The sequence below is a fragment of the Streptomyces sp. NPDC042102 genome (genome assembly GCF_055582305.1).
In genome coordinates, this window is record NZ_JBVJDL010000013.1 from 55,368 (window position 1) to 110,870 (window position 55,503).

General features: G+C 72.6%; 57 protein-coding genes (1 of these 57 cut by a window edge). 22 read left to right on the forward strand and 35 right to left on the reverse strand.

Annotated features, from left to right (window positions below; genetic code table 11):
- The first annotated feature begins 144 nt into the window (after positions 1-144).
- Complete coding sequence (locus ACZ6KO_RS31185) at positions 145-558, forward strand: hypothetical protein (RefSeq protein WP_469307337.1); 414 nt, start codon at positions 145-147, stop codon at positions 556-558.
- A 63-nt stretch (positions 559-621) separates the two neighbouring features.
- On the forward strand, positions 622-1,410 hold the full coding sequence (locus ACZ6KO_RS31190) for a nucleotidyltransferase family protein (protein ID WP_469307338.1): 789 nt from the start codon (positions 622-624) through the stop codon (positions 1,408-1,410).
- Between the two features lie 101 nt (positions 1,411-1,511).
- Here ACZ6KO_RS31190 and ACZ6KO_RS31195 read toward each other — a convergent pair whose 3' ends face one another.
- From ACZ6KO_RS31195 to ACZ6KO_RS31220, 6 genes are all read right to left on the reverse strand, one after another.
- The gene (locus tag ACZ6KO_RS31195; RefSeq protein ID WP_469307339.1) at positions 1,512-3,101 is read right to left on the reverse strand and encodes a DoxX family protein; all 1,590 of its coding nucleotides are present in this window, start codon (positions 3,099-3,101) and stop codon (positions 1,512-1,514) included.
- Positions 3,102-3,363: 262 nt separating this feature from the next.
- Positions 3,364-4,320 carry a 23S rRNA (guanosine(2251)-2'-O)-methyltransferase RlmB gene (rlmB, locus tag ACZ6KO_RS31200; RefSeq protein ID WP_469307340.1) on the reverse strand — a complete coding sequence of 319 codons (957 nt, stop codon included), beginning with the start codon at positions 4,318-4,320 and terminating at the stop codon, positions 3,364-3,366.
- 102 nt (positions 4,321-4,422) lie between these two features.
- A complete protein-coding gene (gene cysS, locus ACZ6KO_RS31205) occupies positions 4,423-5,826 on the reverse strand; it encodes a cysteine--tRNA ligase (RefSeq protein ID WP_469307341.1) in 1,404 nt (467 codons plus the stop codon).
- 107 nt (positions 5,827-5,933) lie between these two features.
- A complete protein-coding gene (ispF, locus tag ACZ6KO_RS31210) occupies positions 5,934-6,500 on the reverse strand; it encodes a 2-C-methyl-D-erythritol 2,4-cyclodiphosphate synthase (protein WP_469307342.1) in 567 nt (188 codons plus the stop codon).
- A complete protein-coding gene (ispD, locus tag ACZ6KO_RS31215; protein WP_469307343.1) occupies positions 6,490-7,266 on the reverse strand; it encodes a 2-C-methyl-D-erythritol 4-phosphate cytidylyltransferase in 777 nt (258 codons plus the stop codon). The genes ispF and ispD overlap by 11 nt, the downstream gene beginning before the upstream one ends.
- Positions 7,267-7,587: 321 nt before the next feature.
- Positions 7,588-8,070, reverse strand: a complete 483-nt coding sequence (locus ACZ6KO_RS31220) for a CarD family transcriptional regulator (RefSeq protein ID WP_003953493.1) — start codon at positions 8,068-8,070, stop codon at positions 7,588-7,590.
- Between the two features lie 604 nt (positions 8,071-8,674).
- Between ACZ6KO_RS31220 and ACZ6KO_RS31225 the strand changes: the two genes are divergently transcribed.
- Positions 8,675-9,373 (forward strand): copper chaperone PCu(A)C domain-containing protein, encoded by a 699-nt coding sequence (locus tag ACZ6KO_RS31225; RefSeq protein WP_469307344.1) that lies wholly within the window; start codon positions 8,675-8,677, stop codon positions 9,371-9,373.
- Between the two features lie 108 nt (positions 9,374-9,481).
- On the opposite strand, the gene phoP is transcribed toward ACZ6KO_RS31225, so the two are convergent.
- Complete coding sequence (gene phoP / locus ACZ6KO_RS31230) at positions 9,482-10,153, reverse strand: two-component system response regulator PhoP (protein WP_466527820.1); 672 nt, start codon at positions 10,151-10,153, stop codon at positions 9,482-9,484.
- A gap of 5 nt (positions 10,154-10,158) precedes the next feature.
- A complete protein-coding gene (gene phoR / locus ACZ6KO_RS31235; protein WP_469307345.1) occupies positions 10,159-11,382 on the reverse strand; it encodes a two-component system sensor histidine kinase PhoR in 1,224 nt (407 codons plus the stop codon).
- Positions 11,383-11,581: 199 nt separating this feature from the next.
- On the opposite strand from phoR, the gene phoU reads away from it, so the two are divergent.
- Positions 11,582-12,259 (forward strand): phosphate signaling complex protein PhoU, encoded by a 678-nt coding sequence (gene phoU / locus ACZ6KO_RS31240; protein WP_401453803.1) that lies wholly within the window; start codon positions 11,582-11,584, stop codon positions 12,257-12,259.
- 101 nt (positions 12,260-12,360) lie between these two features.
- Complete coding sequence (locus tag ACZ6KO_RS31245; RefSeq protein WP_469307346.1) at positions 12,361-12,507, forward strand: hypothetical protein; 147 nt, start codon at positions 12,361-12,363, stop codon at positions 12,505-12,507.
- 360 nt (positions 12,508-12,867) lie between these two features.
- Here ACZ6KO_RS31245 and ACZ6KO_RS31250 read toward each other — a convergent pair whose 3' ends face one another.
- Positions 12,868-13,629 carry a phosphoglyceromutase gene (locus tag ACZ6KO_RS31250; protein WP_401453805.1) on the reverse strand — a complete coding sequence of 254 codons (762 nt, stop codon included), beginning with the start codon at positions 13,627-13,629 and terminating at the stop codon, positions 12,868-12,870.
- 175 nt (positions 13,630-13,804) lie between these two features.
- Here ACZ6KO_RS31250 and ACZ6KO_RS31255 point away from each other — a divergent pair, with 175 nt between their 5' ends.
- Positions 13,805-15,142, forward strand: a complete 1,338-nt coding sequence (locus tag ACZ6KO_RS31255; protein WP_469307347.1) for an MDR family MFS transporter — start codon at positions 13,805-13,807, stop codon at positions 15,140-15,142.
- Positions 15,143-15,218: 76 nt separating this feature from the next.
- Here ACZ6KO_RS31255 and ACZ6KO_RS31260 read toward each other — a convergent pair whose 3' ends face one another.
- The gene (locus ACZ6KO_RS31260; RefSeq protein ID WP_469307348.1) at positions 15,219-15,725 is read right to left on the reverse strand and encodes a type III secretion system chaperone family protein; all 507 of its coding nucleotides are present in this window, start codon (positions 15,723-15,725) and stop codon (positions 15,219-15,221) included.
- On the reverse strand, positions 15,718-17,091 hold the full coding sequence (mshA, locus tag ACZ6KO_RS31265; protein WP_469307349.1) for a D-inositol-3-phosphate glycosyltransferase: 1,374 nt from the start codon (positions 17,089-17,091) through the stop codon (positions 15,718-15,720). The genes ACZ6KO_RS31260 and mshA overlap by 8 nt, the downstream gene beginning before the upstream one ends.
- A 247-nt stretch (positions 17,092-17,338) precedes the next feature.
- On the opposite strand from mshA, the gene ACZ6KO_RS31270 reads away from it, so the two are divergent.
- From ACZ6KO_RS31270 to ACZ6KO_RS31280, 3 genes are all read left to right on the forward strand, one after another.
- Complete coding sequence (locus ACZ6KO_RS31270) at positions 17,339-18,145, forward strand: class I SAM-dependent methyltransferase (RefSeq protein WP_469307350.1); 807 nt, start codon at positions 17,339-17,341, stop codon at positions 18,143-18,145.
- Between the two features lie 172 nt (positions 18,146-18,317).
- A complete protein-coding gene (locus ACZ6KO_RS31275) occupies positions 18,318-19,460 on the forward strand; it encodes a C40 family peptidase (RefSeq protein ID WP_469307351.1) in 1,143 nt (380 codons plus the stop codon).
- A 295-nt stretch (positions 19,461-19,755) separates the two neighbouring features.
- Positions 19,756-21,093: a PP2C family protein-serine/threonine phosphatase gene (locus ACZ6KO_RS31280; protein ID WP_469307352.1), complete on the forward strand. Its 1,338-nt coding sequence runs from the start codon at positions 19,756-19,758 to the stop codon at positions 21,091-21,093.
- A gap of 27 nt (positions 21,094-21,120) precedes the next feature.
- Here the strand turns inward: ACZ6KO_RS31280 and ACZ6KO_RS31285 are convergent, their stop codons facing one another.
- From ACZ6KO_RS31285 to ACZ6KO_RS31325, 9 genes are all read right to left on the reverse strand, one after another.
- Positions 21,121-21,474 (reverse strand): DUF2516 family protein, encoded by a 354-nt coding sequence (locus ACZ6KO_RS31285; RefSeq protein WP_401453812.1) that lies wholly within the window; start codon positions 21,472-21,474, stop codon positions 21,121-21,123.
- Positions 21,475-21,663: 189 nt separating this feature from the next.
- A complete protein-coding gene (locus ACZ6KO_RS31290) occupies positions 21,664-22,260 on the reverse strand; it encodes a hypothetical protein (protein ID WP_469307353.1) in 597 nt (198 codons plus the stop codon).
- Positions 22,261-22,285: 25 nt separating this feature from the next.
- Entirely contained in the window at positions 22,286-22,681 is a 396-nt protein-coding gene (locus ACZ6KO_RS31295; RefSeq protein WP_469307354.1) for a helix-turn-helix domain-containing protein, read from the reverse strand.
- Between the two features lie 88 nt (positions 22,682-22,769).
- Entirely contained in the window at positions 22,770-23,186 is a 417-nt protein-coding gene (locus ACZ6KO_RS31300; RefSeq protein ID WP_469307355.1) for a VOC family protein, read from the reverse strand.
- Between the two features lie 10 nt (positions 23,187-23,196).
- Positions 23,197-23,667, reverse strand: coding sequence for a helix-turn-helix domain-containing protein (locus ACZ6KO_RS31305; protein ID WP_469307356.1), 471 nt, complete (start codon positions 23,665-23,667; stop codon positions 23,197-23,199).
- A gap of 34 nt (positions 23,668-23,701) precedes the next feature.
- Positions 23,702-24,325: an RraA family protein gene (locus ACZ6KO_RS31310; RefSeq protein WP_469307357.1), complete on the reverse strand. Its 624-nt coding sequence runs from the start codon at positions 24,323-24,325 to the stop codon at positions 23,702-23,704.
- A gap of 75 nt (positions 24,326-24,400) precedes the next feature.
- Positions 24,401-25,189, reverse strand: coding sequence for a putative protein N(5)-glutamine methyltransferase (locus ACZ6KO_RS31315; protein WP_469307358.1), 789 nt, complete (start codon positions 25,187-25,189; stop codon positions 24,401-24,403).
- 27 nt (positions 25,190-25,216) lie between these two features.
- Complete coding sequence (locus ACZ6KO_RS31320) at positions 25,217-26,470, reverse strand: GNAT family N-acetyltransferase (protein ID WP_469307359.1); 1,254 nt, start codon at positions 26,468-26,470, stop codon at positions 25,217-25,219.
- Positions 26,471-26,578: 108 nt separating this feature from the next.
- Positions 26,579-27,223: an RsiG family protein gene (locus ACZ6KO_RS31325; RefSeq protein WP_469307360.1), complete on the reverse strand. Its 645-nt coding sequence runs from the start codon at positions 27,221-27,223 to the stop codon at positions 26,579-26,581.
- Positions 27,224-27,384: 161 nt separating this feature from the next.
- On the opposite strand from ACZ6KO_RS31325, the gene dtd reads away from it, so the two are divergent.
- Entirely contained in the window at positions 27,385-27,810 is a 426-nt protein-coding gene (gene dtd, locus ACZ6KO_RS31330) for a D-aminoacyl-tRNA deacylase (RefSeq protein WP_401453827.1), read from the forward strand.
- Between the two features lie 43 nt (positions 27,811-27,853).
- On the opposite strand, the gene ygfZ is transcribed toward dtd, so the two are convergent.
- The 13 genes from ygfZ to ACZ6KO_RS31395 all read right to left on the reverse strand — a co-directional run bounded on the left by ygfZ (position 27,854) and on the right by ACZ6KO_RS31395 (position 37,740).
- Entirely contained in the window at positions 27,854-28,819 is a 966-nt protein-coding gene (gene ygfZ, locus ACZ6KO_RS31335; protein ID WP_469307361.1) for a CAF17-like 4Fe-4S cluster assembly/insertion protein YgfZ, read from the reverse strand.
- Between the two features lie 10 nt (positions 28,820-28,829).
- Positions 28,830-29,267: a Fur family transcriptional regulator gene (locus ACZ6KO_RS31340; RefSeq protein WP_469307362.1), complete on the reverse strand. Its 438-nt coding sequence runs from the start codon at positions 29,265-29,267 to the stop codon at positions 28,830-28,832.
- Between the two features lie 81 nt (positions 29,268-29,348).
- Positions 29,349-29,921, reverse strand: a complete 573-nt coding sequence (locus ACZ6KO_RS31345) for a heme-binding beta-barrel domain-containing protein (RefSeq protein ID WP_401453830.1) — start codon at positions 29,919-29,921, stop codon at positions 29,349-29,351.
- A gap of 304 nt (positions 29,922-30,225) precedes the next feature.
- Entirely contained in the window at positions 30,226-31,074 is an 849-nt protein-coding gene (locus ACZ6KO_RS31350; RefSeq protein ID WP_469307406.1) for a hypothetical protein, read from the reverse strand.
- A 5-nt stretch (positions 31,075-31,079) separates the two neighbouring features.
- The gene (locus tag ACZ6KO_RS31355; RefSeq protein WP_469307363.1) at positions 31,080-31,910 is read right to left on the reverse strand and encodes a hypothetical protein; all 831 of its coding nucleotides are present in this window, start codon (positions 31,908-31,910) and stop codon (positions 31,080-31,082) included.
- Positions 31,907-32,674, reverse strand: a complete 768-nt coding sequence (locus tag ACZ6KO_RS31360; RefSeq protein ID WP_469307364.1) for a hypothetical protein — start codon at positions 32,672-32,674, stop codon at positions 31,907-31,909. Before ACZ6KO_RS31360 ends, ACZ6KO_RS31355 begins: the two co-directional genes overlap by 4 nt.
- Positions 32,675-32,803: 129 nt before the next feature.
- On the reverse strand, positions 32,804-33,052 hold the full coding sequence (locus ACZ6KO_RS31365) for a DUF3099 domain-containing protein (RefSeq protein ID WP_469307365.1): 249 nt from the start codon (positions 33,050-33,052) through the stop codon (positions 32,804-32,806).
- A gap of 124 nt (positions 33,053-33,176) precedes the next feature.
- Positions 33,177-33,467 carry a DUF1416 domain-containing protein gene (locus tag ACZ6KO_RS31370; RefSeq protein ID WP_401453832.1) on the reverse strand — a complete coding sequence of 97 codons (291 nt, stop codon included), beginning with the start codon at positions 33,465-33,467 and terminating at the stop codon, positions 33,177-33,179.
- Positions 33,468-33,532: 65 nt separating this feature from the next.
- Positions 33,533-34,372, reverse strand: coding sequence for a sulfurtransferase (locus ACZ6KO_RS31375; RefSeq protein ID WP_469307366.1), 840 nt, complete (start codon positions 34,370-34,372; stop codon positions 33,533-33,535).
- A gap of 189 nt (positions 34,373-34,561) precedes the next feature.
- On the reverse strand, positions 34,562-34,657 hold the full coding sequence (locus tag ACZ6KO_RS31380) for a putative leader peptide (RefSeq protein WP_401453834.1): 96 nt from the start codon (positions 34,655-34,657) through the stop codon (positions 34,562-34,564).
- Between the two features lie 159 nt (positions 34,658-34,816).
- Positions 34,817-35,515: an LmeA family phospholipid-binding protein gene (locus ACZ6KO_RS31385; protein ID WP_469307367.1), complete on the reverse strand. Its 699-nt coding sequence runs from the start codon at positions 35,513-35,515 to the stop codon at positions 34,817-34,819.
- Between the two features lie 113 nt (positions 35,516-35,628).
- Positions 35,629-36,846: a hypothetical protein gene (locus ACZ6KO_RS31390; RefSeq protein WP_469307407.1), complete on the reverse strand. Its 1,218-nt coding sequence runs from the start codon at positions 36,844-36,846 to the stop codon at positions 35,629-35,631.
- Positions 36,847-37,485: 639 nt separating this feature from the next.
- On the reverse strand, positions 37,486-37,740 hold the full coding sequence (locus tag ACZ6KO_RS31395; RefSeq protein WP_401453836.1) for a MoaD/ThiS family protein: 255 nt from the start codon (positions 37,738-37,740) through the stop codon (positions 37,486-37,488).
- A 481-nt stretch (positions 37,741-38,221) separates the two neighbouring features.
- Between ACZ6KO_RS31395 and ACZ6KO_RS31400 the strand changes: the two genes are divergently transcribed.
- The 5 genes from ACZ6KO_RS31400 (at position 38,222) to ACZ6KO_RS31420 (ending at position 43,895) form a co-directional block, all read left to right on the forward strand.
- Positions 38,222-39,013, forward strand: coding sequence for a response regulator transcription factor (locus ACZ6KO_RS31400; protein ID WP_469307368.1), 792 nt, complete (start codon positions 38,222-38,224; stop codon positions 39,011-39,013).
- Between the two features lie 24 nt (positions 39,014-39,037).
- Entirely contained in the window at positions 39,038-40,069 is a 1,032-nt protein-coding gene (locus tag ACZ6KO_RS31405; RefSeq protein ID WP_469307369.1) for a LacI family DNA-binding transcriptional regulator, read from the forward strand.
- Positions 40,070-40,392: 323 nt separating this feature from the next.
- Entirely contained in the window at positions 40,393-41,616 is a 1,224-nt protein-coding gene (locus ACZ6KO_RS31410; RefSeq protein WP_469307370.1) for a S1C family serine protease, read from the forward strand.
- A 96-nt stretch (positions 41,617-41,712) separates the two neighbouring features.
- A complete protein-coding gene (locus tag ACZ6KO_RS31415) occupies positions 41,713-42,453 on the forward strand; it encodes a response regulator transcription factor (RefSeq protein WP_469307371.1) in 741 nt (246 codons plus the stop codon).
- On the forward strand, positions 42,450-43,895 hold the full coding sequence (locus tag ACZ6KO_RS31420) for a sensor histidine kinase (RefSeq protein ID WP_469307372.1): 1,446 nt from the start codon (positions 42,450-42,452) through the stop codon (positions 43,893-43,895). The genes ACZ6KO_RS31415 and ACZ6KO_RS31420 overlap by 4 nt, the downstream gene beginning before the upstream one ends.
- On the opposite strand, the gene ACZ6KO_RS31425 is transcribed toward ACZ6KO_RS31420, so the two are convergent.
- The gene (locus ACZ6KO_RS31425) at positions 43,869-44,744 is read right to left on the reverse strand and encodes a phosphatidylinositol-specific phospholipase C (RefSeq protein ID WP_469307373.1); all 876 of its coding nucleotides are present in this window, start codon (positions 44,742-44,744) and stop codon (positions 43,869-43,871) included. The two genes, ACZ6KO_RS31420 and ACZ6KO_RS31425, sit on opposite strands and share 27 nt — an antisense overlap.
- Positions 44,745-44,928: 184 nt before the next feature.
- Positions 44,929-46,749: a bifunctional metallophosphatase/5'-nucleotidase gene (locus ACZ6KO_RS31430; RefSeq protein WP_469307374.1), complete on the reverse strand. Its 1,821-nt coding sequence runs from the start codon at positions 46,747-46,749 to the stop codon at positions 44,929-44,931.
- Positions 46,750-46,865: 116 nt separating this feature from the next.
- Here ACZ6KO_RS31430 and mshD point away from each other — a divergent pair, with 116 nt between their 5' ends.
- From mshD to pstB, 7 genes are all read left to right on the forward strand, one after another.
- Positions 46,866-47,789 (forward strand): mycothiol synthase, encoded by a 924-nt coding sequence (mshD, locus tag ACZ6KO_RS31435; protein ID WP_469307375.1) that lies wholly within the window; start codon positions 46,866-46,868, stop codon positions 47,787-47,789.
- A gap of 447 nt (positions 47,790-48,236) precedes the next feature.
- Positions 48,237-50,513, forward strand: a complete 2,277-nt coding sequence (locus ACZ6KO_RS31440) for an RNA degradosome polyphosphate kinase (protein WP_469307376.1) — start codon at positions 48,237-48,239, stop codon at positions 50,511-50,513.
- A complete protein-coding gene (locus ACZ6KO_RS31445; RefSeq protein ID WP_469307377.1) occupies positions 50,494-51,465 on the forward strand; it encodes a CHAD domain-containing protein in 972 nt (323 codons plus the stop codon). Before ACZ6KO_RS31440 ends, ACZ6KO_RS31445 begins: the two co-directional genes overlap by 20 nt.
- A 425-nt stretch (positions 51,466-51,890) precedes the next feature.
- Positions 51,891-53,027, forward strand: a complete 1,137-nt coding sequence (gene pstS / locus ACZ6KO_RS31450) for a phosphate ABC transporter substrate-binding protein PstS (RefSeq protein ID WP_469307378.1) — start codon at positions 51,891-51,893, stop codon at positions 53,025-53,027.
- Positions 53,028-53,163: 136 nt separating this feature from the next.
- The gene (gene pstC, locus ACZ6KO_RS31455; RefSeq protein ID WP_469307379.1) at positions 53,164-54,153 is read left to right on the forward strand and encodes a phosphate ABC transporter permease subunit PstC; all 990 of its coding nucleotides are present in this window, start codon (positions 53,164-53,166) and stop codon (positions 54,151-54,153) included.
- Positions 54,153-55,235: a phosphate ABC transporter permease PstA gene (pstA, locus tag ACZ6KO_RS31460; RefSeq protein ID WP_469307380.1), complete on the forward strand. Its 1,083-nt coding sequence runs from the start codon at positions 54,153-54,155 to the stop codon at positions 55,233-55,235. Before pstC ends, pstA begins: the two co-directional genes overlap by 1 nt.
- Before the next feature lie 29 nt (positions 55,236-55,264).
- On the forward strand, positions 55,265-55,503 hold the 5' end (the start) of the coding sequence (gene pstB / locus ACZ6KO_RS31465; protein WP_401453850.1) for a phosphate ABC transporter ATP-binding protein PstB. Its footprint extends 538 nt past the window's final position; only the first 239 of its 777 coding nucleotides appear in the window; it begins with the start codon at positions 55,265-55,267; its stop codon lies off the right edge, out of view.

Consider the following 55,503-nt stretch of genomic DNA (forward strand, 5'->3'; position numbering starts at 1 on the left):
CGGACAGGTCGGCAAACTCCCCGGCAGACCGGCGCATTTCGAGTCCCCGTACGTCAACGCCCCATTCGAAAAGCCACGTCGAACCATCCCCCGACAGGGTGACTAAATGTCGCCAAATCTTCACCGAGCGCTACTCTCGCCCTCGTGACCCACACTGCTCGCCGTATCGGCCGTTCCCTCGCCCTGGTCCTGCCCGTCGTCCTGGTCCTGTCCGGGACCCTCGCGGTCACCATGGTCCCCTGGGCCGACAACACCCCGTCCCAGATCCTGACCGCCTCCGCCGAGGACGTCTCCGTGCCCGCCAAGCCGCGCACCGCGCAGGACGTCCTGCGCGAGAAGCTGCTCAGCGAGCTCCAGCAGGGCAAGGAGCCGGGGGTGGTCCTCACCCACCTCCAGCAGGAGGTGGACAAGCGGCCGTCGCTGGCCGAGCACTGCGCCGGCATCGCCCGCGCGCTCGGCCGGGCCGCGGTGGAGGCGTACGGGCCGACGAGGGCCCAGTCCCACGCCCGGCCGGTGTGCGACACCTCCTACGCCTCCGGGGTCGCCTCCATCAGCTGACGGGACACCCCGAAGGCCCCGTCACCCGGCCCGGCCGCCCACGCGGCTGCCTAGGCTGCTGCCATGACGGAACCCTCCGCGTCCCTTCCCGCGACGCCCCGCCCCACCACCGAGTCCGTTCCCGCGGCCGCGTACCGGGCCACCCCCACCCAGGCCGTCGTCCTGGCGGGTGGCCAGGGTTCGCGGCTGCGGCCGTATACGGACGACCGGCCCAAGCCGATGGTGGAGATCCCGGGCACCGGCACGCCGATCATCGGACACCAGCTGGCCTGGCTGGCCTCCGAAGGGGTCACGGACGCCGTGGTCTCCTGCGGGCACCTGGCCGGCGTCCTGCAGGACTGGCTGGAGTCGGCCGAACTCCCGCTGCGCGTCACGACGGTGGTGGAGAAGGAGCCGCTGGGCCGCGGCGGCGGGCTGAAGTTCGCGGCGGCCCGGCTGCCGCACCCGGACCGGCCCTGGTACGCGACGAACGGCGACATCTGGACCCGGTTCTCGCTGCGCGAGATGGCCATGTTCCACGTGGAACGTGACGCCCTGGCCACGCTGGCGCTGGCCCGGCCCCGGCTGCCGTGGGGCGTGGTGGAGGCCAACGAGTTCGGACAGGTGCTGGACTTCATCGAGGCCCCGCCGTCGCCGTATCCGGTCAACGCCGGCGTGTACGTCTTCGCCGCCGAATTCACCGCGCTGCTGCCCGACTTCGGCGACCACGAGCGGACCACCTTCCCGCGGCTGGCCCGCGAGCGGCGGCTGGCGGGCTTCCCGCTGCCCCAGGGCGCCTACTGGCGGGCGATCGACACGGCGAAGGACCTGACCGAGGCCGCACGGGAGTTGGCGGCCCAGACGGGCCCCTGAGGGCCTCCGCGGGCGTTGTCCGTACGTACGTCAGGGCCCGGTGCGCCGCTCGCGCACCGGGCCCTGACGTACGTACGGTCCGGACGAGGACCGGGGGAGGGTCAGCCGCCCAGGAGGCCGCCCACCAGACCCGGCTGCTTCGACGGCGACTCCCCGCCGCTACCGCTACCGCTGCGGGTGCCGCTGCCGCTGCCCGCCGACGAGGACGGCGCCCGCTGCTGCGGGGTCGACTGGCGGGGCGAGGTCCGCGGGGTCTGCTGGCCGGAGGTGCTGCCGCGGGTCGCGGTCGGGGACTCGGCGCCGGCGCTCTCGCGGCCGGTCACCGCACCCGGGGTGCTCCGGCCGGCCTTGGCCGGCTCCGAGGGCTTCACGGAGGGCTGGGCCGGGGCGACGGGCTGCTGCTGGGCCGGCCTGCGGGACGTCGAGGGCTCCTGCGGAAGGGGCTGGCCCGGCAGGTAGTTGGACGGGTCCTGGCCGGGGCCGGGGACGGTGACCACGGTGGTGGAGCGGACCGCGCCGCCGAGCAGCGAGCCGACGAGCAGCGTGAGACCGCAGACGACGGCGGCCATCACGGCACCGCGCCGCAGCACGCGCCGGCGCAGGCGCCAGACCTCCGACCGCGGGCCGAGGGTGCGCCAGGCCTCGCCGGCGAGCCGCCCGTCGAGGGAGTAGACGGGAGCGCCCGCGATGATCAGCGGGCTCCAGGCGGCCAGGTAGATGATGTCGGGCGCGTCGTAGGCGGGGACGGTCTTCCAGCTCACCGTCATCAGCAGCGCGGCCGAGAGCAGGGCCCCGAAGCAGGCGGCGAACCGCTGCCAGAGCCCGAGCACCGTCAGGACGCCCACGATGACCTGGAGGAAGGCCACCGTGAGCCCGGCGCCGACCGGGTGCGCGAGGGCGAAGTCGCGCAGCGGCTCGGCCAGGGCCCACGGGTGCAGGGTGCGCAGCCAGGTGACCATGGAGCCGCGCTCGCCGCCGTCGAAGTAGACGGGGTCGCACAGCTTGCCCATGCCCGCGTAGATGGAGATGAAGCCGAGGAAGACGCGCAGCGGGAGCAGCACGACGCCGAGGTTCATCCGGCGGCCCGGGTAGTACGAGGCCTGCCCGCGCGCGTCGGAGCCGGCCCGGCCGGCCCGTTCGGCACCGGCCGCCGCGGGCCCGTCGCCCGGACCGCCACCGCCGCCGTAGGGGGGCTGGTGCGCGTACGGCAGATCGCGCACGGGGGCCATCGCGCGCGTCTCGTCGGGGTCGCCGTAGCTGCGCTGGCCGATGACGGTCGGGGTGGGGAGGGTGTCCTCGGCGAGGTCGTGGTCCAGGTCGATCCGCGGGATGACCTGGGTGGCGCCGCCGTCGAACCCGTCGCCGAAGCCGTCGTGGCCGCGGCCGGCCTCTCGGACGGCCTGGAGCAGTCCGCCGGTGGCGGCCGCGGCGTCGCCGCCGGGGCCCGACCTGCCGCTCCACACCACCGGCGCGCGGCGGCGGGTGGCGCCGGCGGCGGCGACCACCGCGCCGCTGAGGGCCGGGATACGGCCTGAAGTGTCCGGGATCCTGGGACGCGCGCTCGGGCTCGGTGCGAGCCGGACGCGGAAGCTGGCGTGGTTGACGATGACCTGTGCGGGGTCGCACGGCACCTTGACCATGCTCAGCGCAGGCTGGTCGTCGAACCGGGGCGTTCTGGTGTCCACACTCATCTAACCGAGTGATCAGTGTTTAGGACACTGCCTTGACTTCGGGGATCTGTCCGAGGCCCGTCAAACGATCTTTTCCGGCCATTCGGAGGTGCCCCCGGCCCCGTCCGGCGTACCCGTGTCACCCTGCGCGGGCGACACGGGCACGGGAAGGTTTGGCGCGCGGGGCCCGACCCGAACGGCCGGAACCCGACCGGACGGCGGCGGACCGTACGGGTCACGCGCCGGACGGATCACGCGCCGGACGGATCAAGCGCCGTACGCGTTACGCGCGGCGGCGGGCGGCCTCGTACAGGACCACACCGGCGGCCACACCGGCGTTGAGGGACTCGGCGCCGCCCGGCATCGGGATCCGGACCAGGTAGTCGCAGGTCTCGCCGACGAGCCGGCCCAGGCCCTTGCCCTCGGAACCGACGACGATGACGACGGGACCGCCCAGGGCCTCCAGGTCGCCGAGCTCGTGCTCGCCCTCGGCGGCCAGACCGACGACGGTGATGCCGGCCTTCTTGTAGTCCTGCAGGGCGCGGGTCAGGTTGGTGACCCGCGCGACCGGCGTACGGGCGGCGGTGCCGGCCGAGGTCTTCCAGGCACCGGCGGTCATGCCGGCGGCGCGGCGCTCGGGGATCACGACGCCGTGGCCGCCGAAGGCGGAGACGGAGCGGACGATCGCGCCGAGGTTGCGCGGGTCGGTGACGCCGTCGAGGGCGACGATCAGCGGGTCCTGGCCCTCGTCGTACGCCTCGGCGGTGAGGTCCTCGGGGTGCGCGTACTCGTACGGCGGGACCTGGAGGACCAGGCCCTGGTGGTTGAGCCCGTTGGTCATGCGGTCGAGCTCGGGACGCGGGGCCTCCATCAGGTGGATGTTGCCGCGCTCGGAGGCGAGCTGGATCGCGTCGCGGACCCGCTCGTCGTTGTCGATGAACTGCTGCACGTACAGCGTGGTGGCCGGAACGCCGTCGCGCAGCGCCTCGAAGACCGGGTTGCGGCCGACGACCATCTCGCTGGTGCCCTTGGGGCCGCCGCGGCGCGGGGCGGGGCGGCGCTTGGCGGCCTGGCGCGCCATCGCGTTGGAGACGCGGAACGCCTTGTGGCCCTTGCGGTCCTCGGCCTTGGGCGTGGGGCCCTTGCCCTCGAGGCCCTTGCGACGCTGGCCACCGCTGCCGACCGTCGCGCCCTTCTTGTTGGACGTGCGACGGTTCCTGCGCTGGCTGTTCCCGGCCATGACTACCTGTCTCTGTAAAGAAAAGTGCGTATGTATGCCCAGTGTGCCGCCCGCACCGGGCGGGCGGCACCTTCAGCTGGGCTCAGCGGGTCCCCGAGGTGCTCAGCCGCGCGGGCCGAGCGTCCAGCGGGGTCCCGTCGGGCTGTCCTCGATGACCAGGCCCGACTGCTGGAGCTGGTCGCGGATGGCGTCGGCGGCGGGCCAGTCCTTGCGGGCGCGAGCGGACTCGCGCTGGTCCAGGACCAGCCGTACCAGGGTGTCGACGGCGCCGTGGAGGTCGTCGCCGCGGTCGGACTCGCCGGCCCAGTGCTCGTCGAGCGGGTCCAGGCCGAGGACGCCGAGCATGGCCCGTACCTCGGCCAGCCGCGCGATGGCGGAGTCCTTGTCGTCGGCGGCCAGGGCGCTGTTGCCCTGCCGGACCGCGGTGTGGATGATCGCGAGCGCCTGCGGGACGCCCAGGTCGTCGTCCATCGCCTCCGCGAAGGCGAGCGGGACCTCGGCGGCGGGCTCGACGGGGCCGCCGGCCTTCTCGACCACGCGCTGGACGAAGCCCTCGATGCGGGCGAAGGCGGACTCCGCCTCGCGCAGGGCCTCCTCGCTGTACTCGATCATCGAGCGGTAGTGCGGGGTGCCGAGGTAGTAGCGCAGGACGATCGGGCGCCACTGCTTGACCATCTCGGAGACGAGGACCGAGTTCCCGAGGGACTTGGACATCTTCTCGCCGGACATGGTGACCCAGGCGTTGTGCACCCAGTAGTTCGCGAACGCGTCGCCGAACGCCTTGGCCTGGACGATCTCGTTCTCGTGGTGCGGGAAGATCAGGTCCAGGCCGCCGCCGTGGATGTCGAAGGCGCTGCCCAGGTACTTGTGGGCCATCGCCGAGCACTCCAGGTGCCAGCCGGGACGGCCGCGGCCCCACGGGGTCTCCCAGTCCGGCTCACCGGGCTTGGAGGCCTTCCACATGGCGAAGTCGCGGGGGTCGCGCTTGCCGGTGATGCCCTCTTCCTTCGGCTGGCGCAGGTCGTCGATGTCCTGGTTGGACAGCTCCAGATAGCCGGGGAAGGACCGCACGTCGAAGTAGACGCTGCCGTCGGCCTCGTACGCGTGGCCGCGCTCGATGAGGACGCGCATCATCTCGATCATCTCGGGGACGTGGCCGGTGGCGCGCGGCTCGTAGGTGGGCGGGAGGCAACCCAGGGCCCTGTAGCCGTCGTTGAAGGCGCGCTCGTTCTCGTAGCCGATCGACCACCAGGGGCGGCCCTGTTCGGCGCCCTTCGCGATGATCTTGTCGTCGATGTCGGTGACGTTCCGGATGAAGGTGACGTCGTAGCCGCGGTAGGTCAGCCAGCGGCGGATGATGTCGAAGTTCAGGTTGGAGCGGATGTGCCCGATGTGCGGGGCCGCCTGAACGGTGGCACCACACAGGTAGATCGAGACGCAGCCCGGCACGAGCGGGGTGAAGTCGCGGATCTGCCGGGCGCTGGTGTCGTACAGGCGAATAGTCACGGCATCCAGGGTAGTGCGCGTACGGCAGTGCCCCGCGACCCTTTCGGGGCGCGGGGCGCCTTTGTTGCCAAATGGCCGCCGGGGCGCGGGCGCCGTACCGGCGGGGCTCAGGCCCCGCTCGTGCGGTACACCAGGGCGGTCGCGATGGCGGCCAGTCCCTCGGCGCGGCCGGTCAGGCCGAGGCCGTCGGTGGTGGTGCCGGAGACGGAGACGGGGGCGCCGGCCGCCTCGCTGAGCGCCTTCTGGGCCTCGTCGCGGCGCTTGCCGACCTTCGGCCGGACGCCGATGACCTGCACCGACACATTGCCGATGGTGAAGCCTTCGGCGCGGACGATACGGGCGGCCTCCGCGAGCAGGGTGACGCCGGAGGCGCCGGACCACTCGGGGCGGGAGGTGCCGAAGTGGGCGCCGAGGTCGCCGACACCGGCGGCGGAGAAGAGGGCGTCGCAGGCGGCGTGGGCGGCGACGTCGCCGTCGGAGTGCCCGGCCAGTCCGTACCCGTCGTTCTCGGGGCCGTCCCAGAGCAGGCCCGCGCACCACAGCTCGCGGCCCTGCTCGAAGGCGTGGACGTCGGTGCCGATGCCGACGCGCGGGACCAGCGGGGCGACCGGGACCGCCGGGGCCGGAGACCCTTCAGGTGCGGCGTCCGCGGCGGCTGCGGGGTCAGTAGACATCGGTGGCCCTCCTGCGGGCGAGTACGGCCTCGGCGAGGACCAGGTCGAGCGGGCGGGTGACCTTGAAGGCCTCTTCGTGGCCGGGGACGACCATGACGGTCACCCCCAGCCTTTCCACCATTCCGGCGTCGTCCGTGGCGCCCTCGCCGTTGACGGCGATGGTCTCGTGGGCGCGGACCAGGGTGGCGCGGTCGAAGCCCTGGGGGGTCTGTACGGCGCGCAGCCGGGACCGCTCGGGGGTGGCGACGACCGGTTCGGGCGCACCGGGCCGGCCGGCGGGCTCGACCTCCTTGACGGTGTCGGCCAGCGGCAGGGCCGGTACGACGGCGGGCGCGCCCTCGCGGACGGCCTCGACGACCGCGTCGACGGTGTCGACGGGGACGAGCGGGCGGGCGGCGTCGTGGATGAGGACGCTGGTGACGTCCTCGGGGAGGGCGTCCAGGCCCGCGCGGACGGATTCCTGGCGGGTGTCGCCGCCGGAGACGACCAGGATGTCGGTGCGGTCGGGCAGCGCGTGCTCGTCGAGGAGGTTCTTCACCTCGGCGGCGCCGTCGGACGGCGCGACGACGACCACGAGCGAGACGGCGCGGGAGCGGGCCATGGCGCGGACGGCGTGGATCAGCATCGGCGTGCCGCCGAGGGCGCGCAGGGCCTTGGGCGCGCCGGGGCCCAGCCGTACGCCGCGGCCGGCGGCGGGGATCACCGCGGCCGTGCGGTGGGGGCGCTCGGGACGCGCGGGGCGCTCGGGGCGCGAGTCGTCATTCATCGGGATGGCTCCGCTAGCTCCGGGAACTCGGCCAGGTTTGTGACTTCGGCCGACGTGGGTATGGCCTGAAGGGTGCCGGGTGCGCTGCCCTCGCCCCTTCCGTGACGACCGGTCGAGTCGGCTGCCCGGACCCGGCACACCAGAGAACGAAGGACGCGCCGGGTGGGAACGCGTGGCGTGCAGCAGGCGCGTGGGATGAACGCGTGGGGTGAAGAAGCCAGACATGCCGCAGCGCCCGGCGACAGGCCCCTCAGTCCGGTGAGGACATGAGAGGCACGGTCATCGGGCACCGCGGCACACTGTGTGGAACGGTTCGTCGCGTCAGGACGCGAGGACCTCGTCGAGGAGGGCCTCGGCCTTGTCCTCGTTGGTGTTCTCCGCGAGCGCGAGCTCGCTCACCAGAATCTGACGCGCCTTCGCGAGCATGCGCTTCTCACCCGCGGACAGCCCGCGCTCGCGCTCACGACGCCACAGGTCACGCACCACTTCGGCGACCTTGATGACATCGCCAGAAGCGAGCTTCTCCAGATTTGCCTTGTAGCGCCGGGACCAGTTCGTCGGCTCTTCGGCGTACGGTGCACGAAGCACCTCGAAGACCCGGTCCAGCCCGTCCTGGCCGACTACATCGCGAACGCCGACGAACTCCGCATTGTCCGCAGGCACACGAACCGTCAGGTCGCCCTGGGCGACCTTGAGCACCAAGTAGGTCTTGTCCACGCCTTTGATCTGGCGAGTTTCGATGGCCTCGATCAGCGCGGCCCCGTGATGGGGATAGACCACGGTGTCGCCAACCTTGAACGTCATGTGACAGGTACCCCTTCCGTGGCTATCCAGGGTAACACGAGAACTGACTGTTCTGAATGGCGTTTTCGCAGGTCAGGGCATATCTCAGGGCTTGACAACAGCGCCGGGGACGTGCTGCGGAGGGCTTCCGGAAGGGGGTATTCGCAGGTCGGAGGCGCTACGCGGACGGGGGGAAACGACCACGTTACACCTGGCGGGCGACCCCACCGACGTGATGTACGTCCCGTTTTGCCGGTTTCGAAGGCACGATACCGAACTACTCCGTCCGACTGGCGGGACACCGTACCGATCGGGTTCCGGCCCAATCCGGAATTGATCACGAAGCACCGTTCGAAGGAATCCCGGAAATTGATCACCGGTGGATCGTGAGTGGATCAGCAGTGGATCAGGAGTGGCCACCGGCCGATAAACGAACACGCCCGCAAGGGCCGTCGTGCGAACCCCCTGTACGGCCGGGCGTACCGCCCGGTCACCGTGGCCGGAGGGTCGGGTGCGGGGGCGGGGTGGCGGCTCGGTAACCTAAGCGCGCTGACACACCCTTAGGGCGGCTTTACCTCCCGCCTCCACGACCCTCCGTCCGTACGTCCAAGGAGTTGCCGCCGCCGTGAGCCGCAGCCTTCGACGCGGCGCCCTCGCCGCCGCCGCCACCGTGTTCTCGATCGGATCGCTCGCCGCCTGCGCCGCGGGCAACAACGCACAGACGCTGGAGATCAAGCCGGACAACGCGGCGGTCTCCAAGGGCGACATCAAGATCCAGAACGCGCTGGTGATCACCCAGGGCGAGAAGGAGAAGAAGGGCCCGGCCGTCGTGTCGGCGACCGTCTTCAACGCCGGCGACAAGCCGCAGACCCTTGACGCGATCACCCTCCCGGGTGCCAAGGGCAAGGTCGAGCTGAAGCCCGCGACGGGCGGCGGCAAGATCACCGTCCCGGCCGGCGGCTCGGTGATCCTGGGCGGCAAGGGCAACGCCTCGGCCGTGATCGAGGGCGGCCGCGAGGCCGTACAGGACGGCAACGCGCAGAAGGTCGTCTTCCAGCTGAGCTCCACCGGTGACGTCGCGCTGGAGGCCTTCGTCGTCCCGTCCACCGGCTACTACGCGGCCTACGGCCCGTCCGAGGCCCCGGCGGCCTCCCCGGCCGCGGGCGCGAACCCCTCGGGCGCCCCGTCCGCCGGCCCCGGCGCCTCGCCGTCGGGCAGCCCCTCGGGTACGCCGTCGAAGCCGGCCGGCGGTGCCACCGGCTCCCCGTCGGGCTCCCCCTCGGGCTCCCCGTCGGGCTCGGCCTCGACCGGCGCCGGCCACTGACGCGCCGGAAGCGGACACACGAGGAGGGCCCCACCCGGATCACCGGGTGGGGCCCTCCTCGTCGTACGCGTGCGGGCGGGGCTCAGGTCCCCTCCGCGGCCGGTCGGTCTACGGCTCGAACTTGTAGCCGAGACCGCGCACCGTGACCAGGTAGCGCGGCGCGCCCGGGTCCGGCTCGATCTTGGCGCGCAGGCGCTTGACGTGGACGTCGAGGGTCTTGGTGTCGCCGACGTAGTCCGCGCCCCAGACCCGGTCGATCAGCTGCATGCGGGTGAGCACTCGGCCCGCGTTGCGCAGCAGCATCTCCAGGAGGTCGAACTCCTTCAGCGGGAGGTCCACCTTCGCACCCGCGACCGTCACCACGTGGCGGTCGACGTCCATCCGCACCGGGCCGGCCTCCAGGGCCGCCGGGGTGACCTCCTCCGGCTCGCCGCGGCGCCGCAGCACCGCGCGGATGCGGGCGACCAGCTCCCGCGAGGAGAAAGGCTTGGTCACGTAGTCGTCGGCTCCTATTTCCAGCCCGACGACCTTGTCGATCTCGCTGTCCTTGGCGGTCACCATGATGACGGGCACGTTCGAGCGGCCGCGCAGCTGGCGGCAGACCTCGGTGCCGGGCAGCCCGGGCAGCATCAGGTCCAGGAGAACGAGGTCGGCGCCGTTGCGCTCGAACTCGTCCAGCCCGTCGGGCCCGGTCGCGGCGATGGCGACCTCGAAGCCCTCCTTGCGGAGCATGTAGGACAGGGCGTCGCTGAAGGATTCCTCATCCTCGACGACGAGCACTCGGGTCACGGAAGGACCTCCGGGGCAGGGGTGGTGGCAGGTTCTGGTTGGAGCACGGGTCTGGTCGGAGCCGGTGCGGCAGCCTCCGGAAGCCGCAGGGTGAACGTGGAGCCCTGACCCTCGGAGCTCCACACCGTGACCTCCCCGCCGTGCGAGGCGGCCACATGCTTCACGATCGCGAGGCCCAGGCCGGTCCCGCCGGTGGCGCGGGAGCGGGCCGGGTCGACGCGGTAGAAGCGCTCGAAGATGCGCTCCCGGTCCTTCTCGGGGATGCCGATGCCCTGGTCGGTCACGGCGATCTCGATCAGGTCCCCGCCCTGTGCGGGGACGCGGCGCGCGGCTATCCCGACCCGGGTGCGGGCCGGACTGTAGTTCACCGCGTTCTCCACGAGGTTGCCCAGGGCCGCCGCGAGCTGGCCGCGGTTGCCCCAGACCCGCAGGTCGGCGGTGCCGCCCGAGGCCATGGTGATCTGCTTGGAGGACGCCGTGTGGCGGCAGCGGTCGATGGCCTCGGCCACCAGCGTGTCCACCCGTACGGGTTCCGCGTCCTCCAGCGGGTCGTCGTTCTGGACCCGGGAGAGGTCGATGAGCTCCTGCACCAGGTTGGTCAGGCGGGTCGCCTCGATCTGCATGCGGCCGGCGAAGCGCATGACCGCCTCGGGGTCGTCGGAGGCGTCCATGACGGCCTCCGAGAGCAGGGAGAGCGCTCCCACGGGCGTCTTGAGCTCGTGGGAGACGTTCGCGACGAAGTCGCGCCGTACCGCTTCGATGCGACGGGCCTCGGTGAGGTCCTCGACCAGCAGGAGCACGAGCCGGGAGCCGAGCGGCGCCACCCGGGCGGAGACCGCCAGGGCCTCGCCGCGGCCGGTGCCCCGGCGCGGCAGGTCCAGCTCGACCTGCCGTATCTCGCCGTCGCGGCGGGTGTCGCGGGCCATGTGGAGCATCGGCTCGACGGCGAGCTTGCCGCCGCGCACGAGCCCGAGGGCGTACGCGGCGGAGCTGGCCTTGACGACCGCGTCCCCCTCGTCGAGCACGACGGCCGAGGAGCGGAGCACGGAGAGGACGGTGTCCACGCCGGGCGGAAGCACCGCGTTGATGTCGGGGCGCATGGCGCTCCGCGTCGGGCGGGCCTGGTCGCGCTCGCTCCAGCGGAACGCCAGCATGGCGATCACGCCGGTGCACAACCCGGCGATCGCTGCCGCTGCGGCGACCGCCGCGTTCACGTCCATGCATCCAGGTTAAGCAGGCACGACGACAGTTCCACAGCCGTTCGGGTGGCGTCTCGAACAGTCGTCGCCCAGAGTTCACCGTGGCGACGGGGTTGATTCATTTGTGATGCCGGAGTCGGACGCGTTTCCGGGTGAACGTGTCAACGTGGGGCAACGGGCCCCGGCCCCCGGGCGAGAAGGCAAGAGAGGGACAGCCACCATGCGGGACGCTTACCACGAGGAACTGGACTCGATCGGGGAAGGCCTGGTCGAAATGGCACGGCTGGTCGGTTCCGCCATCGGGCGGGCGACGACGGCCATGCTCGACGCCGACCTGAAGCTCGCCGAGAGCGTGATCGCGGCGGACCAGAAGGTCGACGACCTGCAGCACGACCTGGAGGCGCGGGCCATCGCGCTGCTGGCCCGGCAGCAGCCGGTCGCGACCGACCTGCGCATCGTGGTGACCTCGCTGCGCATGAGCGCCGACCTGGAGCGCTCCGGCGACCTGGCGCAGCACGTGGCGAAGCTGGCGCGGCTGCGCTTCCCGGACACCGCGGTGCCGCGGGACCTGCACGCGACGATCCTGGAGATGGGCCAGCTCGCGCAGCGCCTGATGGCGAAGGCGGCCGAGGTCATCATCACCAAGGACGTCGACCTGGCGCTCCAGCTGGAGACGGACGACGACGAGATGGACCAGCTGCACCGCACGCTGTTCCAGCACCTGATGGACGACCGCTGGAAGCACGGCATCGAGACGGCCGTGGACGTCACGCTGCTGGGCCGCTACTACGAGCGCTTCGCCGACCACGCGGTGTCGGTGGCCAAGCGCGTCGTCTACCTGGTGACGGGCGAGCACGCGGACGAGCTGCAGCCGCCGATCACGGTCGAGGGCGTCTGAGGGGTACGAGCCCCAATGCGCCGTTGACGCGCCGGTGCGGCTGGGCATGAATGAGGCGAAAGGCAGTACGACCCGACCCCGTACGCCTGCGAGGAGGAACCATGCCCGATTCCCCCGTCCCCATCACCCCGGAACATGACCAGCGGGACGCACCCGAACCCGTGCGCCTGCCACTGCTGGCGGCGTGCGGCTGCGGCTCGGGCTGCGGCTGCGGCTGCCAGTCCGGCGCCCCGTGCCAGTGCGGCTGACCCGGCCCACACCCACCGACGCCCCCGCCCGCGCAACGAACCGCGGCCGGGGGCGTCGGCGTGAGGCGTGGCGCTCCTTCTTGCCCCGGGCCTGACGGGCCCCTCGTTCGCCCCTGGCCAGAGGGGCGCGCACCCGCGGAGTTCGCGGAGGCCGCCGTCGACGACGAGGACGTGGCCGCAGCCGTGGTGGACGGGCGGCTGGTCCTCACCCTGACCGCCGAGGACACCTGGGGCGGTGACCCCGTCTGGCCGCCGGCCGGATACGGCTCCCGGACGGCTTGAGCGGATCCTCACCGCCGCGCGCAGACGAATGCCCCCGACCTGCGCCGTGTGCGCGGGTCAGGGGCATGATCGCTTTTCTTACTTCTTCTTGCCCTGGTTCTTGACGGCTTCGATCGCGGCCGCGGCGGCCGCCGGGTCGAGGTAGGTGCCGCCCGGGTTGAGGGGCTTGAAGTCGGCGTCGAGCTCGTAGGAGAGCGGGATGCCGGTGGGGATGTTCAGGCCCGCGATGTCGGCGTCGGAGATGCCGTCCAGGTGCTTGACCAGGGCGCGCAGGCTGTTGCCGTGCGCGGCGACCAGGACCGTGCGGCCCGCGAGGAGGTCCGGGACGATGCCGTCGTACCAGTACGGGAGCATGCGGACGACGACGTCCTTCAGGCACTCCGTCTTCGGGCGCAGCTCCGGCGGGATCGTCGCGTAGCGCGGGTCCTCGGACTGCGAGAACTCGGTGCCGTCCTCGAGGGCCGGCGGCGGGGTGTCGTAGGAGCGGCGCCACAGCATGAACTGCTCCTCGCCGAACTCGGCGAGGGTCTGGGCCTTGTCCTTGCCCTGGAGCGCACCGTAGTGGCGCTCGTTCAGGCGCCAGGAGCGGTGGACCGGGATCCAGTGGCGGTCGGCGGACTCCAGGGCGAGCTGCGCGGTGCGGATGGCGCGCTTCTGGAGGGACGTGTGGACCACGTCGGGCAGCAGGCCGGCGTCCTTGAGCAGCTCACCGCCGCGGACCGCCTCCTTCTCGCCCTTCTCGTTGAGGTTGACGTCCACCCAGCCGGTGAACAGGTTCTTCGCGTTCCACTCGCTCTCGCCGTGGCGGAGGAGGATCAGCTTGTACGGTGCGTCGGCCATGCGTACGAGCCTAATGGACGGGCCGGACCGCTCGCGCGCGGCGCCGGGCCCCGGTGGATTGACGGGCGGCGTCAATTCACTGGCGGCATCCACGAGGCCGTCTGTAACGTGCGGCCCTGTTGAGCGCCACTTACGCCAGTCATGCCGCCTTTGACGCCGCCGGGGGGATTTCCGAATGTCCGTTGCCTCTATGAGACGGGCGGCGCGCGAGAGCGTGTCCGGCCTGCCGCCCGCGTTCTGGTGGCTGTGGACGAGCACCCTGGTGAACCGCCTCGGGGCCTTCGTCGCCACGTTCATGACGATGTACCTGACCCTGGACCGCGGCTACTCCGCCTTCTTCGCGGGCCTCGTCGTCGCCCTGCACGGCCTGGGCGGGGTCATCTCCTCACTGGTCGCGGGCGTGATGACGGACCGGCTGGGGCGCCGGCCCACGATGCTGGCGGCGCAGGCCTCGACCGCGTTCTCGGTGGCCCTGCTCGGCTTCATGGAGCACCCGGCCGCGATCGCGGCGGTCGCCCTGCTGGTCGGCATGACCTCCAACGCCTCGCGCCCGGCGGTGCAGGCGATGATGGCCGACATCGTCCGGCCCGAGGACCGGGTGCGGGCGTTCGCGCTGAACTACTGGGCGATCAACCTCGGCTTCGCGGTCAGCTCGACGGCCGCCGGGTTCGTGGCCGAGTACAGCTACCTCGCCGGCTTCCTCGGCGAGGCGGCGCTGACGCTGGTCTGCGCGATCCTCGTGTACGTCAAGCTGCCCGAGTCCCGGCCGGAGCAGGCGGGGGACGGAGCGACGAAGGAGCGCTCCGGTGCGGACGGCGCGGCCGAGGTCCGGCTCGGCGGCGTACTGCGCGACCGGCGGTTCATGGGCGTCGTCGGCCTGTCGTTCCTGATCTCGCTGATCTTCACGCAGGGATCGGTCGGCCTGCCCGTGGCCATGGGCCAGGAGGGCTTCTCGCCGGGCGACTACGGCCTGGTCGTCGCCGTCAACGGCATCCTGATCGTCGTCCTCCAGCTCCCGGTCACCCGCCTCATCGAGCACCGTGACCCGCAGAAGCTGCTGGTCGTCTCGTCGGTCCTGGCCGGCTACGGCTTCGCGCTGACCGCCTTCGCGGGCTCGCTGTGGGCGTACGCGCTGACGGTGCTCGTCTGGACGCTGGCGGAGATCGTGAACTCCCCGACCCAGATGGGCCTGGTCGTCCGGATGTCCCCGGTCCACGGACGCGGCCGCTACCAGGGCGTCTACACGATGTCGTGGGCGGTCGCCTCGCTGGTGGCCCCGCTGATGGCGGGCTTCGTGATCGACCGGTACGGGGCGGAGTGGCTGTGGGCGGCCACGGGCGTCCTCGGCACGGTGGCGGGCCTGGGGTACTGGGCGCTGATGCGCGACCTTCCGGCGGAGACGGAACCGGCGGCGGAGGGGGCGGGACCGGGACCGGTTGGGGGCGCGGGAAAGGGCACGGGGACGGATCCGGAGCCGGAGCCGGAGCCGGAGCCGGCTCGGGTGCACGGGTAGGGGCGGCGCCGGCCACCGTCCCGCCCGCCGACCGGCCGGGGCCTGTCCGGCCCCGATCGGCCGGACGGGACCCGGGTCAGCGGGACGGCTGGGTCAGGTGGCGGAACGCGTCGAGGTTGTGGGTGGGTTCGCCGCGCGAGACGCGCCAGGCGTACTCGCGGCGGATCGCGCTCGCGAAGCCCAGTTCCAGCAGCGTGTTGAAGCCGCCGTCCGCCGCCTCCAGGACGACGCCGAAGAGACGGTCCAGCTCGTCGGGGGTGACCGCCGACAGCGGGAGCTTGCCCGCCAGGTAGACGTCGCCGAGCTGGTCCACGGCGTACGAGACGCCGTAGAGCTTGAGGTTGCGTTCGAGCAGCCAGCGGTGGACGCCGGCCTCGTTCTCGTCCGGGTGGCGGATCACGAACGCGTTGATGGACAGCGAGTGCCGGCCCACCAGCAGCGAGCAGGTCGTCGACAGCTTGCGCGTACCGGGGAGCTTGACCACGTACGAGCCGGGCTCGGGGGATTCCCACTCCAGCTCGGCGTCGGTCAGGGTGCGCTCGATGATCGCCGAGTGATCGGCGGGGTCAGCCACGTCAGCCATGGTGGGAGCGTACGCGACGGCGGTGATCATGCATCGCCGCTGTGTACACGTCCGCCGTGCCGGCCGCGGCGGTGTCCCAGCCGAAGAACCGCGCGTGCCGCGCCGCCTCCCGGCCCATCCGCTCCGCCAGCCCCGGGTCGTCGGCGAAGGCGCGCAGCCGTGCGGCGTAGTCGGCCGGGTCGTGGCCGGGTACGAGCAGGCCGGTCACCCCGTCGTTGACGGCCACCGGCAGCCCGCCGACCTCGGCGGCGAGCACCGGCGTGCCCGTGGCCTGTGCCTCGAGCGCGACGAGCCCGAAGGACTCGTTGTACGACGGCATGACCAGCACGGACGCGGCCCGGAACCAGTCCGCGAGCCGGTCCTGGCCGACCGGCGGGTGGAAGTGCACCAGGTCGGCGATGCCCAGCTTGGCGGCGAGCTTCTGCAGCCCCTCGGGCTTGGCGAGCCCGCTGCCGCTGGGCCCGCCGACGACGGGGACGAAGAGCCGGCGGCGCAGCGAGGGGTCCTGGTCGACGAGGACCGCCACCGCGCGCAGCAGGATGTCGGGGGCCTTCAGCGGCTGGATGCGGCCCGCGAAGAGCGGTATGAGGGCGTCCTGCGGCAGGCCCAGGCGGGCGCGGGCCGCGGCCCGGCCGTCACCGACGGTGAAGCGGTCGAGGTTGACGCCGGGGTGGACGACGGCGACCTTGCCGGGGTCGGCGTCGTAGTGGCGTACGAGCTCGTCGGCCTCTTCGGCGGTGTTGGCGATCAGCCGGTCGGCCGCGGCCACGATCTGGGTCTCGCCGATGACGCGGGCGGCCGGCTCGGGCGTGTCGCCCTCGGCCAGCGCGGCGTTCTTGACCTTGGCCATGGTGTGCATGGCGTGGACGAGCGGTACGCCCCAGCGCTGGGCGGCGAGCCAGCCGACGTGGCCGGAGAGCCAGTAGTGGGAGTGGACGAGGTCGTAGTAGCCGGGGCGGTGGCCGGCCCACGCCTGCATGACGCCGTGGGTGAAGGCGCACAGCTGGGCGGGCAGCTCCTCCTTGGCCAGGCCCTCGTACGGACCGGCGTCGACGTGCCGTACGAGCACACCGGGCGCGAGCTCGACGGCGGGCGGGAGGCCGCCGGCCGTGGCGCGCGTGAAGATCTCGACCTCGATGTTGATCGCGGCCAGCCGTCGGGCGAGCTCGACGATGTAGACGTTCATGCCGCCCGCGTCGCCCGTACCGGGCTGGTGCAGGGGCGAGGTGTGGACGCTGAGCATGGCCACGCGGCGCGGCTTGCGGTGGTGCCCGACGGCGGGCAGGCGCAGGCGGGGGCCGTCGGTGTGGCGGGCCATGCGGCCGGCGGCGAGCCTGCCTCCGAGCCGGGACACGTACTGACTCAAGGGAGCAGTCCTCTCGGTCGGGGCATCTGGGGCGGCTGACGGGTACGAACGGGCACTGACGAGTACTGACGGGCACTGACAGGTACTGGGTACTGACAGCTACTGACGGGCATCGCGGAAGGAGCGCCGGCGGCACCCTTCGCCAGGTGCAACCAGCACGGACCCGCCCGGCATTCCGCCCGGACCGGATTGCTCCGCGGTTTGCCGGATTTTTATCGGGGCGGGTCACTCCGCTTACTCTCGGCTCATGGCCCCCCGCACCCCTCCCCCGAGCCGCCCCGTGGGCACGGTGACGCGCGGGACGACCAATCCGAACCGGCTGCGCCGCATGGACCGCTGGATTGCTGCCACGCACGGGCCCGCGCTGCGGCGGGCGGACGCGCCGGTCGCCGTGGACCTGGGGTACGGGGCGGCTCCGTGGACGGCGGTCGAGCTGCTGTCCCGGCTGCGGGTGGCGGCCCCGCGCGTCCGGGTCGTCGGCATCGAGATCGAACCGGCGCGGGTCACGGGCGCCAAGCCGTACGAGCGGGAGGGGCTGGCCTTCCGGCACGGCGGGTTCGAGGTGCCGCTGGACGGCGGGGAGCGGCCGGCGCTGATCCGGGCGGCGAACGTGCTGCGCCAGTACGACGAGCAGCAGGTCGAGGAGGTCTGGGGGCGGCTGTGCGCGCGGCTGACGCCGGGCGGCCTGCTGGTCGAGGGGACCTGCGACGAGATCGGGCGGCGGCACGTGTGGGTCGCACTGGGGCCCGAGGGGGCGCGCACGGTGACGTTCGCGACCCGGCTGGGCTCCTTGGAGCGCCCGTCGGACCTGGCGGAGAGGTTGCCGAAGGCGCTGATCCACCGGAATGTGCCGGGGGAGGCGGTGCACGCGTTCCTGCGGGACTTCGACCGCGCGTGGGCGGCGGCCGCGCCGTACGCGTCGCTGGGCGCCCGGCAGCGGTGGATCCGTACGGCGCGGTCGCTGGCGGTGGACTGGCCGCTGACGGACGGTCCGCGGCGGTGGCGGCAGGGGGAACTGACGGTGCGGTGGGACGCACTGCGTCCGAACGGGTGAGCGCGGCCGGTGGGGGAACCGGGAACGGATGCGGCCCGTTGAGCCGCATGGGGGAAGGAGCATGATCCGGAATGACATCCACACGTCTGTTGGATTTCGCCGAGTCGTGCCACCATCCCGGGGGTGATGGAAGTTACTGACGAATAGTCAGATCTGCTGGGGGGTCCGGACCATGAACCGACGGCGACGGCTGCACGGCGCATCGGCGCTCACACTGCTCTGCGCCATGGCCATAGTGGCGGTCACCGGCGTCACGGGGATCTCGGGGACGGCCTACGCCGCGCCCACTCCCCCACCGGCGCCCGGCAGCACGTCGCCGGGCAGCACGTCGCCGGGCGGCGCCCCTCCCGCGACGCCCACCGGGCCCGGTGCGCGCGGGGGCAAGTCGCTGGAGCAGGTCCGCAAGGAGATAGAGGAGCTCTACCGCCAGGCCGGCACCGCCACGGACGCGTACAACCTCGCCGAGAGCGAGGCCAAGGCGCAGTCCGAGAAGATCGTCGAGATCGCGAAGAAGGTGCAGGAGGGGCAGGAGCGGATCGCCACGCTGAAGAACAAGGCGGGGGCGGCCGCCCGCGCCCAGTACCGCTCGGGCGGCATGCCGCCGAGCGCGCAGCTGGCGCTGAGCAGCAATCCGAGCCAGTTCCTCATCGGCGCCGACCTGTTGCGCCAGGGCCAGAAGGCCACGGCGGACACGGTCACCGAACTGACGCGGACGCAGAAGGACTTGCAGCAGTACGCCGTCGACGCGAGCATGCGCTGGCAGACGCTGGAGGCCAACCGGGTCAAGGCGGAAGAGGCGAAGAAGCAGGTCGAGACCAAGATCAAGGCGGCGGAGGAGCTGGAGAGCAAGCTGGAGGCCGAGGAGAAGGCCCGGCTGCTCCAGCTCGAACAGGAAGCGCAGTACAAGGCGCAGACGGCCTGGCTGTCCACGGGCGTGCTGAAGGAGATCAACGGCACGGCCACGGACGCCGGGACGAAGGCCGTGCAGTTCGCCACCGCCCAGATAGGCAAGCCGTACGTGTGGGGTGCGCAGGGGCCGGGGTCCTTCGACTGCTCGGGGCTGACCTCGCAGGCGTGGCGGGCGGCGGGCAAGGGCATCCCGCGGACCTCGCAGGAACAGCTGCGGCTGCTGCCGAAGGTCGCGGTCAAGGACATGCGGCCCGGCGACCTGATCATCTACTTCGACGACGCGAGCCATGTCGCCCTGTACGTCGGCGACGGCGCGATGGTCCACGCCCCCCGCCCCGGCCGCAACATCACGATGGCGGGCGCGGGCTCGATGCCCATCAAGGCCATCGTCCGCCCGGACGCGTAGCGGGGCCGGGAAGCCGGCCCGAGGAGCCGGGGCCGGGAACGCGCGCGGAGCTCGCCGCGCAGCCAGGGGCACGGAGGGGAGTCGCGGGGGTGCGGAGGGTGCGGGGAGACCGCGGGCGGTGGGGGCCTGTGACGTTGCCGGACCGTGATGTACGTCATCGCGCGACCTGGGACTTCGCGGCGGATAACGGCATATGCCGGAGGCCGGGGCCGCTCATGGCATTCCGCTGGCCCGTCCGCTCCCGCTAGGGTCTGCCACGAGCGCAGCCTCGGGGGGAGGGAAGGAACCGGAAACGATGCCCGTACCCGTACCGCGGCAGAGGGACACCCCGGCCGTGGAGAGCGGTCAGGCCGTTCTGTCCGCCGCGCATACCGCAGCCGCACCACAGGCCCTGACCCTGCTGGTGATCGAGGACGACCCCGCCGGCGGTCTCACCGTCCCGGAGATCCTCGACGCCGACGGCCACCGCATCCGGCTGCGGAACGCCCGCAACCTCACCGAGGCGACGCGTCTCCTCACGCCGGACGTCCACTGCATCCTGCTCGACCTGGCGCTGCCGGGCGGCCCCGGCACCCGTACGGCGGGCGCCGACACCGCGGTCGACGAGCTGGCCACCCTCCGCGAGGTGCTCCGTATCGCGCCGCGCCACGCCGTGCTCGTCCTGACGGCCGAGGCCGACGCCGAGCGGGCCGCCGAGGCGGTACGGGTCGGCGCGCAGGACTTCCTCTTCCGCGACGAGCTGGACGAGCGGCTGCTGAGCCGCGCCATCCGCTACGCCGTCGAGCGCAAGCGGGCCGACATCGCGCAGTACAAGCTCGCGGAGTCGAAACTCCGGGCCCAGGAGAACGCCCGCCTGGAGCGCGGCCTGCTGCCCAACCCCCTCCTGGAGGGCTCCGACCTCCGCTTCGCCGCCCGCTACCACGCCGGCCGCAGCCGGGCCCTGCTCGGCGGAGACTTCTACGACACCGTCCGCACCCCGGACGGCACGGTCCACGCGATGATCGGCGACGTCTGCGGCCACGGCCCGGACGAGGCGGCCCTCGGCGTGGAACTGCGGATCGCCTGGCGGGCGCTGACGCTGGCGGGCCTGTGCGGCGACGCGCTGCTGTCCACGCTCCAGGAGGTGCTGGAGGCCGAGCGCCCCTGCGAGGAGATCTTCGCGACGGTCTGCACGGTCGACATCACCCCGGACGGCCGCCGGGCCGGCCTGTGCCTGGCCGGCCACCCGGCCCCGCTGATAGCCCGTCCGGGGCGCCCGGCGCGGCTGCTGCCGTACGAGAACAGCGGCCCGGCCCTCGGCCTGCTCCCCCACGCCCGCTGGCCGCGCCGCCAGGTGGAGCTGGGCGGCACGTGGAGCCTGATGCTGTACACCGACGGCCTGATCGAGGGCCGGATCGGGGAGGGCCGCGAGCGGCTGGGCCAGGACGGCATGGTCGAGATGATCAACCGGCACCTGACCCGTGGCCTGCGCGGGGAGGGCCTGCTGGAGGCGGCCGTCACCGAGGCCCGCCGCCTCAACGGCGGCGAGCTGACCGACGACGTGGCCGTCGTCCTCCTCGACCGTGCGTCGGGCTCCGTCCGGGCACCGGGTCCGGGTCCGGGTCCGGAGCAGGGCGTGTCCGTGGGACTGTGACGACAGGGTCTAGCGGGCCCAGCGGGCCTAGCGGTTGCCGTTGTACGGGCCGTAGGGCCCGTCGCTGCTGCTGCCGCCACGGCGCCGGCCGCCGCCCGACACCTGCTTCAGGGCGGGCCGCACGTCCACCATGAAGATGATCGTCGCGATCAGGCCGGCGATCTGGAGGAACAGCATCCCCCTGAGGTAGCCCCAGAAGACCAGGAAGTCGAAGAGGACCGTGAGGCCGAGGACGACGCCCCAGAACGTCTTGGACTGCTTGTCGGCCGCGCGGTAGGCATCACTGCGCGCGCCCACCGCGATGACGCAGGCGACGACGGCGAACAGCAGCATGCCGATGTCGAACAGCACAAAGAGGGAATCGAACCTCTCCATCAACATGTCGTCTACCGCCTCTGACGCGTCAGCGCTTCGTTGCTCGGGTGCTTCGGTGCTTCGTTGCCGCGGTGCTGCTCGCGGAGCGGAATCGCTCCCGTGCCCCCACGCTACCCATAGAACGGGCCGGACACCCCGAAGGTGCCCGGCCCGGCCGTCCGGCGGCGCGCGCGGCGCAGCCGCTCGGCTCCCCGCTCAGCTCTCGTCGCCCGCCGCCGCGGCGGCGGCCGGCTTCTTGGCCGCGTTCCTGCGCGCGGCGGGCTTCTTGGCGGCCGGCTTGCCGTCCTCGGCCGCCGCGGGCTCCTCGGCCGACGCCCCGGCCGACGCGTCCGCGTCCGCCGACGCCTGCGGCTTCGGGTCCGGCTCGACGGCCCCGGCGATCTCGACGATCTCCTCGGAAACCTCGCCGCGCCAGGCGCGCACGGCCTGCTCACCGTGCTCGGCGACCTTGTCGTACGTCTCCTTGGCGCGCACCGCGTACTCGGCGGCGACGCCGACCCCGCGCAGCGCGAGGTCCTGTGCGGTCTCGCCGAACTTCTTCGGGTCGAACGCCCCCAGCACCTCGGCGACCTTGGCGGTCACCACGTCCTGGGCCTGCTTGGCCTTCTCCTGCACGACCTTGGGGTCGGTGTTGCGCACGGCCTCGATGCGCGCCGGCGCCTCGGCCCGCAGCTGCTCGATCAGGGCCGGCACCTTCTTGGCCTGCTGCACGGCGAGGTCCGCGGTGCCGGCGGCGAAGTAGAGGGGGGTGGGGTCGGCGAGGGTCTTCTTCAGGTCATCGGCGATGGCCATGCTGCTGGTCCTCCCGGATCACAGTTCAGTTCGTGGACGGCATCTCGTCGCTCTCCGCACCGTCGCCATCCCCGTCGAGGGCGTTCTCCTTGCGGAAGGACTCGTAGATCTGGAGCAGCACCTGCTTCTGCCGCTCGTTTATGGACGGGTCGGCCAGGATGGCGGCGCGCGTCTCCACCTCGTCCCGGTCCCGCTCGTCCAGGATCCCGGCCTGCACGTACAGCGTCTCCGCGGAGATCCGCAGCGCCTTCGCGAGCTGCTGGAGGATGTCCGCGCTCGGCTTGCGCAGCCCGCGCTCGATCTGGCTCAGGTACGGATTCGACACCCCCGCGGCGTCGGCGAGCTGCCGCAGCGAGAGCTGGGCCTGCCTCCGCTGCTCGCGCAGGTACGCGCCGAGATTTCCGACGTTGAGCGATGCCATGCCCCGATCCTGCCGCACCTTGCTAACTATTGCAAGCACCTGCTTGCAATAGTGTTCCTCGGCGGGACACGGGACACTCAGCCCCTGCTCAGCCCTTGCGCGGCTGGTTGAAGCGCAGCATGTTGCCCGCCGGGTCGCGGAAGGCGCAGTCACGGACGCCGTACGGCATGTCCGTCGGCTCCTGGAGCACCTCGCCGCCCGCCGCGCGGACCCGCTCGAAGGTGGCGTCCACGTCATCAGTGGAGAAGATCACGCCGCGCAGCAGGCCCTTGGCCAGCAGCTCGGTCATGGCCTGCCGGTCGGCCGGCGAGGCGTTCGGGTCCGCGGCCGGCGGTTCCAGGACGATCTCCACGTCCGGCTGGTCGGGCGAGCCGAGGGTGACCCAGCGCATCCCCTCGAACGCCACGTCGTTGCGGACCTCCAGGCCGAGCGCGTCCCGGTAGAAGGCGAGCGCCTTGTCATGGTCGTCGACGGCGATGAAGCACTGGGACAGTTTGATGGTCATGCCGCCGACGCTACGGCCGATCGCCGCCGTCCGCCTGCCCGGCACCGGTGCCGGCAGCGGCACCTGTCCCCGCCCCGGACGCCGCCCCCGGCCTGCGCACCGGCCGCGTGAAGATCTTGGCGACGCACGCCGGAACGGCCGCGCCCGGTTCGTGCCGGCGGGCCCGGTACGCGCTCGGGGTCTCCCCCACCAGCTCCGTGAAGCGCGAGCTGAACGACCCCAGCGACGTACAGCCGACGGCGAAGCAGACCTCCGTCACGCTCAGGTCCCCGCGCCGCAGCAGCGCCTTGGCCCGCTCGACGCGGCGGGTCATCAGGTAGCTGTACGGGGTCTCCCCAAAGGCAGCCCGGAAGCTGCGGGAGAAGTGGCCGGGCGACATGAGGGCGACGCGCGCCAGGGCCGGGACGTCGAGGGGCTGCGCGTAGTCGCGGTCCATCGTGTCCCGGGCCCGGCGCAGCCGTACGAGGTCCTCCAGCGTCATCCCGTCAGCGTACGCCCGCCCCGCCGCCGGGGACTCAGTCCTCGAAGCCCTGCTCGGCCAGGATCTTGTCGATGCGGGCGCGGTGCGCGGCCTCCCACGCGTCGAGGGATTCCCCGGCCTCCCCGGCCAGCTTCGCCAGCGCGTCGGCCAGCACCCGTTCCCGGCGGGCGGCCGGTACGACCACCACACCCTCCTCGTCGGCCACCACGACGTCGCCCGCGTGGACCTCCACACCGCCGACCCGCACCGGGACGCCCAGCGGCCCGGCGACCGCCTTCGCCCCCGGGAAGGGGACGACGCCCCTGGCGAACACCGGGAAACCCATCTCCCGTACCTCGCCGAGGTCCCGGATCACCCCGTCGAGCACGAAGGCGGCGATCCCGCGCCGCTGCGCGACGGCGCAGACGTTCCCGCCGGCCAGCGCGTAGTCGAGATCGCCCGACTCCACGACGATGACGGAACCGGGCTCCGCCCGGTGAATGGCCGCGTGCAGCATCAGGTTGTCCCCGGCGGGACACCGCACCGTGAACGCCGGCCCGGCCACCCGCGGCACCGGCCCCCACAACGGCCGCATCCCGCCGTCCATGACCTGCCCCCGCCCCAGCAGATCGGCCAGCGTGGTCGGCGGCACCCCCAGGAACCCCGCACCGTCACTCATACGACTCCTCCGTCCCTCCGGTACGCCCTGCCCGCCCGCGCCCAGCGTACGTACGCCGGGGTCCGCGGGACACGGTCACCCCGCCGTCACCCCGGCCGCCTCCCGCGTGCCGATCACCACCGTCGCGTGGAGGTCCTCCGAGGTGACCGCGCGGACCGCGAGGCCCGCGGCCGTCAGGGCCGAGGCCGTGTGGGGGGCCTGGCGGGCGCTGGTCTCGATCAGGAGGTGGCCGCCCGGGGCGAGCCAGGCCGGGGCCGCCTCCGCGACGCGGCGCTGGACGGACAGGCCGTCCGGGCCGCCGTCGAGGGCGGTGCGGGGTTCGTGGTCGCGGGCCTCGGGGGGCAGCAGGCCGATGGCGTCCGTGGGGACGTACGGGGCGTTGGCCACCAGGACGTCCACGCGGCCGCGCAGGGTGGTCGGCAGGGCCTCGTACAGGTCGCCCTCCCAGACCGTGCCGCCGGCCCGCGCGACGTTGCGGCGGGCGTAGCCGAGCGCCACCGGGTCGATGTCGGCCGCGTGCAGTTCCACGCCGAAGCCCTGCTCCGCCGCCACCGCCGCGCCGACCGCGCCCACCCCGCAGCACAGGTCCAGCACCACCGCGCCCGGCCGGGCCAGCGCCGCCGCCTCGCGCACCAGGAACTCCGTACGCCGCCGCGGTACGAAGACCCCCTCGCCCACGGCCATCCGCAGACCGCAGAACTCCGCCCAGCCCACCACGTGTTCCAGCGGTTCGCCGGCCGCCCGGCGGGCCACCATCGCGGCCAGCTCCTCGGCGGATCCGGCGGCCGAGCCGAGCAGTTCGGCCTCCTCCTCCGCGAAGACGCAGCCCGCCGCCCGCAGGGTCTCGATGATCGTCAATCCCACGTCAGTCCCTTCAACGGTCAGCGGCGGTCAGAAGATGTCCGGGCACCACGGGCGGCGCGCCGTGCGGAACATCCGGTCCGCCCGCGCGACCGCGCCCGGCCGCTCCTCGGCGATCCGCCCGAGCGCCGCCAGCCGCACCGCCGAGGCCTCGCCGAGGTAGAGGGAGCCCAGTTCGGACACGTCCAGGCGGAGGTCCGCCGGCTCCTCGGTCCGCTCGCACACCGCCGTGCCGTCCGCCGCCGCGGCCAGCCGGTAGCGGCCATCGGCCAGGCCCATCCGGTCGGTCACCTCCAGCACCAGCGTGCCGGGCACCTCGTACGTACGGGCCCCCAGCGCCCGTACGACGTCCAGCAGCCGCACCCACACGGAGTCCGCCACCGTCACCGGCCGGGCCGCCCGCGGGTCGGGCAGCAGGTCGACGAGGATGTCGTCCGGGGCGCGGTAACCGGTACGGACCTTGATCACCCAGTCGATCGAGCACAGGTACTGCCACAGCGCCCGCTCCGCCCGCGGACCCACGGCCAGCAGGTCGTTGACCTGAAGGGTGTTCAGCGGCCGCTTGTCGTCGGTCCACTGCTCGTCGACCCGGTAGGCGGCGTATCCGTCGATCTCCCCCTCCGGGGAGCGGTAGACCACGAACAGCTGCTCCTTGTACGGCCGGTACGAGGGCCGCTCGACCCCGGTCTCCAGCTCCCAGACGCGCGGCTGGCGGCTGACCACGCCCGCCGTGCGCGCCCGCAGCCGGTCGTGCAGCACGGGCCCGAACTCCCTTACCTCCGCCGCCTCCGCGAAGTCGAGCCGGCCGCCGCACTCCGGGGCGCTCCAGCGCGGGTCGAGGCCGGCGCGCGGTACGTCGATCTCCCACTCCACGAGGGACGACGCGGGCCCGTAGCCGTACCGGCCGTAGATCGGGTACTCGGCGGCGATCAGCGTGGAGAGCACGTCCCCGCGGGCCTGCGCGGCGTCGAGCTCGGCCCGCATCATCCGGCTGAGCAGGCCCTGCCGGCGGTGGGTGGAGAGGACGGCGACGTTCGTGACCGCGGCCGAGCTCACGGCGGCGCCGCCGGGCACGGTCAGCTCCTGCGCGAAGGAGCGGAACGTGGCCACGCAGCGCCCGGTCAGCCCGTCGAACGCGCCCTGGACCCGGGTGAAGTCCGTCGACTTCGCCCGGACGGCGACATCGTCCTCGGTGAGCTGCGGCGGGGCGAGGAAGCCGATCAGGTTGGCGTTGAGCCAGTCGGAGAACTCGGACGGGGCGATGAGACGGACGTCGGCACTCATAACCGGCCACGCTAATCGCCGACCGGCCGGCCGGTCTCCCGAATTTCCGCCGGCCGGATCCCGCCCGGCGCCCCGGGCCCGGCGCGCGCCGCCCGGTGGCCGCCGGCGTCACACCAGCAGGTCGTCCACCTGGGCCTCGCCCTCGCGGTAGCGCCGGGTGATCTCCGCGCTGCAGTCGTCGGCGGTCCGCTGCAACTGCTGGCGCCGCCGCGAGACCTGCTGCTCGTAGCGCACCAGCCGGGCCATCGCCTCGTGCAGCTCCGCGTCCGTACGGGCGCCGAGGTCCGACAGTTCGACGTCGGAGAGCATCTCGGCGGCCAGCAGCCGGAACTCCTCGTTGTGCGGGGTCCCGAGCGTGACGTGGCGGGCCGAGGCGCTGCGCCGGGACGGGGCGTCGGCGAGGATCTCCGAGAGCCGTTCGACGACCCCCCCGACGGGGGTCTCGGGCGCGGCGGGCGCCTCGGGGTCGGCCCGGCGGGCCAGTTCGGCGCGCAGGATGTCGATCCGGCCCTGGAGGAGTCTGCGGATGTAGCTGAGATCGGCCTCGTCGCGCTGCGCGTCGCGGCGCAGCGCGCGCAGCGCGGGCAGCCCCAGCGCGGCGGCCGCGGCCGGGCCGCCTTCGTCACCGGTGTCCCGGTCGGCGTGGCCGGTGCGCTGGGCGGGTGGTCGGACCGCGGCAGCGCTGACGGAAGACGTGGCCGGTGATGTGGCCGGTGATGCGGCCGGTACGGATGAGGTACCCGAAGTATTCATACGAACGTGTCCGTCCCCTCGACCGGTGCTCGGGGTCTCCCCGGCCCCGATGGCCCCGGGGGAAGCACCGCCTGTGTGCATCGTGCCACTCACCGTGGCGCACCCCGGGCGCAGTCCACCCGATCGGCCCCGGACGGGTGCACGCCTGGTACACAGGTGGTATGCGAGCAGTGGTGCAGAGGGTGGACGGCGCGAGCGTCGTCGTGGCCGGCGAGACCGTGGGCGAGATCGTGGGCGAGGGATTGTGCGTCCTGGTGGGGGTGACCCACGACGACACCCCGGAGAAGGCGGCGCTGCTGGCGCGCAAGCTGTGGTCGGTACGGCTGCTGGAGGGCGAGAAGTCCTGCAGCGACATCGACGCGCCGCTGCTGGTGATCTCCCAGTTCACGCTCTACGGCGACGCCCGCAAGGGCCGCCGCCCCACGTGGAACGCGGCCGCGCCGGGCCCGGTCGCCGAGCCGCTGGTCGACGAGGTCGTGGCCCAGCTGCGGGCGCTCGGCGCGACCGTGGCGACGGGCCGGTTCGGGGCGGACATGCGCGTCTCGCTCACCAACCACGGCCCGTTCACCATCGTCATCGACATGTGAGCGGCGGAGAGCCCGCCCCCTACGGCGCTACGGCGCAACGGCGCTACGGCGCCACCACGACCTCCTGCGCCGCCGCCGTCGTCCCCACCAGCAGCGGCGCGTCCACCGGAACGTTCCGCTTGACCAGCGCCAGCGCGATCGGGCCCAGCTCGTGGTGGCGCACCGCGGTGGTCACGAAGCCGAGCTGGCGGCCCTCGGCACCGTCGGCGGCCAGCCGTACCGGCGTACCGTGCGGCGGCAGGTGCACCTCGGAACCGTCCAGGTGCAGGAAGACCAGCCTGCGCGGCGGCTTGCCCAGGTTGTGGACCCGGGCGACCGTCTCCTGGCCGCGGTAGCAGCCCTTCTGCAGGTGCACGGCGGTGCCGATCCAGCCCAGCTCGTGCGGGATCGTGCGGTGGTCGGTCTCCAGGCCCAGCCGCGGCCGGTGCGCCTCGACGCGCAGCGCCTCGTACGCCAGGAGCCCGGCGGCCGGGCCGTGGGACGCGGCGAACGCCTCCAGCTCGGCGCGCGGCAGGAAGACGTCGCGGCCGTGCGCGGTCTCCCGTACGACGTACTCCTTGGGGACGTCCGCGATCGAGCCGGCGGGCAGGTGGACGACCGCGAAGTCGGCGGTGCGGTCGGCGACTTCCACCCGGTAGAAGAACTTCATCGACTCCAGGTAGGCGATCAGCGCCTCCTGGGTGCCCGGCTCGACGTGCGCCCACACCGTCTCGCCGTCGTCGACGAGGTAGAGGGCGTGCTCGATGTGCCCGTTGGCGGACAGGATCAGCGCTTCGGTGGCCCGGCCCGGCGGCAGTTCGGTCACGTGCTGGGTGATCAGCAGGTGCAGCCAGCTCAGCCGTTCGGAGCCGGTGACGGCGACGACACCACGGTGCGAGAGGTCGACGAAACCACGGCCGTCCGCGAGGGCGCGCTGCTCTCCGTACAGCTCGCCGTAGTGGGCGGCGACGCCCTCGTCACGGCCTTCGGCCGCCACGGCGCCGGGAAGATTGAGCAAAGGGCTGGTCATGAGCCCAAGCCTACGACTCGTCCGCCCGGTGCTTGGCGGCGCACTTGGCGCACAGTCCGAAGATCGCGAAGTGCTTCATGTCGGTCTCGAAACCGAAGGCGGCGCGCAGCTTCGCGGTGAACTCGGAGGCGATGTCCTGGTCGGCCTCGATCACGTCCGAGCAGTCCCGGCACACCAGGTGGATGTGGTGGTGCCGGTCGGCGAGGTGGTACGTGGGGGCGCCGTGCCCGAGGTGGGCGTGGCTGACGAGGGCGAGCTCCTCCAGGAGCTCCAGCGTGCGGTAGACGGTGGAGATGTTGACCCCGGAGGCGGTCTTGCGCACCTCGGCGAGGATCTCGTCCGGGGTGGCGTGCTCCAGGGTGTCGACCGCTTCCAGGACAAGCTGGCGCTGCGGTGTCAGCCGGTAGCCGCGCTGCCGCAGGTCGCTCTTCCAGTCGGTGCTCACCACGGGGCCAGTGTAAGCGCGCGAAGGGGACCGCGGGACTGCTCACGCGGTCCCGTGGTCCCCTCGGAGGACAATCCGGGCGGCCTACCGGAAGAAGGCGATGCCGTCGTCCGGCATGTCCGGGAGGTTGCGCGCCATCTCGGCGACCTCCTCGGGCGTGACGACCTTCTTGAGCTGCGCGGACATGTACGGGCGCAGCTCGACGTCCGGGGTGGCCTTCTCGCCGACCCACATCAGGTCGCTCTTGACGTAGCCGTACAGGCGCTTGCCGCCGCTGTACGGGCCGGAGGCCGCGGTGCGCGCGACGGCGTCGGTGACCAGGTCGATCTGCGGCTTGCCGTCGGCGAGCTCGCCGTACCAGACCTCGACGACGCCCTGGTCGCGGACCATGACGATCTCGACCTTGCGGTCCTTGTCGATGCGCCAGTAGCCGGACTCGGACTCCAGGGCCCGGACCTTGTTGCCCTCGGCGTCGAGGACCCAGGTGTGCGAGGTGTACTCCAGGAAGTCCCGGCCGTCGTGGCCGAAGACGACCTCCTGGCCGAAGTTGCACTTCTCTTCACCGGGGAAGTCGAAGACGCCCGCGCCCTCCCAGGTGCCGAGGAGGAAGGCGAGGGGGACGAGGCCCGGGTTCAGGTCGGACGGGATCTGGATCATGAATGGCTGCTCAGGCGATCTGTGGGAGGGGTTCCGGGGCGGTCAGCGGCAGGTGCTCAGCGCTGACCCTGGTACAGCTTCTTCACGGCGAGGACGGTGAAGGCGAGGACGCCGACGCAGACCAGGACCAGCAGGGAGGTGAAGACTGCCTCAAGCACGGGGTGCTCCTCGGAGGTGTTCGTTCGGGCGGAAACGGGCCGGTCCCCAAGCCTACTGGCCCGGGGACCGGCGCACTCTGTGAGGTCCGCCGTACCGGTCGCCGCCCGGTCGCCCGGCGGCGTCCCGGCGGCGTCCCGGCGGGCCGCTAGCGGCCGAGCAGCTGGTGCTGGAGGATCACCGTCTGGTGCAGCGGAACCGCGGGCACCTCGCCCTTGCGGGTCTGGACGATCACGGCCCGGATGTCGCCGGCCTTGACGCAGCCGTTGGCCAGCTGCTCGTCACCTGCGGGCAGCGGCTCCCGGTAGACCTCGGCGTCGCTGCCGGTGCCCGCGGCCAGCGCCCGGCCGGTCTGCCCGACCAGGGCGGCGCGCCAGACCGGGTCCCGCTCCAGGACGGGCACGCCGCCGAGGCCGGCGTCGGGGCCGCAGCCGTGGAAGGCGTGCATGAATCCCGAGGAGTGAAAGCGCAGCAGGTAGACATGGGTGCGGGTGCCGTCCGGCATGGTCCAGCCGCGGCCGGCGATCTGCCGCAGGCCGTCCTGCTCCAGGCCGGCCTTGAGCCGGGGCCGGACGTCGGCGGCGTACTCCTCCAGGAACGCGTCGACCGGGACGACGCCGTCCTTGCCCGCCTTGACCGTGTCGTCCGGGCGGGAGCCGGCGGGCGCGGGCAGCAGCAGCTGGCTCAGCGCCGCGTAGTGCGTGCCGTCCTTGTTGTCCGGGGCGAAGGGCAGCGGTGCGCCGGCCGGCAGCGCGGGCCTGACCAGGTCCGGGTACGTCCAGCGGCCGTCGGCCTCGGTGGCCAGGCCCGGGAGGTCGGTGCGCTCGGCCCGGGCGACCCCGTACGCGACCGCGGAGCCGACGGCGGCGAACACGACGACGGCGGCCGTCCAGCGCAGGGCGGCGCGCAGCCGGCACCGGTCCCGGGGGGCGGGCGGGGCGCCGACGTCGGCGGTGGGCTGCTCGGACGTCCCCGCCGGCTCGGGCTTCTCGGACATGTCGGTCACACGGACTCCCCGGGGGACTTCAGGTGGTTCAGCTGCCGCTTGAGGAACTCGGTGGCGTCGCCCACGGAGAACGGCTTCGGGCCGTACGCGTGGAAGACGACCAGGAGGTCGCCCTCGACGGCCACGCAGTCGAGGTTGTCGACCTGCTCGTTCTTCTCCTCACCGACGGCCGTCAGCACGCACTTGGCCTGCGGGAATCCCTCGATCTTCGGCGCCGTGCGGTCGCCGCCCGTGAGGTCCATGAGCTTCTTGGTGACCTCGGAGAACTGGTTGACGGCCTTCGGGTCGGCCTGCATCAGCTCGACCTGGTACGCGACGGTGTCGCGCAAATTCAGCCGGTAGCTGCGCCCGGCCAGTCCCGTGAGCTTCAGCTCGGCCAGTGCCTTGTCGCGGGCCTCGCGCTGCGGGGTGGACAGGCCCGGCCGGGCCTCCTTGAACCGCTCGACCGCGTGCTCGCCGGCGAGGTAGAAGTCGTTGCCGTCCGGCCCGATATCGGGGCCGGGCCGGTACAGGTCGGGGACCGGCAGCAGCTTGGCGGTGAGGCCGTTCGGCGGCACGGCGGCCGGGGTCGGCGCGGTCGTGGCGTCGGCGCCCTCGGCGGCCCAGTAACGGGTCTCGGCGGTCCGGTCGGCTCCGCCGACCAGGACGACGCCGGCGACGGCGACGGCGGTCAGGACGACGAGCCCCGCGCCGGCCGCGACCAGGGCGGCGCGCCGCCGCCGGGCGGGAGCCGGGGGGACCGCCGGGACCACGGGGGCCACGGGGGCCACGGGGGCCACGGGGGCCGGGTCGACGGCCTGCGTCCGGTCGGGGATCCGCTCGGTCACAGTCGCTCCAGCTGTCGTGCGGCCAGATCGACGACGTCGCGCGCCGCGACCTTCCGGCTGTCGGCGTACCTCAGGTGCATCACGATGTCCCCGCGCCGGACCACGGCGGTCGCCGCGTGCACCGGCTCGTAGCCGGCCTTCCGGAACGGCTGGGACCGGACCCAGACCCGGCCGAAGCCCTCGGCCGCGCCGGGGATCGCGGCACCGTCGTCGCCGGCGTACTCCGAGCCGCCGAGGTACCGGGCGTGATCCGTGTAGAAGCTGTCGGCGCCCTCGCGGTCGTGGAACTGGATCAGATCGATGTCCACGAAGACGCGCTCGTCCTGCGCGTACTCCAGCGCGGCGATCCTGCGGACGTCCTCGACCAGCAGGGCGTTCAGGGCCTCGTCCGGCTCCATGAAATCCGACGCGTACGAGTCCACCGACTCCGCGCCCCGGAATACGGTCTTCGCCCCGGCCGGCGCCTCCAGCAGCAGCTGGGCGAGGTCGCCGTCCGTCTTGTGCCAGCGGTTCGCGTTCAGCGTCCTGTACGTCGTGCGCTCGTCGGGCGCCTGCGGCTTAGGCGGGTCCAGCCGCTGCTGGGCCAGCGGGGCCAGCGGCGTGGGCTCGCGGTCGTACTGAACGGCGTACCCGGTGACCGCACCGGCGAGGACGCCGAGCGCGGCGGCGGCCGCGATCAGGACGGGGGTACGGCGGCGGCCGCGCGGGCCGTCATGTGCTGCCGGAAATTCCGGATTGACCGGTTCCGGCCGCTCGTGCTCCAAAGAGGGTCCCCCCACAGGACATCGTGGGCACCGGCGCGGTTGCCGGTGCACACGTTGGATGCGCCGCTCGGGGGAGGAGTTGTACGGAGCGTTATTACGGTTCGGTAGCCGACGGTTCCGGCGGCGTCCTCACTTGCCGTCGAGCTCGTCCCACCACTCGTCCGACTTCGGATCGCCCGAGGGGTCGTCCCACCAGCGGTCGTCCGGGCCGCGCCGGTTCGCCACCATCGCCGCGACCGGCGGGATCACCATCGCCACCAGGCACATCGCGACCGCCGCCGGCACGGACCACAGCCGTACGAAGGCCCAGGCGGAGACGAAGAGGAAGAGGCATCCGCCCATCAGCAGGAAGTAGGCGCGCCGGCGCCGGGCGTACATGCCTCCAGCGTAGGTCCGCGCGCGGGAACGGCGCGAAGGGCCGCACCTCCGTCCAGTGGCGTCCAACCCCATGGAGGTGCGGCCCTTCGGCCGGTCGAGCGGTGCCCGGTCGGGCGCCGGCGCCTCAGACGGCGATGGCGACGTCCGTCAGGCTGCCGGTCTCGGTCACGACGACCTTGCGGTCGGCCGTGCCGCCCGGGATGAGCGCCCGGAGGGTCCACTCGCCCTGCGCCGCGTAGAAGCGGAACTGGCCGGTCGCCGAGGTCGGGACCTCGGCCGTGAACTCGCCGGTCGAGTCCAGCAGACGGACGTAGCCCGAGATGGGCTCGCCGTCCTTGGTCACCTGGCCCTGGATGGCCGTCTCACCCGGCTTGAGGGTCGAGACGTCCGGTCCGCCGATCTGTGCTCCACACATGTTCTCTGTCCTGTCCTAGAGGTCGTACGAGGGCGTCGCGTGCCCGGATGACGTGTTGGCGCCGATTACTTGTTGGCGCCGAGCTCGATCGGCACGCCGACCAGGGAGCCGTACTCGGTCCAGGAGCCGTCGTAGTTCTTGACGTTCTCCTGGCCGAGCAGCTCGTGCAGGACGAACCAGGTCAGCGCGGAGCGCTCACCGATGCGGCAGTAGGCGATGGTGTCCTTCGCCAGATCGACCTGCTCGCCCTCGTACAGGGCCTTGAGCTCGTCGTCCGACTTGAAGGTGCCGTCGTCGTTGGCGTTCTTCGACCACGGGATGTTGCGGGCGCTCGGCACGTGGCCGGGGCGCTGCGACTGCTCCTGCGGGAGGTGCGCCGGGGCGAGCAGCTTGCCGGAGAACTCGTCGGGCGAGCGGACGTCGACCAGGTTCAGGGAGCCGATCGCGGCCACGACGTCGTCGCGGAACGCGCGGATCGAGGTGTCCTGGGCCTGCGCCTTGTACGCGGTGGCGGCGCGCTGCGGGACCTCGGAGACCAGGTCGCGGGAGTCGAGCTCCCACTTCTTGCGGCCGCCGTCGAGGAGGCGGACGTCCTGGTGGCCGTAGAGCTTGAAGTACCAGTAGGCGTAGGACGCGAACCAGTTGTTGTTGCCGCCGTAGAGGACGACGGTGTCGTCGTTGGCGATGCCCTTGGCGGAGAGGAGCTTCTCGAAGCCCTCCTGGTCCACGAAGTCACGGCGCACCGGGTCCTGGAGGTCCTGCTTCCAGTCGATCCGGACGGCGTTCGTGATGTGGTTCTTGTCGTACGCGGACGTGTCCTCGTCCACCTCGACGATGACGACCTTGGGGTCGTTCAGGTGGGCCTCGACCCAGTCGGCGTCGACGAGGACGTCGCTGCGGCTCATGGTGTTCTCCTCCGGGGCAGTGTGCGGCGGGGCGGTGCAGATGCTGCGGGTGCGGTGCTGCGGATGGTGCTGCGCGTGCGTGACCGGCGGGTGCGCCGCGGTGCCCGGCACGGGAAGCCGTGGGGCGGGTTGCGGCGGGGGCGGTCACGCGGGAACGGCCGGTGTACGGCCTTCAGGGGAGCGGATCGCTCACATGGAGAGCGAGCGACAGAGCATGGCGGCGACGCGACACAGGTCTACTGCCCGTCGCTTCGTGAGGTCCGCCTGCTGATGCTTCATAGCCATGGATCGTAGGGACGAACAGGCCGCCCTGTCACCGGTGTGTCATATTTCGAGACAGGATCGTCCGGATGTTGATACGCGAACGCCCCCGGGGGGCACCCGGGGGCGTCGTCGGCACGGCGTGCGGGCCCGTCCTTCTGCGGATCGGACCGGCCCGTCTCACTATCCGGCCAGGGTCACGTTCCGGCCGTCCAGCGCGAGGTGGAGGCCGCCCGCGTCCGAGGTCAGCTCCGACAGCTTGATGCCCTCCGGCAGGCCGTTGATACGGCGCTCGAAGTCCGTCTTCTTGCGGATCATGCCCTCGACGCCGGGGATGCCCTCGCCGGGCACCTCGTCGGCCCGCACCCGCACGGTGCGGCCGTCCTCGCCGAGGGTGACGGTGGACACGACGCTGCGGGTGATGCTGCGGCCGAGGACCTCGACGGTGGCGGTGACCTTCACCTTGCCCGGCGCGTTGCCGTACGCGATGGTCGCGCCGTTCTGCGAGGTCTTGGTCAGGTCGTCGTACGAGACGAGCGCGGAGCCGTTGACACGGGTGGCGGTGCCGCCCGTGTAGTTGCTGTCCAGCTTGACGCCGTGGAAGCTCGCGTCGAGCTGCGAGATCCGCATCTTGCGGCCGTCGGTGCCGGCCGCCTCGACGCCGGTGAGATGGACGTCGACCTGCTCCAGCTCGCGCCCCAGGGCCTGGGTCAGGAACGGGAAGCCGTGGATGTCCACCGTGGTGCTGCCCGCCTGCCCCTGCCCGAGGCGGACCTTGGCGGCCATCTCGTCCTCCGCGTAGCCGACCGCCCAGCGGTCGGCGGCCACGAAGAGCCCGGCCAGGATCAACCCGATGATCACAAATATGCGCAGGACACGCATGTTTCCCTCCCCGTTCGGTACGTCACGAGGCTACTGGGCGGCCTCCGGCCGGCCGGCCACGCGCCCGACCAGGCCCCTGTCGCGCAGCCGCGCCCAGCCGCGCCCAGCCGCGCCTAGCCGACCACGCGCCCGATCAGGTACACGGCGGGAGCGGCGACGGCCAGCGGCAGGGCGACTCCCGCCGTCATGTGGACGAACCTCGACGGGTAGTCGTACGCCGCCACGCGCAGCCCGATCAGCGCGCAGACCCCGGCGACCAGCCCGACCAGGGCCCCGCCCACGGCGCCGACCTCGGTCATGCCGCCGACCGCGATCCCGGCGCCGGCCGCGGCGGCCAGCGAGGCCCCGACGGAGGGGGCGGCCGGCAGCGGCAGCGACCGGGTGAAGGCGGCGACCCCGACGGCGACCGCGCCGACGGAGACGGCGGCCAGGTCGGCGGCGAGGTAACCGGCGCACACGATGGCGAGGGCGGCGGAGGCCACCGACGCCATCAGGCCGTACATCCGCTCGTCGGGGTCGGCGTGGCTGCGCAGCTGGAGCACGAGGGTCAGCAGCACCCAGGCACCCAGCGTGCCGATGACCGCGCCGGGTCCGTACGCGTCGTCGACGGCGAGGACGGCGATGTCCGCGGTGACCGCGCCGAGGAAGGCCAGCGCGATGCCCTGGCGGGCCGGCCACATGCCGTTGAGGCGGAACCAGCCGGCGGCGGTCAGCGCCTGGAGCACGACGAGCGGGACGAGCAGGGCGAGCTGGCCGAAGGCCGCGGCCCCGGCCAGCAGGACGCCGAGGGCGGCGGTGAGCAGCGCGGGCTGCGGCCCGGGGTCGATGATGGGCGAGCGCCCCTCGGCCCGTGCCTGCGCGGGGTCGACGATGCGGGTGGCCCCGCCGAGCGTCGGCGGGGAGTACTCCGGGCCGCCCTCCGGGACGGGGGGCAGGGCGTCGAGGGCGGGGTGACCGGGGGTCACCGGGCTCACGGGGTTCCCTGCTGCGGCCGGGGCGGCCGCGGCCGCGTCCTCCCGGTACGGCGGCAGATACGCGGTCTGCGCCCCCGCGTCGGCATCCGGCTGCACCGGCGGCAGGTAGGCCGTCTCCGCGCCGGCCACCGCGTCCTCCCGGTACGGCGGCAGGTACGCCGTCTGCGCGGCAGCCGAAGCCCCCGCGTCCGCATCCGGCTGCACCGGTGGCAGGTACGCCGTCTGCGCGGCCGCGGCCGCGTCCTCCCGGTACGGCGGCAGATACGCGGTCTGCGCCGCCGCGTCGGCATCCGGCTGCACCGGCGGCAGGTACGCCGTCTGCGCGGCGGGCGCGGCGTCCTCGCGGTACGGCGGCAGGTACGCGGTCTGCGCGGCGGGCGCGGCGTCCGGGGCCGGCCACGCGGTGGCCCCAGAGGGCGCGGGGGCCTGGGCCGGGGCCTCGTCGCGGAACCAGCCGTCGGGCGCCGCGAGCCCCTGCGGGGCGGGAGCCGCCGGGGCGGCCGGCGCCGCCTGCGGGACCTCGTCACGGAACCAGCCCGCCGGCGCGATCGGCTCCGGGCTGGGGCTCGGGTGCGGGATGCCGTACGCCGGGGCGGCGTGCCGGCCGCCGGACGCCGGGGCCTGCCACGCCTCCCCGGGCGCCGGGGCGGCCGCCCCGTCCTGGCCGCCGGCCGGGGCCGGCGTGGGAACGCCGTCCCAGGCCCCGGCGGGCTGGCCGGACCACTGCGCCTGCGGCTGCCCCTGGGGCTGGGCCGGGGACGGGGCGTAGTCCTGCGCGTACCCCTGGGCCTCGGCCTGCGGGGCGGACCAGTGGTGCGCCGGGGACGCGTCGGGGGCGGGGACGGGGCCGGGGGCCGGGGGCTGGACCGGCTGGTACTGGGTGTCCCAGGTGGCCGACTGCCAGGTCTGCGTGGCGTACGCGTCCTCGTCCGGCTGCGCGGGCTGGTCCGGCGCCGGGCGGTACTGCTGCTCGTCAGGCGTGCTCATGGCGTCCGCTCACCCGCCCGCGAACGGGGGGAGCACCTCGACGGTGCCGCCCTCGGTCAGCCGTACCTCGCCGTGCGGGCGGGTGCCCACCGGGTGCTCGTCCACCAGGAAGGAGCAGCGCCGCAGCACCTGGGCCAGCTCCCCGGGGTGCGCCGCGCGCACGGCGTCGAGCGCCTCGGCCAGAGTCGCCGCCTCGTACGGCTCCTCCGCCGCCCCGGCCGCGGCCTTGGCCGCCGCCCAGTAGCGGATGGTTCCGGTTGCCACTACAGCTCCTATCGTCGGCTACGTACGGCACGTACCGTCGGCCTCCATGATGACCCCTCGCGCCCGCGACCACGTGTGCCTCCGCGCGCCCGTCGTGCGCCCACCCGGCCCGCGTCCGGTCCACCGATACGGTGAAACCGGGCGACGGCCCGGTCACGGGCGTGGCGGGGACCACATGTGAGGAGCACCGCGAAGCCTCTGCCACGAAACGACCGGTGGGCTATTCTGGCTGCGAAGAGGATCCGGGCAACGTTGCCCCCGGGTCCTTTTGTGCTTTCAGCGCGTTGAACAGCACACGAACACACCGGCAGGACGGTCCCCAGGGCGCGGGGGCCGGACGGCGCCGGACGACGTACGAAGCAGTGCCTCGCACTCCCCCGGGCTCCGCCCGGGTGGTGCCCCCGGGACGGGACCGAGGAGGAACCGACGTGATGGGCCAGCGAACCGTGTACGACCGACCGACCCGGGCAGGTGGTCGGCGATGAGCTCACTTCTGCTGCTGACCAACGCCCTGCAGCCCTCCACCGAGGTGCTGCCCGCCCTCGGCCTGCTGCTGCACAGCGTCCGGGTGGCCCCCGCCGAGGGCCCCGCGCTCGTCGACACCCCCGGTGCCGATGTGATCCTCGTCGACGGCCGCCGCGACCTGCCGCAGGTGCGCTCCCTGTGCCAGCTGCTGCGCTCCACCGGACCGGGCTGCCCCCTGATCCTGGTCGTCACCGAGGGCGGCCTGGCGGCCGTCACCGCGGACTGGGGCATCGACGACGTGCTGCTCGACACCGCCGGCCCCGCCGAGGTCGAGGCCCGGCTGCGGCTGGCCACGGGCCGCCAGCAGCTCGGCTCCGACGACTCCCCGATGGAGATCCGCAACGGCGACCTGTCGGTCGACGAGGCGACGTACAGCGCCAAGCTGAAGGGGCGGGTCCTGGACCTGACCTTCAAGGAGTTCGAGCTGCTGAAGTACCTCGCCCAGCACCCGGGCCGGGTCTTCACCCGCGCCCAGCTGCTCCAGGAGGTCTGGGGCTACGACTACTTCGGCGGCACCCGGACGGTCGACGTCCACGTCCGGCGGCTGCGGGCGAAGCTCGGCCCCGAGCACGAGTCGCTGATCGGCACCGTCCGCAACGTCGGCTACCGCTTCGTGTCGCCCGAGAAGGTCGAGCGGGCGGCCGAGGAGGCCCGCAACAAGGCGGCCGCGGAGGCGTCCGGGAGCGTCCCCCGGATGGAGGACACGCCGGTGCCCGTCCAAACGGCAGGACGGCCTGCCCAGAGGTAGGTCACCCCGCGTAGACTCTCGCGCGTGGCCAAGGTGACGCGGGACGACGTTGCACGACTGGCGGGTACCTCTACCGCGGTCGTGAGCTACGTCATCAACAACGGACCCCGGCCGGTCGCCCCGGCCACCCGCGAACGCGTCCTCGGCGCGATCAAGGAGCTGGGCTACCGGCCCGACCGGGTCGCGCAGGCGATGGCGTCGCGGCGCACCGATCTCATAGGCATGATCGTCCCGGATGCCCGCCAGCCCTTCTTCGCGGAGATGGCGCACGCGGTCGAGCAGGCCGCCGCCGAGCGCGGAAAGATGGTGCTGGTCGGCAACTCCGACTACCGGGACGAGCGCGAGGTCCACTACCTGCGGGCGTTCCTCGGCATGCGGGTCTCCGGGCTGATCCTGGTCAGCCAGGGCATGAGCGAGCGCGCGGCCTCGGAGATCGAGGCGTGGGACGCCCGGGTGGTGCTGCTGCACGAGCGGCCGGAGGCGATCGACGACGTCGCCGTCGTCACGGACGACATCGGCGGCGCGCAGCTGGCCACCCGTCACCTGCTGGAGCACGGGCACGCGTACGTCGCCTGTATCGGCGGCATCGAGAACACCCCGTCGGTCGGCGACCCCGTCGCCGACCACGTCGAGGGCTGGCGGCGCGCGATGCTGGAGTCCGGGCGGTCGGTGGAGGGCCGGCTGTTCGAGGCGCCGTACAACCGCTACGACGCCTACCGCGTCGCGCTGGAGGTCCTCGCCGGCCCGGACCGGCCGCCGGCCATCTTCTGTGCCACGGACGACCAGGCGATCGGTGTGCTGCGCGCGGCGCGGGAGCTGCGGATCGACGTGCCGGGGGAGCTGGCGGTGGCCGGCTTCGACGACGTCAAGGAAGCGGCCCTGACGGACCCGCCGCTGACGACGGTCGCGTCCGACCGTCCGGCGATGGCCCGCGCGGCGGTCGACCTCGTCCTGGACGACGGCCTGCGGGTGGCCGGGTCCCGCCGGGAGCGCCTCAAGCAGTTCCCGTCGGCCCTGGTCGTCCGCCGCAGCTGCGGCTGCGAACCGCGCGCCTAACCCGACCCGGGCCCGCCCCGTGCCCGGGGCTCCGCCCCGCGGCCCCGCGCCTCAATCGCCGGCGGGGCTCAAAGATCGGGGCTCCGCCCCGGACCCCGCGCCTCAAACGCCGGCGGGGCTGGAGGGCGGCGCGACTCAGAGATCGGGGGCTCCGCCCCCGGACCCCGCGCCTCAGACGCCGGCGGGGCTGGAGGGGTGGCGGGGCTGGATGGGGCCCGGCGGGGGCGGGAGGCGGGGCGCGCTTATTTCGGGCATACGCGGTTCTGTCGGGCTTCTCAGCCGGGACTCAGACGGCTCTCATGAACGGTGGCGAGAGTCGTCTCATGACCGACAGCCACCGCCGCGAAGGCGAGTACCAGGAGAACCGCCCGAACCAGCAGCCCACGTCCTTCGGCGAGGACTGGCAGCGCGGCCGTGAGCGGCTGGCCGGCGAGGTGCAGTCCGCCGCCTACCCCCCGCCGCCGGTCCACCCGCCGACGCCGCCCACCGCCCCCGCGCCCGGCTGGCACGAGGCGCACCAGCCGCAGGCCGGCTGGGCGGACGACGCCGTATCCGTCGCCCCCGCCTCCCCCGGGCACGCCAAGGCGAAGAAGCCGGTCGCGCTCCTGGTCGCCGTGGCCCTCGCGGCCGCCGTCGTCGGCGGTGGCACCGCGGCCGCCGTCCAGCAGTTCCTCGGCGGCCAGGGCGCCGGCGGCAGCGGCGGGGGCGTCAACGGCTCCAACGTCTCGCAGTCGAACACCGGCACCGTCTCCGGCGTCGCCGAGCAGGTCAGCCCCTCCGTCGTACGGATCGACACGCGCGCCGGCAGCGGCGGCGGCACCGGCTCCGGCGTCGTGATCTCCGAGAGCGGCGAGATCGTCACCAACAACCACGTGATCAGCGGCGCGTCCGAGATCCAGGTGACGATGAGCGACGGCAAGAAGTACCCCGCCAAGATCGTCGGCACCGACCCCGACAAGGACCTCGCCCTGATCAAGGTCCAGGGCGCGAGCGGACTGAAGCCCGCCAAGCTCGGCAACTCCGACCAGGTCAAGGTCGGCGACCAGGTCGTGGCCATCGGCTCCCCCGACCGCCTCACCGGCACCGTCACCAGCGGCATCGTCTCGGCGCTCGACCGCGAGGTGAACGTCCCCAAGGAGGACAACCGTTCCCGGCAGGGCCGGCAGTCCCCGTACGGCGGGCAGGGCGGCGGCTGGCCGTTCTCCTTCGACGGGCAGCAGTTCAACGGCGACCCCGGATCGCGGACGACCTCGTACAAGGCCATCCAGACGGACGCCTCGCTCAACCCGGGCAACTCCGGCGGCGCGCTGTTCAACATGAACGGGGAGGTCATCGGCATGCCGTCGGCGATCTACTCCCCCGGCAGCGACAGCTCCCAGGCCGGCAGCGTCGGTCTCGGCTTCGCCATCCCGGTCAACACCATCAAGGCCGACCTGGACTCCCTGCGCAAGGGCGGCCCGGGCGGGGCCGGCCCGCAGCAGGGGTCGGGCAACGGCAGCGGGTCGAGCGGCGCCGACGGATTCGGCACCTCGTTCCCGTCCTTCTAGCCGCGCCCCGGCACCTCCTTCCGCCCCGCCCCCCGCCCCGGCCGTGCGAGGCTGGAGGGTGCCGCCCGCCCGCGACCACCACCGAGGAACCCGCCGATGAACACCCCCGCCGAAGGCGAAGCCGCCCGCATCCTCGTCGTCGACGACGAACCGGCCGTCCGCGAGGCCCTGCGCCGCAGCCTCGCCTTCGAGGGGTACGGCGTGCAGACCGCCGTCGACGGGCTCGACGCCCTCGACAAGGCGGCGGCGTACGCGCCGGAGCTGATCGTGCTCGACATCCAGATGCCCCGGATGGACGGCCTGACGGCGGCCCGGCGGCTGCGCGCCGCCGGTTCGGTGACCCCGGTCCTGATGCTGACCGCCCGCGACACGGTCGGCGACCGCGTCACCGGCCTGGACGCCGGCGCGGACGACTACCTGGTGAAGCCGTTCGAGCTGGACGAGCTGTTCGCACGGGTCCGGGCCCTGCTGCGGCGCAGCGCGTACGCCTCCGCCCGCGCGGCGGCGGGCGCCCCGGCCGAGGACGTGCTGACCTTCAACGACCTGCGGATGGACCTGGCGACCCGCGAGGTCACGCGGCGCGGGCGGCCGGTGGAGCTGACCCGTACCGAGTTCACCCTGCTGGAGATGTTCCTGGCGCACCCGCGCCAGGTGCTGACCCGCGAACAGATCCTCAAGACCGTCTGGGGCTTCGACTTCGAACCCAGCTCCAACTCCCTGGACGTGTACGTGATGTACCTGCGGCGCAAGACGGAGGCGGGCGGTGAGCCGCGCCTGGTGCACACCGTGCGCGGGGTGGGCTACGCGCTGCGCGCGGGCGAGAGCGGTCCCGAGTGAGACCGGATCCGGCCGCGCGGTTCCGCGCCCTGCCGCTGCGCTCCCGGCTGGCCCTGCTGGTGGCGACGGCGGTGGCGGTCGCGGTCGCGGGGGTGGCCGCCGTCGCGTGGTTCATGGTGCGCGAGCAGCTGAGCGAACAGCTGGACAGCTCGCTGCGCTCCACCAACGCCGCGGCGCAGGCCAACCAGGTGCTCGGCGAGTACCGCTGCGTCTCCGGCCAGGTGGTCCCGCCCGACCGGCTGGTCAACAACCTCAGCGCCCAGGTGCAGATCGTGTTCCCGGACGGCGGTCACTGCTGGGTCGACGGCAAGAACACCCTGCGGGTCAGCGGGATCGACCTGGAGATCGCCCAGCGCGAGCGCGGGGCCACCTTCTACGACACGACCACCACCGACGGCACGTCGGTGCGCGTCTACAGCCAGCCCGCCACCGTCGGCCCGCGGCCGGCGGCGCTGACCGTGGCCCGGCCGCTGGCCGACATCGACAAGCCGCTGTCCACGCTGGCCTGGGTGCTGCTGCTGGTCTCCGGCATCGGGGTCGTCGGCGGCGGCGCGGCCGGCCTGCTGGTGGCCCGGGCGGGCCTGCGGCCGGTGGACGAGCTGACCGACGCCGTCGAGCACATCGCCCGCACCGAGGACCTGACGGTACGGATCCCCGACGCCGGCGACGACGAGATCGCCCGCCTGTCGCGGTCGTTCAACTCGATGACGGCGGCGCTGGCCTCCTCCCGGGACCGGCAGGCGCAGCTGATCGCGGACGCGGGGCACGAGCTGCGCACCCCGCTCACCTCGCTGCGTACGAACATCGAGCTGCTCGCGCGCAGCGAGGAGACCGGGCGGGCGATCCCGCCGGAGGACCGCAAGGAGCTGCTGGCCTCGGTCAAGGCGCAGATGACCGAACTGGCCACGCTCATCGGGGACCTCCAGGAGCTGTCCCGGCCCGACGCGGCCGCGCCCGGCCCGCTCCAGGTGGTGGGGCTGCACGAGATCGCCGCCGGCGCGCTGTCGCGCGTGCGGCTGCGCGGCCCCGAGCTGACCTTCGTCCGCGACCTGCGGCCCTGGTACGTGCGGGGCGAGCCGGCGGCGCTGGAGCGCGCCGTGGTCAACATCCTCGACAACGCGGTGAAGTTCAGCCCGGCGGGCGGCAGGGTCGAGATCGCGCTGCGGGACGGGGAGCTGACCGTACGGGACCACGGGCCGGGGATCCCGGCCGAGGAGCTGCCGCACGTCTTCGACCGGTTCTGGCGCTCGCCGTCGGCGCGGGCGCTGCCGGGCAGCGGGCTGGGGCTGTCGATCGTGGCCCGGACCGTCCAGCGGGCGGGCGGGACGGCCCGGCTGCGGCCGGCCGAGCCCGGTCCGGGCACGGTGGCGGAGATCCGGATCCCGGGCGCGCCGACACCGCCGCCCGGTCACCCGTCAGAAGGGGTTGCGGGCGATGAGTGAGTCGATGAAGCCGCCGCGGGTGTTGGGGAAGTCCATGGGGACCGCGCCCAGCCCGGTGCGGCCGGCCATCTCGCCGCCCGTGACGAAGGAGTGGATCTGCGGGTTGAGGCGGTCGGCGTTCCAGCGCGGCGGCATGTAGGCGGAGGTCGAGACGTAGTTGACGTACAGCTTGCCGGGCTGGGAGACGGCCTTGCGGAAGTGGTTCTCGATCCTGCCGCGCTTGGCGAAGGGTTCGGTGTTGTAGTCGTCCTGGATGTCGAAGTGGGCGCCGTCGCCGTAGCGGATGCCCGGCAGACCGCCGTTGTCGGCGAGCAGGACGACCTTGCCGCGGGCCTGGCCAAGGGTGGGCAGGGTGGGGGCGATGTGGAAGAGCGGCCGCCAGCCGCGCGCGTCGAGGTAGTCGTCGAAGATCGCGCGGAAGGTGGCGTCGCTGTCGCCCGAGTACTCCTGCTTGACCCGCATGAGGATGGTCTCGGACGGGTGCGCGGCCAGGAAGTTCCAGCAGGAGACGAGGACGTCGCCGAACATCAGGTGCTGGTAGAAGGACCCGTGGTGGATGGCGAAGGAGCCGCCGCTGACGCGGCAGCGCACGTCCAGGAAGCGGATGCCGGCGTCGAGCTGCTGGCCGATGCCGATGTTCTGGCAGGCGACGTACAGGCCGCCGTGGAGGGCTCCGGAGTCGTGGGTGCCGGGGATGGTCATCCGCTGGAGGGCGGTACCGGCGGGGAGGCCGGCCATCCAGTCCTGGGTGCCCAGGGTGCGGGCGCTCGCGGGGCGCGCCCCGAGGACGGTGGTGGAGACCCCGGCCGCCAACGCGCCGACCAGAAACGTGCGCCGATCCAGGCTCATGTCCCGCCCCTTCAACCGCCGTGGGTGTCGCCGGGATTATGTCGTGCACACATCAAGATCTCCACCCATCGGCAGCCCCGGCTTTCCCGCCCCGGCCCGCGCCGGCCGCGCGCCGGGCCCGCACACGCGGAGGGGGCGGCGGACCCGACCGGATCCACCGCCCCCTCCGTACCGCTGCCCGTGCCTACTTGACGACGGTGATGCGGCCGGTCGCCGGCGGGGCGAGCGGACTCGTCGCCGAGGAGTGCGCGGCCAGGTAGGTGTTGAAGGCGTCCAGGTCGGACACGCCCACCAGCTTGTTCTTGTGCTCCTTCAGGACGGTGAAGCCGTCACCGCCGCCCGCGAGGAACTCGTTCATCACGACGCGGTAGGTGCGCGCCGGGTCGATCGCCTGGCCGTTCAGACGGATCGAGTCGGTCACGACCCGGTCCCCGCCCGCCTGCGTCATGTCCAGGGTGTAGGTCAGGCTCTTGGAGATCTGCAGGATCTTCGGGTTGTTGCCGTTGACCGGCCCGGTGACCTGCTGCTTCAGCGCGGTGACCAGCTGCTCGCCGGTCAGGTCCACGACGTTGAGCATGTTGGTGAACGGCTGCACCGTGAAGGCCTCGCCGTAGGTCACCACGCCGTCGCCCTCGGCGCCGGACGCCTTGTAGGCCAGGTCCGAGCGGATGCCGCCCGGGTTCATGATGGCCAGCTCCGCGCCGCCCTTGTCCGCGGCGGCCGTGGCCTCCAGCTGGGCGTCCGCGATCAGGTTGCCGAGCGGCTTCTCGTACGCCTCGGAGCCGCGGCCGGGGATGTCGGCCGAGATGAAGCCCTGCGGGCGGCCGGCGACCGGGGCGGCCAGCGCGTTCCAGCGGCCGATCAGCTCGGTCATGTCCGGGGCCTTGGGCTGGTTCCGGTGCACGACGTGGTTGGCGGTGGCCGGCGCCTTGACCGCGGTACGGACGATGTCCTTGGTCGCGCGGTCGTACGTCAGCGTGGTGTCCGTGTACAGCCGGCCGATGGAGGCGGCCGAGGTGACCGTACGCGGGTTGCCCGCCGGGTCCGGGATGGTGCAGGCGTACGCCTGGTGCGTGTGACCGGTCACCAGCGCGTCGACCGAGGAGTCCACGTTCTTGGCGATGTCGACGATCGCACCGGAGATGCCGGCGCCGGCGCCCGGGGTGTTGCAGTCGTAGTTGTACGCGCCGCTGGCGGGCAGACCGCCCTCGTGGATCAGCGCGACGATGGACTGCACGCCCTGGCGCTGGAGCTCCTTGGCGTACTTGTTGATCGACTCGATCTCGTCGCCGAACTTCAGGCCCTTGACGCCCTCGGCCGTCACGACGTCCGGAGTGCCCTCCAGGGTCACGCCGATGAAGCCGACCTTCACGTCGCCCTTCTTCCACACGTACGTGGGCGAAAGGAGCGGACGCTTGGTCTTCTCGTCCGTGACGTTGGCGGCGAGGTACTTGAACGAGGCGCCCTCGAAGGTCTTGCCGAACTCGAAGCAGCCCTCGACCGGGTGGCAGCCGCCGTACTGCATGCGGCGCAGCTCGGCCCGGCCCTCGTCGAACTCGTGGTTGCCGACGCTGGAGACGTCGAGGCCGACCTTGTTCAGCACCTCGATGGTCGGCTCGTCGTGGAAGAGACCGGACAGCAGCGGGCTGCCGCCGATCATGTCGCCCGCCGCGGCGGTGACGGTGTACTCGTGGCCCTTGCGGGCCTCACGCAGGCTGGTGGCCAGGTACTCGGCCCCACCGGCGGGTATCGACTTGGTGGTGCCGTCGGCCTGGCGCTCGGTCACGGTGCCGGAGGAGCCCTGCGGAGGCTCGATGGTGCCGTGGAAGTCGTTGAAGGACAGCAGCTGCACGTCGACCGTGCCGCTCTTCTTGTCCTGACCGCCACCAACAGCGGCCCCGGCCGGGAGCGCGGCGGCGACCAGGGCTCCGGCGCCGGCGGTGACGGCGAGAGCGGCGAGGGTCAACCGGCGGGTTCGGCCGCGCCGTTGTGGTGTCGCTGACATCAGTTCCCCTTTGCGGACAGCGAAACAACATGGGAGGAGCCCGAGCCTATGGTCAACGCGCGTAGCACGACAGGGGGTAATGGGTTACGGGCAGGTTGCGGTCGTAGGCTCGGCTCATGACTGACGCAAGCGCGGCCCTGGAGCCGGGACGGCAGATTGTGACCCTCGACGAACTGACGGAGGACCAGGCCGCCGCGGTTCTCGCCCTGGTCGAGGACGCGGCCCGCTCGGACGGCACCACCGCCGTGTCCGAGCAGGGCCGGCTCCAGCTGCGCGGCGGACCGCGCGAGGGGATCCGGCACTTCCTGCTGACCGAGGGCGGCCGGCTGGCCGGCTACGCCCAGCTGGAGGACACCGATCCGGTGGAGGCACCGGCGGCGGAGCTGGTGGTCCACCCGGCGCTGCGCGGACGCGGGCACGGGCGGGCCCTGGGGTCGGCGCTGCTCGCCGCCTCCGGCAAGCGGATCCGGATGTGGGCGCACGGGGGCAAGTCGGCGGCGCGGCACCTGGCGCAGGTGCTGGGGCTGACGCTGTTCCGCGAACTGCGGCAGCTGCGGCGGCCGCTGGTGGGCCTGGACCTCGCGGAACCGGTGCTTCCGGCCGGGGTGACGGTCCGTACGTTCGTCCCCGGCGACGACGACGCGGCGTGGCTGGCCGCCAACGCCGTGGCCTTCGCGCACCACCCCGAGCAGGGCGCGCTGACCCAGCGGGACCTCGACGACCGCAAGGCGCAGCCGTGGTTCGACCCGAAGGGCTTCTTCCTGGCGGAGCGGGAGGGCGAGCTGGTCGGCTTCCACTGGACGAAGGTCCACGCGGCCGAGCAGCTGGGCGAGGTCTACGTGCTCGGCGTGCTGCCGACGGCGCAGGGCGGCGGCCTGGGCAAGGCCCTGACGACGATCGGCCTGCGCCACCTGGCGGCGGCGGGCCTGGCGACGGCGATGCTGTACGTCGACGCGGACAACCCGGCGGCGCTGGCGGTGTACGAGGGCCTGGGGTTCACGACGCACGAGGTGGACCTGATGTACCGAACGGAATCCTGACCCCCCGTTCCCGGAGGGACCCGGAATCCTCGGGCCCCTGGCCGGGGCCGTACGGCTCCTGGGGACCCCTGCGGGGTCGGCGGTGGCGGGGCGGGCGCGGGCCCTGCGGGCGGCTGCTCCCCCACCCCGCCCCTTCCCGGAACCGGGGCTCCGCCCCGGACCCCCGGACTACGCCCCGGGGACCTCGCTCCTCGAACGCCGGAGGGGCTGGAAGGGCGGCGCTCCGGTTGCGAGGGGTCACCCACGGTAGTGGGCGCCTGCCCGCGGGGCCGGGGCGCGGGGCGCAGCCCCGGTGGAGGCGCCACGGCCTCGGTTCCCGGAAGCCACGCGCCATTAACCGGGCATTAAGACGCGCTTGCGACGCTCACCCCCATGCACCCCGGACCGCGACAGCTCGCCGCCGATTCCGACGCGCCTGCAATGCCGCCCGCGCGGAAGAATGGAGTCATGAGCAACAAGCCCAGCTCCCGCGCCGCAAGCACCGAGGTTCCCGTCCAGCCCACCCAGACCCCGTCGCCCCTCACCGCGGCCTCGCTCGCCGCCTCGGCCACGGCCCGCCGGCTGGGCTCCATAGCCGCACACCGCCCCCACGTGGACATCGAGCCCGAGATCGACGCCGACCTCGACGCCTACGACGACAAGGACGGCAGCGGGGAGCTGCCCGCCGGCCGGTTCCTCGACCGGGAGCGCAGCTGGCTCGCGTTCAACGAGCGGGTCCTCGAACTCGCCGAGGACCCGGCCACCCCGCTCCTCGAACGGGCTAACTTCCTCGCCATCTTCGCGAGCAACCTGGACGAGTTCTTCATGGTCCGCGTGGCCGGCCTCAAGCGCCGCATCGCGACCGGCGTCGCGACCCGCTCCGCGTCCGGGCTGCAGCCCCGCGAGGTGCTCGACCTGATCTGGACCCGCTCGCGCGAGCTCATGGCCCGGCACGCCGCGTGCTACCAGCACGACGTCTCCCCGGCCCTCGCCGAGGAGGGCGTCGAGCTGATCCGCTGGCGCGACCTCACCGAGAAGGAGCAGGCGCGCCTCTTCACCCTGTTCCGCAACCGGATCTTCCCGGTGCTCACCCCGCTGGCCGTGGACCCCGCGCACCCCTTCCCGTACATCTCGGGCCTCTCGCTCAACCTCGCGGTCGTCGTCCGCAACCCCGTCAGCGGCCACCGGCACTTCGCCCGCGTCAAGGTCCCGCCGCTGCTCAACCGCTTCCTGGAGGCCTCCCCGCAGCGCTACGTCCCCCTCGAGGACGTCATCGCCGCGCACCTGGAGGAGCTCTTCCCCGGCATGGAGGTGCTCGGGCACCACATGTTCCGGGTGACCCGCAACGAGGACCTCGAGGTCGAGGAGGACGACGCCGAGAACCTGCTCCAGGCCCTGGAGAAGGAGCTCATGCGGCGCCGCTTCGGCCCGCCCGTCCGCCTGGAGGTCGAGGAGTCCATCGACCCCGGCATCCTCGACCTGCTGGTCCAGGAGCTGAAGATCTCCGCCGCCGAGGTCTACCCGCTGCCCGGCCCCCTCGACCTGACCGGCCTCTTCGGCATCGCGTCGCTGGACCGGCCCGAGCTGAAGTACCCGAAGTTCATCGCGGGCACCCACCGCGACCTCGCCGAGGTCGAGTCGGCGTCCGCGCCCGACATCTTCGCGGCCCTGCGCGAGCGGGACGTCCTGCTGCACCACCCGTACGACTCCTTCTCGACGTCCGTCCAGGCCTTCCTGGAGCAGGCGGCCGCCGACCCGGACGTCCTCGCGATCAAGCAGACGCTGTACCGGACCTCCGGCGACTCGCCGATCGTCGACGCCCTGATCGACGCGGCCGAGTCCGGCAAGCAGGTCCTCGTCCTCGTCGAGATCAAGGCCCGCTTCGACGAGCAGGCCAACATCAAGTGGGCGCGCAAGCTGGAGGAGGCCGGCTGCCACGTCGTCTACGGCCTGGTCGGCCTCAAGACGCACTGCAAGCTGTCGCTCGTCGTCCGCCAGGAGGGCGAGACGCTGCGCCGCTACAGCCACGTCGGCACCGGCAACTACCACCCCAAGACCGCCCGCCTGTACGAGGACCTCGGCCTGCTCACCGCCGACCCGCAGGTCGGCGCGGACCTCTCGGACCTCTTCAACCGGCTGTCGGGCTACTCGCGGCGCGAGACCTACCGCCGGCTGCTGGTCGCCCCGCGCTCGCTGCGCGACGGACTGATCTCGCGGATCAACAAGGAGGCCGCCCACCACCGGGCCGGCCGCCCCGCGTACGTCCGGCTCAAGATGAACTCGATCGTCGACGAGGCCGTGATCGACGCGCTCTACCGGGCCTCCCAGGCGGGCGTCCCGATCGACATCTGGGTGCGCGGCATCTGCGCCGTGCGCCCGGGCGTCACCGGACTCTCGGAGAACATCCGGGTCCGTTCGGTGCTGGGCCGCTTCCTGGAGCACTCCCGGGTCTTCGCCTTCGGCAACGGCGGCGAGCCCGAGGTCTGGATCGGCAGCGCCGACATGATGCACCGCAACCTCGACCGCCGCATCGAGGCCCTGGTCAGGGTGAGCGACCCGGCCCACCGCGCCGCCCTGGACGGGCTGCTGGAAACCGGTATGTCCGACTCCACCTCATCCTGGCACCTGGGCCCGGACGGCGAGTGGACCCGGCACAGCACGGACGCGGAGGGCCAGCCGCTGCGGCACGTACAGGAGATGCTCATAGACGCCCGGAGGCGCCGGCGTGGCTCAGCAAAACCATGACCTGACCGCTACCGCGGGTCACGTGCTCGGCACGTACCTGCGGTCCCAGGCCACCGCCTTCCTCCGTGGGCTCCGCCTGCACGAGGAGAGCGGCGCGGACGCGGTCGAGGGAAGTGAGGCGGCGCGCGCCCTGCGGGGGGCCGCGCGCCGGATCAGCGCTTCCCTGTCGACCTACCGCGCGGTCGCCGATTCGTCGTGGGCGGACGGCCTGCGCACCGAGCTGGTCTGGCTGTCGGCCACCCTGGCGGACGAACACGCGTACGCGGCGCGCCTGCGCCGGCTGCTGGACGCCCTGCACCGGCTGTCGGGCGCCCCGGAGCTGCCCGCGCAGCGCGGCGGCTCCGGGTCCCTGACCGTGGGCTCGGCGCGGGCGGGCGCCCTGCTGGAGCGCCAGCTCACGCTGGCCCGGACCCGCGCGCACTCGGCGACGCTCCAGGCCCTGGGGTCCTCGCGCTTCCACGCGGTGGCGGACGCGGTGGCGGTGCTCGCCTCGGAGGTCCCGCTGGACTCGATCGCGGCGGCCGGGCGGGTGGACAACGTCCTCGTCCCGCTGGCCGGGGTGTGCGAGACCCGGCTGACCGCCGCGGTGTCCTCGCTGCCGCTGTCGCGCGCCTCGCACCCGTACAACGCGGACGCGCTGATCGACGACTCCCACCAGGACGCGCCCTGGCACGAGGTACGCCGCCTGCTGCGCGCGCACCGCTACGCGCAGGAGGCCCTGGGCGCCGACGTGACCCGCCTCGCGGCGGCCGGCGAGGCCCTGGACCGGCACCGCGACGCGGCGGAGGCGGCGGCGGCCTCGGCCACGGCGGCGCGCACCCCGCGCATCGCCCCGGCGACGGCGTACGCCCTGGGCGTGCTGCACGCGGATCAGCGCCATGACGTGGAGGCCGCGCGCTTCGCGTTCCAGCAGATCTGGCTCCGCTCGCCGGCCGCCCTGCCCAGCGGCTGAGGCGCCGCCGCTGTGTCCGTTCCGTCCCTTCCGTCCCGCCCAGGGTGCCCCGCCGTTCCGGCCGGGCACCCTGTCCGCTTCCGCCACCGGGACACCCGACCGGCGAAATCCAGCCAACTCCCGGTCCGGGGTCCGGGGCGCCGCCCGCCCTCGCCGACGGCGCACGCCCGTCCCATAACGGGCGCATAACGGAGGCTTACGCCCGCGCGCACCAGGGCATCCGCGCACCATGCCGTCCGCCATGGTTCACCGTCCGTTCACTCACCCCGGTCGGCCACTTCACCTGTCCTGCCTAATTTCGGCAGTGCACGGTGCGAGTCGCGGGCTGATTGACGCGCGCTGCACCCGCATCCGACGTAGTCCTCTTCGCACGCCGCCCCGAAACACAGAAAGCGGCCGGCGGCTCCTGGAAGGAACACCCGAAAGTGAAGCTTCAGCGCAAGAACCGGCTTCGTGCCTCCGCCCTCGGGGCCCTCGTCGTGTCCGGCGCCCTGGTCCTCACGGCGTGCGGCTCGGACGACAACACCAAGGACACCGGCTCCGGCACCAAGCAGCCGTCCGCCGCCGCCGGTGACATCAAGTGCGACGACGCGAAGGGCAAGCTGCTCGCGTCCGGCTCCTCCGCGCAGAAGAACGCGGTCGACCTGTGGATCAAGAACTACATGGCCGCCTGCTCCGGCGTCGAGGTCAACTACAAGTCCTCCTCCTCCGGTGAGGGCATCGTGGCCTTCAACCAGGGCACCGTCGGGTTCGCCGGCTCCGACTCGGCGCTGAAGCCGGAGCAGGTCGAGGACTCCAAGAAGATCTGCACCGGTGGCCAGGGCATCAACCTGCCCATGGTCGGCGGCCCGGTCGCCATCGGCTTCAACGTCAACGGTGTCGACAAGCTCACCCTCGACGCCCCCACCCTCGCCGCGATCTTCAACGACAAGATCAAGAAGTGGGACGACGAGGCCATCAAGAAGCTGAACCCGGGCGCCAGCCTGCCCCCCACCGCCATCCAGGCCTTCCACCGCTCCGAGGACTCGGGCACCACCGAGAACCTGGGCAAGTACCTCAAGGCCACCGCCGGTGACGCGTGGACCTACGAGGCCGCCAAGAAGTGGCCCGCCCCGGGTGGCCAGGCCGCGTCCGGCTCCGCCGGTGTCGCCGCGCAGGTCAAGCAGGTCGACGGCGCGATCGGTTACTTCGAGCTCTCCTACGCCAGCTCGCAGGGCATCAAGACGGTCGACATCAACACCGGTGCCGCCGCCCCGGTCGCCGCGACCTCCGAGAACGCCTCGAAGGCCATCGCCGCCGCCAAGGTCGCGGGCACCGGCTCCGACCTGGCCCTCAAGCTGGACTACGCCACCAAGGCCGAGGGTGCCTACCCGATCGTCCTGGTGACCTACGAGGTCGTCTGCGACAAGGGCAACAAGCCCGAGACGCTCGCCGCCGTCAAGTCCTTCCTGGGCTACACCGCGGGCGACGCGGGCCAGAAGATCCTCTCCGAGAACGGCTACGCCCCGATCCCGGCCGAGATCAACAAGAAGGTCCGCGAGGTCGTCGCCGGCCTGCAGTAGAACCCGCAACAGGTAACGACCCCGGGTGCCGATCCGCTCCCGTCCGATCGGATCGGCACCCGGGTGTCCTCCCCCTCCGGGGGGATCCGGTGCACCGCCGCCAGGGGGCACGGCCCCCACACAGACCGGAAAGAACATGGCTTCCACCACACCCACCCAGATAGACCAGGCTCCGCCTGTCTCCGGGCGCAAGACCACCACCGGCCGCGCCGGTGACAAGGTCTTTTCCGGGCTCTCCAAGGGCTCCGGCATCCTGCTCCTGGTGATCATGGCGTCGATCGCCGCCTTCCTCACCTACCGGGCCTCGATCGCGCTGTCGAAGAACGAGGGCAACTTCCTCACCACCTTCGACTGGAACGCGTCGGCCAACCCCCCTGTCTTCGGCATCGCCGTCCTGCTCTTCGGCACCGTCGTCAGCTCGATCATCGCGATGGTCATCGCGGTCCCGGTCGCTGTCGGCATCGCCCTCTTCATCTCCCACTACGCGCCGCGCAAGCTCGCCGCCCCCCTCGCGTACGTCGTGGACCTGCTGGCGGCCGTGCCGTCGATCATCTACGGCATCTGGGGCGCGCTCTTCCTCGTGCCCTACATGGGCGGCCTGAACCTCTGGCTCGACGAGTACATGGGCTGGACCTACGTCTTCGACAAGACGCAGATCGGCGTCGCGCGTTCGCTCTTCACCGTCGGCGTGCTGCTGGCCATCATGATCCTGCCGATCGTGACCAGCGTCAGCCGCGAGGTCTTCCTCCAGGTCCCGCGCATGAACGAGGAGGCCGCCCTGGCCCTCGGCGCGACCCGCTGGGAGGTCATCAAGATGTCGGTGCTGCCCTTCGGCCGCTCCGGCGTCATCTCCGCCTCGATGCTCGGCCTCGGCCGCGCGCTCGGCGAGACCATGGCCGTGGCCACGGTCCTGTCCCCGAGCTTCCTGATCTCGCTGCACGTGCTGGACCCGGGTGGCGGCACCTTCGCGCAGAACATCGCCGCGAAGTTCGACGAGGCCAACGAGTTCGGCCGTGACGCGCTGATCGCCTCCGGTCTCGTCCTCTTCCTGCTCACCCTGCTGGTCAACGGCGCCGCTCGCATGATCATCGCGCGCCGCAAGGAGTACTCGGGGGCGAACGCCTGATGAGCCACGCAATCCAGGACCCGCGCCCCGCTCGGCCGCGCAAGTCCGCCGCTCCCGACAGCCTCACCCGCGGCGGTCTCCCCCGCTGGGCCCCGGCCGGTATCGCGGTCGTCTCCGTCGCCCTCGGCGTCGGCATCGGCGCCGTCGCCGGTCTGCAGAGCAAGGTCCAGTGGGGCCTGATCGCCGCCCTGCTGTTCGTCCTCATCACGTACACCGCCAGCTCGGTGATCGAGAACCGCCGCCAGGCCAAGGACCGCGTCGCGACCTCGGTCGTCTGGGTCTGCTTCATCCTCGCGGTCATCCCGCTGCTGTCCCTGATCTGGGTCACGGTCAGCCGCGGCCTCAAGGTCCTCGACGGCTACTTCCTCAGCCACTCGATGAAGGGCGTCGCCGGCTTCGAGCCCGGCGGCGGTGTCTACCACGCGCTGCTCGGCACCATCGAGCAGGTCCTGCTCGCCACCGCCATCGCCGCCCCGATCGGCCTGCTGACCGCCGTCTACCTGGTCGAGTACGGCCGGGGCACCCTGGCCAAGGCCGTCACCTTCTTCGTCGACGTCATGACCGGCATCCCCTCCATCGTCGCGGGTCTGTTCATCCTGACGACCTGGAACCTGATGCTCGGCTTCGGTCCCTCCGGCTTCGCCGGCGCCATGGCCCTCGCGATCCTGATGATGCCCGTCGTGGTCCGCTCCACCGAGGAGATGCTCAAGCTCGTCCCGAACGAGCTGCGCGAGGCCTCCCTCGCCCTCGGCGTGCCGAAGTGGCGCACGATCCTGAAGGTCGTGCTCCCGACCGCCATCGGCGGTATCTCCACCGGTGTGATGCTGGCCGTGGCCCGTATCGCCGGTGAGACCGCGCCGATCATGCTGCTGGTCTTCGGTTCCCAGCTGATCAACGACAACCCCTTCGAAGGCGCACAGTCCTCGCTCCCCCTCTACATCTGGGAGCAGTACAAGGTCGGCAGTGCGGACTCCTACGACCGGGCCTGGGCCGCCGCCCTCGTCCTGATCGCCTTCGTCATGATCCTCAACCTGGTGGCCCGCGGCATCGCCCGCTGGAAGGCCCCGAAGACCGGTCGCTGACCGCGGCCAACGGAAAGAAGCTGATTCACATGGCCAAGCGCATCGACGTTTCCGGTCTCTCCGCCTTCTACGGCACCCACAAGGCCATCGACGACATCTCCATGACCGTCGAGCCCCGCTCCGTGACGGCCTTCATCGGCCCGTCCGGCTGCGGCAAGTCCACCTTCCTGCGCACCCTGAACCGCATGCACGAGGTCACCCCCGGTGGCCGCGTCGAGGGCAAGGTGCTGCTGGACGACGAGAACCTGTACGGCGCCGGCGTCGACCC

Bases quoted from the DNA above. Each gene is read 5' to 3' on its own strand.
- ACZ6KO_RS31380 (WP_401453834.1), bottom strand. From the start codon at position 34,657: ATGGCTATGAAGCATCAGCAGGCGGACCTCACGAAGCGACGGGCAGTA.
- mshD (WP_469307375.1), top strand. From the start codon at position 46,866: ATGACTGACGCAAGCGCGGCCCTGGAGCCGGGACGGCAGATTGTGACC.
- ACZ6KO_RS31190 (WP_469307338.1), top strand. From the start codon at position 622: ATGACGGAACCCTCCGCGTCCCTTCCCGCGACGCCCCGCCCCACCACC.
- ACZ6KO_RS31260 (WP_469307348.1), bottom strand. From the start codon at position 15,725: ATGGCTGACGTGGCTGACCCCGCCGATCACTCGGCGATCATCGAGCGC.
- ACZ6KO_RS31275 (WP_469307351.1), top strand. From the start codon at position 18,318: ATGAACCGACGGCGACGGCTGCACGGCGCATCGGCGCTCACACTGCTC.
- ACZ6KO_RS31370 (WP_401453832.1), bottom strand. From the start codon at position 33,467: ATGTGTGGAGCACAGATCGGCGGACCGGACGTCTCGACCCTCAAGCCG.
- ACZ6KO_RS31290 (WP_469307353.1), bottom strand. From the start codon at position 22,260: ATGGCCATCGCCGATGACCTGAAGAAGACCCTCGCCGACCCCACCCCC.
- ACZ6KO_RS31255 (WP_469307347.1), top strand. From the start codon at position 13,805: ATGTCCGTTGCCTCTATGAGACGGGCGGCGCGCGAGAGCGTGTCCGGC.
- ACZ6KO_RS31280 (WP_469307352.1), top strand. From the start codon at position 19,756: ATGCCCGTACCCGTACCGCGGCAGAGGGACACCCCGGCCGTGGAGAGC.
- phoU (WP_401453803.1), top strand. From the start codon at position 11,582: ATGCGGGACGCTTACCACGAGGAACTGGACTCGATCGGGGAAGGCCTG.
- ACZ6KO_RS31305 (WP_469307356.1), bottom strand. From the start codon at position 23,667: ATGACGCTGGAGGACCTCGTACGGCTGCGCCGGGCCCGGGACACGATG.
- ACZ6KO_RS31410 (WP_469307370.1), top strand. From the start codon at position 40,393: ATGACCGACAGCCACCGCCGCGAAGGCGAGTACCAGGAGAACCGCCCG.
- ACZ6KO_RS31415 (WP_469307371.1), top strand. From the start codon at position 41,713: ATGAACACCCCCGCCGAAGGCGAAGCCGCCCGCATCCTCGTCGTCGAC.
- ACZ6KO_RS31270 (WP_469307350.1), top strand. From the start codon at position 17,339: ATGGCCCCCCGCACCCCTCCCCCGAGCCGCCCCGTGGGCACGGTGACG.
- ACZ6KO_RS31375 (WP_469307366.1), bottom strand. From the start codon at position 34,372: ATGAGCCGCAGCGACGTCCTCGTCGACGCCGACTGGGTCGAGGCCCAC.
- ACZ6KO_RS31195 (WP_469307339.1), bottom strand. From the start codon at position 3,101: ATGAGTGTGGACACCAGAACGCCCCGGTTCGACGACCAGCCTGCGCTG.
- ACZ6KO_RS31310 (WP_469307357.1), bottom strand. From the start codon at position 24,325: ATGAGTGACGGTGCGGGGTTCCTGGGGGTGCCGCCGACCACGCTGGCC.
- ACZ6KO_RS31320 (WP_469307359.1), bottom strand. From the start codon at position 26,470: ATGAGTGCCGACGTCCGTCTCATCGCCCCGTCCGAGTTCTCCGACTGG.
- ACZ6KO_RS31365 (WP_469307365.1), bottom strand. From the start codon at position 33,052: ATGTACGCCCGGCGCCGGCGCGCCTACTTCCTGCTGATGGGCGGATGC.
- pstC (WP_469307379.1), top strand. From the start codon at position 53,164: ATGGCTTCCACCACACCCACCCAGATAGACCAGGCTCCGCCTGTCTCC.
- ACZ6KO_RS31220 (WP_003953493.1), bottom strand. From the start codon at position 8,070: ATGACGTTCAAGGTTGGCGACACCGTGGTCTATCCCCATCACGGGGCC.
- ACZ6KO_RS31250 (WP_401453805.1), bottom strand. From the start codon at position 13,629: ATGGCCGACGCACCGTACAAGCTGATCCTCCTCCGCCACGGCGAGAGC.
- rlmB (WP_469307340.1), bottom strand. From the start codon at position 4,320: ATGGCCGGGAACAGCCAGCGCAGGAACCGTCGCACGTCCAACAAGAAG.
- dtd (WP_401453827.1), top strand. From the start codon at position 27,385: ATGCGAGCAGTGGTGCAGAGGGTGGACGGCGCGAGCGTCGTCGTGGCC.
- ispD (WP_469307343.1), bottom strand. From the start codon at position 7,266: ATGAATGACGACTCGCGCCCCGAGCGCCCCGCGCGTCCCGAGCGCCCC.
- ACZ6KO_RS31300 (WP_469307355.1), bottom strand. From the start codon at position 23,186: ATGACCATCAAACTGTCCCAGTGCTTCATCGCCGTCGACGACCATGAC.
- ACZ6KO_RS31425 (WP_469307373.1), bottom strand. From the start codon at position 44,744: ATGAGCCTGGATCGGCGCACGTTTCTGGTCGGCGCGTTGGCGGCCGGG.
- ACZ6KO_RS31440 (WP_469307376.1), top strand. From the start codon at position 48,237: ATGAGCAACAAGCCCAGCTCCCGCGCCGCAAGCACCGAGGTTCCCGTC.
- ACZ6KO_RS31285 (WP_401453812.1), bottom strand. From the start codon at position 21,474: ATGTTGATGGAGAGGTTCGATTCCCTCTTTGTGCTGTTCGACATCGGC.
- ygfZ (WP_469307361.1), bottom strand. From the start codon at position 28,819: ATGACCAGCCCTTTGCTCAATCTTCCCGGCGCCGTGGCGGCCGAAGGC.
- ACZ6KO_RS31325 (WP_469307360.1), bottom strand. From the start codon at position 27,223: ATGAATACTTCGGGTACCTCATCCGTACCGGCCGCATCACCGGCCACA.
- pstA (WP_469307380.1), top strand. From the start codon at position 54,153: ATGAGCCACGCAATCCAGGACCCGCGCCCCGCTCGGCCGCGCAAGTCC.
- ACZ6KO_RS31430 (WP_469307374.1), bottom strand. From the start codon at position 46,749: ATGTCAGCGACACCACAACGGCGCGGCCGAACCCGCCGGTTGACCCTC.
- ACZ6KO_RS31245 (WP_469307346.1), top strand. From the start codon at position 12,361: ATGCCCGATTCCCCCGTCCCCATCACCCCGGAACATGACCAGCGGGAC.
- ACZ6KO_RS31295 (WP_469307354.1), bottom strand. From the start codon at position 22,681: ATGGCATCGCTCAACGTCGGAAATCTCGGCGCGTACCTGCGCGAGCAG.
- ispF (WP_469307342.1), bottom strand. From the start codon at position 6,500: ATGTCTACTGACCCCGCAGCCGCCGCGGACGCCGCACCTGAAGGGTCT.
- ACZ6KO_RS31400 (WP_469307368.1), top strand. From the start codon at position 38,222: ATGAGCTCACTTCTGCTGCTGACCAACGCCCTGCAGCCCTCCACCGAG.
- phoR (WP_469307345.1), bottom strand. From the start codon at position 11,382: ATGGACGTGAACGCGGCGGTCGCCGCAGCGGCAGCGATCGCCGGGTTG.
- ACZ6KO_RS31350 (WP_469307406.1), bottom strand. From the start codon at position 31,074: ATGTCCGAGAAGCCCGAGCCGGCGGGGACGTCCGAGCAGCCCACCGCC.
- ACZ6KO_RS31385 (WP_469307367.1), bottom strand. From the start codon at position 35,515: ATGCGTGTCCTGCGCATATTTGTGATCATCGGGTTGATCCTGGCCGGG.
- ACZ6KO_RS31345 (WP_401453830.1), bottom strand. From the start codon at position 29,921: ATGATCCAGATCCCGTCCGACCTGAACCCGGGCCTCGTCCCCCTCGCC.